This window comes from Azospirillum sp. TSO22-1 (assembly GCF_003116015.1).
Taxonomy (GTDB): Bacteria; Pseudomonadota; Alphaproteobacteria; order Azospirillales; family Azospirillaceae; genus Azospirillum.
The window spans coordinates 1-41,072 of record NZ_LGQZ01000099.1; the positions used below are offsets into that span (position 1 = coordinate 1).

Sequence of the window (41,072 nt, forward strand, 5' to 3'; positions counted from 1 at the left end):
GGTGCTCGGCGCGGCGGCGCTGCCGGCGCGCGGCGGCGCCCGCACGCCCTGGGCGCGCCTGCTGGCGCGCGCGCCGGCGGCGTACGCCAGCAGCCTGTGCGGCGGGCTGCTGCTCGGCGCGTTCTATGGGCTGGGGCCGCTCTACGCCGCGGCGGTGGGCGGCGGAGCGTCCGCCTCGGGGCCGTTCATGGCGGCGGCGATGCTCGGCGGCGTGGCGGCGCTCGGCCCGGTGGGGCGCGGCGCCGACCACGGGCACCGGGAGCGCTGGCTGACCGCGGCGCTGGCCGCCACCGCCGCGGCGACGGTGGTGCTGGCGCTGGCACCGGCCGGCGACCTGCTGGCGCTGTGCATGGGCGGGGTGCTGCTGGGGGCGTCGGCCTGCACGCTGTACCCGTTGGCGTCGGGCTGCGTGAACGACGCGGTGCGCGCCGACGAGCGGCTGGCGGCCAACAGCCTGCTTCTGCTGCTGAACGCCGCCGGGGCCAGCGCCGGGCCGATGCTGGCCGGCTGGGCGATGACGCACCTGGGCACCGGGCGGTTCCTGCTGCCGGCGGCCATGGCGTGCATCGTCGCCTCGGCCGCCGTGGTCGGAACGCGCCCGATGCCCGAACTGCGTGCGTCCGGGTCGGTTTAGGCCGCCGCGTACGCCCGCCCCTCGCGGGCGCGCATCAGCAGCCAGACCGCGGTCACGCCGGCCAGTTTGGAAGCGATGCTGGCGGTCCACACGGCGGGCGACCAGACGCCGATCATGCCGAAGAAGATCGCCGTGTCGGCCGGCACCGACAGGGCGGCGCTCAGCCACAGCCGGTCGCGCAGCGGGCGCCTGGTGACGGTGAAGACCGCCCAGTCGATGGTCTCCGACACCGCGAAGGCGGCGACGCTGGCCAGCGCCACGAACGGGTCGGCCAGCAGGTAGGACAGCACGCTGCCCGCGGCCATGGCGGCCAGCGACCCGTGCCCGAAGCGCACCTGCACCATGTCGCGCAGGATGAAGATGAAGCCGACCCAGCAGGACCAGACGAGGTCCAGGTGCGGGGCCATGCTGAAGGCGTAGTTGATGGCAACCACGCTGCCGATGTAGGCGGCGAGCCAGATCATGGAATCCTCCGATGCCACCCGCCTGAACGCGGGCGCGTAGACGCGAAACCGGGGCAGACCCGCCTGAACGCGGGCGCCCCGGCGCCTGCTTTAACACGGAAGCGGCGGCGCCGTCACTCCTTCCGGCGCCGCGCGGGAAGCGCGCCGTTTTGGTCGCATGTGCCCTGCACGCCTTTGGTGTATAATGATTATCCTGTTGCACGAACGCCGACGAGCCGGCAGCCTGCACGCATCCGCACGGGGACGGAATGGGGGAACGGAGCGAAAAGAAAGCGACCGCACCGGCCGCCTTGCGCGGACACTGGCGGATTCCGGCGGCGATCCTCGCCGTCGTCACGCTGATGATCGGCGGGCTGTGGACGGCGCTTCTGCACGACCTGGAACGCGACCGGGAGGCGCTGACCGCCTCCGCCGGCGTCGATGCCCTGAACCTCGCCCGTGCGTTCGAGGAGCACGTCGTCCGCACCGTCGACGACATCGATTCCATCCTGCTGCTGCTGCGCCACGACTGGGTGAAGGAGCCGGAGCGGTTCGCCGAGCGGGCCGCCATCATGCAGACCGCGCTGGGGCGCAGCCTGCGGCTCCAGGTCTCGATCATCGACCGCGACGGCCATCTGACCGCCAGCAACATCCCCGACGCCGAGCGCCTGTATCTCGGCGACCGCCCGCACTTCAAGGTCCACCAGATCGACGGCGGCGACGCGCTGTACGTCAGCGAGCCGGTGCTCGGCCGGGTGACGAAGCGGTGGACCCTGCAGTTCACCCGGCGCGTCCCCGCCCCGGACGGCGGCTTCGGCGGCGTGATCGTCCTGGCACTCAGCCCCGACTATTTCGCCGACTTCTACAAGACCATCGACGTCGGCCACAGCGGCGCGGTCACGCTGATCGGCCTGGATCGCGTCATCCGCGCCCGCGCCTCGAAGCTGCCGGCACCGGAAAACCCCCTGGGCCGGCTGGTGCCGGGCGAGCGCCCGTTCTTCAACCCCGCCGCCCCGGCGGCCGGGGTGTACCGCGCGCCCAGTTCCGTCGACAACGTGCAGCGCATCGGCGCGTACCGCCGCCTCGCCAACCACCCGCTGGTGGTGCTGGTGGTGCTGGCCGAGAGTGAGGTGCTGGCGCCGTACCTGGAGCGGCGCGGCACGACGCTGGCCGTCGGCGCCGCGGTGTCGGCGCTGCTGGCGCTGGCGGGGGTGCTGCTGGCGCGGTCGTATCACCACAACCTGGCGATGCGCGACACGCTGGCCGTGAAGGCCGACGAGCTGGCCGCCGCCGGCGAGCGGGTGCAGGACGCCAACCGCAAGCTGAAGGAACTGGCGCGCCTCGACCCGCTGCTCGGCATCTTCAACCGCCGCCATTTCGACGAGGCGCTGGAGGTGGAACTGCTGCGCGCCCGGCGCGCCGGCACCCCGACGGCGCTGCTGATGCTCGACATCGACCACTTCAAGGCGTTCAACGACACCTACGGCCATCAGGCCGGCGACGAGTGCCTGCGCCGCGTCGCCAAGGCGGTGTGCGCCGCCGCCCGCCGCCCGGCCGATCTGGTGGCGCGCTACGGCGGCGAGGAGATCGCGGTGGTGCTGCCCGACACCGGTGCCGAGGGCGCCGCCGACGTGGCCGAGCGCATCCACACCACGCTGGCCAGCCTCGGCATCTCCAACGTGGGGGCGGCGAGCGGCCGGCTGACAGTGAGCATCGGCGTCGCCGTGGCGCCGCCCGGACCCGAGGTGACCGCCGCCCACCTGATCGCCACCGCCGACCGCATGCTGTACGAGGTCAAGCGGACCGGGCGCAACGGCACCCGCCTGACGTCGCTCGGCTATGCCGCCGACGTGATGGCCGCCAGTTGAAGCGTCACGCCCGCTTCCAGGTGGTGCCCTGCGGCCCGTCCTCCAGCACGATGCCCTGGTCGAGCAGGTGCTTGCGGATGCGGTCGGCCTCGGCGAAGTTCTTGGCACCCCGCGCCGCCTTGCGGTCGGCGATCAGCTGCTCGATCTCCGCGTCGGCGAGCTGCGCGGCGCCCTTCGGCGCCCAGCGGAACCACGCCTCCGGGTCCTGCTCCAGCAGGCCCAGCGCGCGGCCGGCGGCCAGCAGCCCGCCCTTCGCCATCGCCTTGTTGGCCGGCGCCTCGGCCTTGTGGACCGCCGCGGCGAACTCGTGCAGGTGCGCGATGGCGAGCGGGGTGTTGAGGTCGTCCTCCAGCGCCGCCAGCATGTCGAAGGGCAGGTCCTGCTCCAGCGGTTCCGGCTCGCCGCGCAGCGCACCGTACCAGCGGTCGAGCGTCGCCTTGGCGGCGCGCAGGCCGTCGCGGGTGAAGTCCAGCGGCTGGCGGTAGTGGGCGGACAGCAGCGTCAGGCGGATCGCCTCGCCGGGGAACTCGTCCAGCAGGTCGTGCACGGTGAAGAAGTTGCCCAGCGACTTGGACATCTTCTCGCCCTCGACCGTCACGAAGCCGTTGTGCACCCAGTAGCGCGCGAGGTGCGCGCCGTCGTGCGCGCAGCGGCTCTGCGCGATCTCGTTCTCATGGTGCGGGAAGATCAGGTCCAGCCCGCCGCCGTGGATGTCGAAGGTGACGCCCAGGTGCTCCTTCGCCATGGCCGAGCACTCGATGTGCCAGCCCGGCCGGCCGCGGCCCCACGGCGAGTCCCAGCCCGGCACGCCGTCGGCGCTGGGCTTCCACAGCACGAAGTCCTGCGGGTCGCGCTTGTAGGGCGCCACGTCGACGCGCGCCCCGGCGATCAGCTCGTCGATGGAGCGGCGGGAGAGCTGGCCGTACTCCGCCATGGAGGGCACGGAAAACAGGACGTGCCCGTCGGCAGCGTACGCGTGGCCGGCGTCGATCAGGCGCTGGATGATGGCGATCATCTGGCCGATGTGGTGCGTGGCGCGCGGCTCGATGTCGGGGCGCAGCGCGTTCAGGGCGCCCATGTCCTCGTGGTACAGGCGCGCCGTACGCTCGGTCAGGGCCTCGATGGGCTCGCCGGACTCGCGGGAACGGTCGATGATCTTGTCGTCCACGTCGGTGATGTTGCGGACGTACGTCACCTTCGGGTACAGGCGCTTGAGCAGCCGGTACAGCACGTCGAACACCACCACCGGCCGGGCGTTGCCGATGTGCGCCGTGTCGTACACCGTGGGGCCGCACACGTACATGCCGACGCTGTCCGGCGACAGCGGCTCGAAACGCTCCTTGCGGCGGTTCAGCGTGTTGTACAGGTCGAGCGGCATGGGGTCCTCAGGCGGTCTCACCATTTAGGCGGCGCACGGCGCGCACGCGGCCGATCAGGGGTAGCAGGTTCTTCAACTCCGGTCCATGCTCCCGCCCGGTGAGCGCGAGGCGCAGGGGATGGAACAGCTCCTTGCCCTTGCGGCCGGTGGCCTGCTTCACCGCGTTCGTCCAGGCACCCCAGGTGGCGGCGTCCCACGGCTCCTCCGGCAGCAGGCCGGCGGCGGCCTGGGTGAAGGCGGCATCCTCGACCAGCGGGGCGACCGGCGCGTGCGTGACGCTCCACCACGCGGCGACGTCGGCGAGCGTCTCCAGGTTCGGCCGCACCGCCTCCCAGAACGCCGCGTCGACGCCGTGGAAGCCGCGCCCGTCCAGCTCGGCGCGCACCGCCTCGAAGGGGGTGGCGTGCAGCAGGCGGGCGTTGAGGCGCTTCAGCTCCTCCAGATCGAACTTCGGCGTGGCGCGCGAGACCTTCTCCATGGCGAACTCGGCGACCAGCTCGTCCAGGGTCAGCCGCGGCTCGATGGCGTCGGAGGTGCCGAGCTTGGCGAGCAGGCTGGCCAGCGCCATCGGCTGGATGCCCTCCTCCTCGCGAAGCGAGGTCACGGACAGGCTGCCCAGGCGCTTGGAGAGCCCCTGCCCGCCCGCGTCGGTCAGCAGCGGCAGGTGCGCGAAGCCCGGCACCGCGGCGCCCAGCGCCTGCCAGATCTGGATCTGCACGGCGGTGTTGGCGACGTGGTCCTCGCCGCGGATGACGTGCGTGATGGCGAAGTCGGCGTCGTCCACCACCGAGGTCAGCGTGTAGAGCGGCCGCCCGTCCTCGCGGATCAGCACCGGGTCGGACAGCGCCGTCCCCTCGAAATGCACCGGCCCGCGCACGAGGTCGGTCCACTCCACGGGCGCGTGCTCCAGCTTGAAGCGCCAGTGCGGTTTGCGGCCCTCGCCTTCCAGCCGGGCGCGGTCGGCGTCGGTCAGCCGCAGCGCCGAACGGTCGTAGATCGGCGGCCGGCCCTGCGACAGCAGGCTGGCGCGCTTCAGCGACAGCTCCTCGGCCGTCTCGTAGCAGGGGTACAGCCGCCCGGCGGCCTTCAGCGCGTCCGCGGCCTCGTCGTAGCGGGCGTAGCGGTCGCTCTCCCGCGCGAAGCGGTCCCAGCTCAGGCCGAGCCACGTCAGGTCCGCCTCGATCCCCTGGGCGTACTCGGGCTTCGAGCGTTCCTCGTCGGTGTCGTCCATGCGCAGCAGGAACGAGCCGCCGGCCTTGCGGGCGAACAGCCAGTTGACCAGCGCGAGGCGCACGTTGCCGACGTGCAGCAACCCGGTGGGCGACGGAGCGAAACGGACGGCGACGGACATGGCGGAACGCCTGGCACGGGAACGGGGGTGTCGGGATAGCATGGAACAGGCGGAGGCGCGAGAGGGCTCCGCCCGCCATGCCGTCCCCGCCGTCTCACCGCCCCGCGCAGTACTCCGCCGGATCCACCACGCCGACCACCGTCACCTCGGTGTCCTTGGGCACCACGTATTCCTGGGCGCCGCGGATGTCCGCCACCGCCGGGTCCCAGTTGTAGGTGTAGCCGAGGCGGGTCCACGGGTAGCCGGTCTTCGCCACGTCGGGATTCAGCTGGTGCGCGCCGACCGCCCAATTGGCGAACCACGCCACGTACTCCGGCGAGCCCGTCACCGTGTTGCCGCAGGCCTTGGCGTACGGGTCCGGATCGGCGCAGGGACGGAAGACGCCGGCGCTGGTCGGGCCGGTCTTCTGCGGGCCGTCGATGCGCAGGCGCACGAAGCGGCGCTTGGCGAGATCGGTCTCCGTGGCGGGCTTGAGGCCGAGCAGCTGGTTGAGCCGGGGCACCACCTCGCCCTTGGGAAAGGAGCGGCAGATCCCGCTCACCTCCGGCTCGACGGTGATCCAGGTCTCGCGCGCCAGTTTCACCGTGCCGCCGACGCTGCCCGCCGCCCAGTCCGGGTAGGTGGTGTAGGTCAGCGCCTGCACCGGGTAGGCAAGCGGCGTCAGCGGCCGGACATTCGATTCCTCGAACACCGCGGAGCGGGCGACGGAACGGTCGTAAAGTTCGGTCTGCGATGCGCACGCCGCCAGGGCCAGCGCAAGGGTTGCGGCAAAAATCGTCCGGCTGCGCACAGCGAAATCCCCCACCATCGAAATACACGTCACGGTAGCATGACTCGATAACGGGGCTTGATCCAGAGCATTGTGCGGAGCCGCCGCCTCCGCCACTCTGCCGCCCGCGGGGGAAACGCAAAAAACCCGAAGGGAAGTGGAGACAATGAGGCTCGCAGAGGCTTTGCTGCACGCGCTGAAGGAGCGCGGCGCGCAAACGGTGTTCGGCATTCCGGGCGACTTCGCCCTGCCGTTCTTCAAGGTCATGGAAGAGACGAAGATCCTGCCGCTGGTGACGCTGAGTCACGAGCCGGCGGTCGGCTTCGCGGCGGACGCGGCGGCGCGCGCCGGCACCACGCTGGGCGTGGCGGCCGTCACCTATGGTGCTGGCGCGCTGAACATGGTCAACGCGGTGGCCGGGGCGTACGCCGAGAAGTCGCCGGTGGTGGTGATTTCCGGCGCGCCAGGCGCCGGCGAGGGCGGCGGGCTGCTGCTGCACCACCAGGGCAAGACGCTGGACACCCAGTACCGCGTCTTCCAGGAGATCACCGTGGCGCAGGCGCGCCTGGACGATCCCGCCACCGCGCCGGCCGAGATCGCCCGCGTGCTGGGCGCCGCGCAGGCGCTGCAGCGCCCGGTCTACCTGGAACTGCCGCGCGACATGGTGAACCGCGAGGTCGGGCCGGTCGGCCCCGACCCGGTGTTGCCGGTGGATGGCGACGCGCTCGCCGCCTGCGCCGACGAGGTGCTGGCGCAGCTGCGCAAGGCGACGTCGCCGGTGCTGATGGTGTGCGTCGAGGTGCGCCGCTACGGCCTGGAGGACAAGGTGGCGGAGCTGGCGCGCCGGCTGGGCGTGCCGGTGGTCACCTCGTTCATGGGGCGCGGCCTGCTGTCCGGCAAGCCGTGGCCCCCGCGCGGCACCTACCTGGGCGTCGCCGGCGACCCGGCGATCACCAAGCTGGTCGAGGAGTCGGACGGGCTGTTCCTGTTGGGCACCCTGCTGTCGGACACCAACTTCGCGGTGTCGGAGCGCAAGCTCGACCTGCGCAAGACCATCCACGCCTTCGACCGCGAGGTGACGCTGGGCTACCACAGCTACCGCGACATCCCGCTCGACCGGCTGGTGGACGCGCTGCTGGAGCGGCTGCCGGCGTCGGACCGCGTGGCGGAGGCGCAGGGCCGCGCCTACCCCGCCGGCCTGATCCGCGACGCGCAGCCGATCGGCCCGATGGACATCGCCTGCGGCGTCAACGACATGGCGGCGAAGCACGGCGACCTGATGATCGCCTCGGACATCGGCGACTGCCTGTTCACCGCCATGGACATCCGCGACGCCGGGCTGATGGCGCCGGGCTATTACGCCGGCATGGGCTTCGGCGTGCCGGCCGGCCTGGGCGCGCAGGCGGCGACGGGCAAGCGCCTGCTGATCCTGGTCGGCGACGGCGCGTTCCAGATGACCGGGTGGGAGCTGGGCAACGCGCGGCGCTTCGGCCTCGACCCCATCGTCGTCCTGTTCAACAACGCCAGCTGGGAGATGCTGCGCACCTTCCAGCCGGAGTCCGCGTTCAACAACCTCGACGACTGGCACTACGCCGACATGGCGAAGAGCCTGGGCGGCGACGGCATGCGGGTGTCCACGCGGGGCGAGCTGGGCGCCGCGCTCGACACGGCGTGGGAGACGCGCGGGCGCTTCCAGCTGATCGAGGCGATGATCCCGCGCGGCGTGCTGTCCGACACGCTGGCCCGCTTCGTCAAGGGGCAGAAGCGCCTGCACAAGAAGCCCGCGGAGTAGGGGCCGCCCTGAAATCCATGCCTTGGGCAGTGTAAACACAGAGGCACGGAGACACAGAGGAACACGGAGTTTTTTTCTCTGTGTCTCTGTGCCTCTGTGGTTCATCCTTCGCCACATCGAGGATTTCCCCCTCTCCCACGGGGGAGGGAGGCTGAAAAAACCAACGACACGGAGGAACCGAGCATGGCCGACAAAAAGCTGCGGATCGGCGTGGTGCTGTCGGGCTGCGGCGTCTACGACGGCGCCGAGATCCACGAGGCGGTGTGCACGCTGATCGCCATCGACCGGGCGGGGGCGGAAGCCGTGTGCTACGCCCCCAACGTCGCCCAGGCGCACGTCATCGACCACGCCACCGGCCAGGAGACGGGCGAGACCCGCAACGTGCTGGCGGAATCCGCCCGCATCGCCCGCGGCAAGATCACCGACCTCGCCCGGTTCCAGGCCGGCGACGTCGACGCGCTGATCTTCCCCGGCGGCTTCGGCGCGGCCAAGAACCTCTCCAGCTTCGCCTTCCAGGGCCCGGACTGCACGGTGAACCCGGACGTCGAGACGGCGGTGCGCGCCATGGTGCAGGCCGGCAAGCCGATCGGCGCGCTGTGCATCGCCCCGGCCATCCTCGCCAAGCTGCTGGGCAAGGAGGGGGTGGAGCTGACCATCGGCTCCGACGCCGGCACCGCCCAGGCGCTGGAGACGCTGGGCGCCAAGCACCGCACCACCACCCACTGCGAGGTGGTGGTCGATCAGGCGCACAAGGTGGTCACCGCGCCCTGTTATATGCTGGACGCGTCCGTTGCGCAGATCGCCGATGGTGCGGCCAACGCGGTGAACGCGCTGATCGGGCTCGTCCGTTCGGCCTGATCGGCCACGGGACTTACCCCGCCGGGTGGAATTTACCCGGCGGGATCCCGCCCGTACCATGCTTCCCTGATGCAGCGGTTCCCCGACCGCGGAGGGCAGCATGGTGCGCACGCTCTTCCTTGCGATCCTCGTCTTCGCCGCCGGTCCGGCGGCCGCCGCGGACTGGTACGCGGTGGATGCGTCCCGCGTGCGCATCGCCGTGAAGCACCCCGCCTTCGCCGGTCAGGCGCCGGCGGTCAGCGTCCGCATCCCCGACGACATCGCCCGCACCGCGCAATCCGACTGGCTGCGCCTCGGCTCGCTGGCCGAGCCGGGACCGGTGTTCACCGCCACCTACCAGACCGAGCACCGCGGCTTCCCGCCCTACACGCTGGCCGAGAGCTTCCGCCACAAGATGGCCTTCCGCGCCTGGACGACGATCGCGGTGGCGGACGGGCCGACCGTGCGCTCCGACTTCGGCCCGGTCGAGACCATGAAGGTGACCATCGCCAGGGACGGCGTGGAGCGGCAGTGCGGCTACTGGCACTGGCAGGAGTCCGACAACCGCTCCTACTTCGACGGCTGGTACTGCCCGGCGGTCGGCCAGGAGGTCGGCGACGCCGACATCCAGCGCTCCGTCTGGGCGGTGCGCTGGCGCACCCAGGAAGCGCGCGCGCCCTGACCACGGCGAATCACTCCTGGTGACACCACCGCCGGCGTGCTCAGGGTCGGAACCATATGCGCCCAAGAAAGCGGCAATATGGCGAATGATTATGCAAGCAGAGAACCGAATTCGCATACGCGAACGTATTTCATGCGCCCCGGCAAGACTTGAATCAGCACGAATTTGAAATTTTCGTGACAGACGATATCATCGGTTCGCATGCGAAGGGGGATGCGACGATGACGAACCGCGTGTGGAAGCGCCCGACGATTGCCGGTCTGGTGAACTGGTTCGGCATCCTGCTTACGCTCAGCTTCCTGGCCGCGGGCGCCGCCGGTAATTTCGCCATAAACGAGTTGAAGGTCGGTGGCCCGATCTACCAGCGCATCATCTTCGGCAAGGACCTGATCGCCGATATCCTGCCGCCGCCGGAATACGTCATTGAATCCTACCTCGAGGCGACGCTGGCGATGAACGACCCGGCCTCGGTCGAGGCGCATCGCGCCCGGCTGGCCAAGCTGCACAAGGAATACGACGAGCGCCACGACTACTGGCTGGCGCAGGACTTCGAGCCGGCGTTGCGCGACAAGCTGACCCGCACCTCGCACGCCCACGTCATGCGCTTCTGGGACGCGCTCGAAGGGCGGCTGCTGCCGGCGCTGGCCAAGCGCGACCTGGAGACGGCGCGCGCCGCCTACGCCGACGTCGCCGCCGCCTATGGCGCGCACCGCGCCGTGGTCGATGAGGTGGTGGCCGCGACGGAGACGCTGAACGCCGCCACCGAGGCCCACGCCGCCGACCGCGAGACCCTGTTCATGACGGTGGTGTGGGTGGGCTCGGCGCTGGTGCTGGCGCTGCTGGTGGCCGGGGTGGCCGGCATCGCGGTCGGCGTGATCCGGCCGGTGGTGGCGATGACCGGGGTGATGAAGCGGCTGGCCGGCGGCGACCTGACGGTCGGGATTCCCGCCGCCGACCGCAGCGACGAGGTGGGCGCCATGGCCGCCGCCGTCACCGTGTTCAAGGAGAACGCGCTGGAGGCCGAACGCCTGCGCGCCACGCAGGAGGCGGAGCGCGAGCGGGCCGAGCACGACAAGCGCGACGCGCTGATGCGCATGGCCGAGACGGTGGAGCGCGAGGCCACCGCCGCGGTCGAGAACGTGGCGACGCGCACCGGCCGCATGGCCGCCAACGCCACGGAGATGGCGGCCTCGGCCGGGGCGGTCAGCAACAACAGCCAGAACGTCGCGGCCGCCGCGCAGCAGGCGCTGGCCAACGCGCAGACCGTCGCCTCGGCGACCGAGCAGCTGAGCGCGGCGATCCGCGACATCTCCGGCCAGATCGGCACCGCCACCGGCATCACCGGCAAGGCGGTGACGGCGTCGGGGCACGCCGAGCAGACGATGATGCAGCTGGTCAACGCGGTGAACCGGATCAGCGAGGTGACCAAGCTGATCAACGACATCGCCGGCCAGACCAACCTGCTGGCGCTCAACGCCACCATCGAGGCGGCGCGGGCCGGCGAGATGGGCAAGGGCTTCGCGGTCGTCGCTTCGGAGGTCAAGAGCCTCGCCACCCAGACCGCCAAGGCGACCGACGAGATCGCCAGCCAGATCACCGAGATCCAGACCACCACGGCGGAAACGGTGGAAGCGGTGCGCGCCATCACCAACGCCATCCGCAACGTCGAGACGGTGTCGACCACCATCGCCACCGCCATCGACCAGCAGGGCGCGGCGACCAGCGAGATCGCCCGCACCGTGGCGCAGACCTCGGAAGCCGCGCAGGAGGTGGCGGAGCGCATCGCCCAGGTCTCCGCCGAGGCGTCGGTGACCGGCGAGCGGGCGACGCAGGTGAACAGCCTGTCCGGCATGGTGGCGCAGAGCATCGACCAGCTGCGCCACGTGGTGATCGAGGCGGTGCGCACCGCCACGCCGGAGGTCAACCGCCGCCGCCTGCCACGCTACCCGCTGAACCGCCCGGGCACGCTGTCGGCCGGCGCGCGGCAGGTCGCGGTGACGGTGGAGAACGCCTCGGAGGGCGGCGCCCAGGCGAAGGGCGACGTCGCGGGGCTGAGCGCCGGGAACGCGGTGCAGCTGACCTTACCGGGGATGGAGCGGGCGATCCCGGCGACGGTGAAGCGCATCGAGGACGGCCGGGCACACCTGACCTTCACCGTGCCCGCCTCCGACGCCCAGGCGTTCGCCGAGGCGTTCCGGAGGCTGGTGGCGGGGCTGAGGCCGCTGGAGCACGCGGCGTAAGAAGCCCCTCCCCCGCGAGGAGGAGGGGCTTTGGAGGGTCAGAACCGCAGCACCTTCGCCTGCACCACGCTCGGCAGCGCGGCGATCTTCGCCAGCACGTCGTCGCCGATCCGCTGGTCCACCGAGACCAGCGCGATGGCGTTCTCGCCCGGCGCGGTGCGGCCGAGGTGGAAGGACGCGATGTTGACGCCGGCGTCGCCCAGCGTCGCGCCCAGCCGGCCGATGAAGCCCGGCTTGTCCTCGTTGCGGATGTACAGCATGTGGGTGGACAGCTCGGCCTCCACCGGCACCTCGTCGATGCCGACGAGGCGCGGCTTGTCGCCGCCGAACAGCGAGCCGGTCAGCGTGCGGCTGCGCTGCTCGCTGACCACCGTCACGCGGATCAGCGTGTGGTAGTCGCCGCCGCGGTCGCGCTTGGTCTCGGCGATGTCGATGTTGCGCTCGCGCGCGATCACCGGGGCGTTGACCATGTTGACGCTGTCCAGCAGCGGCGACAGCAGGCCCATGACCACCAGCGCGGTCAGCGGCTTGGTGTTCAGCTCGGCCACGGCGCCCTCGTACTCCACGGTGATGGAGCGCAGGCCGGACTGCGTGATCTGCCCGGCGAAGCTGCCGAGCTGCTCGGCCAGCCGCATGTAGGGCTTCAGCTTCGGCGCGTCCTCGGCCGAGACCGAGGGCATGTTCAGCGCGTTCACCACCGCGCCGGTCATCAGGTAGTCCGACATCTGCTCGGCCACCTGCAGCGCCACGTTCTCCTGCGCTTCCGAGGTGGAGGCGCCGAGGTGCGGGGTGCAGATCACCTGCTCCAGGCCGAACAGGGCGTTGTCCTTGGCCGGCTCCGTCGCGAAGACGTCGAGCGCCACGCCGGCGACGTGGCCGGACTCGATGGCCGCCTTCAGGTCGGCTTCGACGATCAGGCCGCCGCGGGCGCAGTTGACGATGCGGACACCCTTCCTGCACTTGGCCAGCGCCTTGGCGTCGAGGATGTTCTTCGTCTGCTCGGTCAGCGGCGTGTGCAGCGTGATGAAGTCGGCGCGGGCCAGCAGCTCGTCCAGTTCGACCTTCTCGACCCCCAGCGTGACGGCGCGCTCGTGCGACAGGAACGGGTCGTAGGCGACGACCTTCATCTTCAGCCCCTGCGCCCGGTCGGCGACGATGGAGCCGATGTTGCCGGCGCCGATCAGGCCCAGCGTCTTGCCGGACACCTCGACGCCCATGAAGCGGTTCTTCTCCCACTTGCCGGCGTGGGTGGAGGCGTTGGCCTGCGGGATGTCGCGGGCGACGGCGAACAGCAGCGCGATGGCGTGCTCGGCCGTGGTGATGGAGTTGCCGAACGGCGTGTTCATGACCACCACGCCGCGCTGGGTGGCGGCCGGCACGTCCACGTTGTCGACGCCGATGCCGGCGCGGCCGACGACCTTGAGGTTGGTCGCCGCGGCCAGCAGATCCTTGGTCACCTTGGTGGCCGAGCGGATGGCGAGGCCGTCGTAGTCGCCGATGATGGTCTTCAGGTCGTCGGCGGACAGGCCGGGACGGACGTCCACCTCGACGCCGCGCTCGCGGAAGATCTCGACGGCGCGGTCGGACAGCTTGTCGGAAATCAGGACCTTGGGCATGTGGGGCTCCCCTGGGGAATTGGTTGAATGCGCCCTAGGTGCCCCCACCCCATCCCTCCCCTGCTCTCGGCGGATCGAAGATCCGCCTGCCGCGTCAGCGCAAACCGAAGGTTTGCGCGTGAGCTTCGCAGGGGAGGGGGCCTGTCGCCATTCCCCTCCCCTGCAAAGCGGGGGAGGGGGCAGGGGTGGGGGCAAGTGATCAGGCAGCCGCCGTGATCTCGGCCTTCGCCGTGGCGAACGCCCAGTCGAGCCAGGGCAGCAGCGCGTCGATGTCGCCGCCCTCGACGGTGGCGCCGCCCCAGATGCGCAGGCCGGCCGGCGCATCGCGGTAGGCCGCGATGTCGTAGGCCACACCTTCCTTCTCCAAGAGCGACGCCAGCTTCTTGGCAAAGTCCGCCTGGCCGCCCGCGTCCAGCGCGGTGACCGCCGGGTCCGCGATGGTCAGGCAGATCGAGGTGCAGGAGCGGATGGCCGGGTCCTTCGCCAGGAACGCCGCCCAGTTGCCGGACTTCGCCTGCCAGTCGGCGATCTTCTTCAGGTTGCCTTCCGAGCGCTCGACCAGCGCCGTCAGGCCGCCGACCGACTTGGCCCACTGCAGGCCGTCGATGGCGTCCTCGACCGCCAGCATGGACGGCGTGTTGATGGTGTCGCCCTTGAAGATGCCCTCGTTGATCTTGCCGTCCTTGGTCATGCGGAAGATCTTCGGCATCGGCCACGCCGGCTTGTAGCTCTCCAGGCGCTCCACGGCGCGCGGGCTCAGCACCAGCATGCCGTGCGCCGCCTCGCCGCCCAGCACCTTCTGCCAGGACCAGGTGACGACGTCGAGCTTGTCCCACGGCAGGTCCATGGCGAACGCCGCCGAGGTGGCGTCGCAGATGGCGAGGCCCTGGCGATCGGCCGGGATCCAGTCGCCGTCCGGCACGCGCACGCCGGACGTGGTGCCGTTCCAGGCGAAGACGACGTCGCGGCTCCAATCGACCTGCTTGAGATCGGGGATCTCGCCGTAGCCGGCCTGGAGCAGGCGGGCGTCGAGCTTCAGCTGCTTGGCGATGTCGGTGCCCCAGTCCTTGCTGAAGCTCTCCCACACCAGCACGTCCACCGGCCGGGCGCCCAGCAGCGACCACAGCGCCATCTCGACGGCACCCGTGTCGGAGGCCGGCACGATGCCCAGGCGGTAGTCGGCGGGGATGCCCAGGATCTCCTTGGACAGGTCGATGACCTGCTGCAGCTTGGCCTTGCCCGGCTTCGAACGGTGCGAACGGCCGAGACAGGCGCCCTTCAGCGCGTCCAGCGACCAGCCCGGACGCTTGGCGCAGGGACCCGAGGAGAAGTTGGGAACGGTCGGCCGGACGGTCGGCTTCATGGAACGCTTCCTTCGTTGCTGTGCGACCGGGTGGGCGGTCGCGGCCCGCAGCGACGATAGGTGCGTGGGCGGGGGTCCGTCAACGGAAGGGACACAGGCGTGCCTGGGGCGGGATGCCGCGCGGGGCTGGAGATGCGCTGCCGCAATCATGAACGACTAATGGAGGAATTTTTCATATTATATTCCTCCATGCAGGGTATTTAAAGAAATAATACGATCATTTGGTTGTGCATTCTGCAACATACAAGAGAATGAAGGGGTATTCCCATGAAGGCTCTGATCGTCGACGAAACGGCCACCCTGCGGCGCATCGTGCGCAATCACGTTGTGATGAACGGTTATCCGGAGCCGAGCCAGGCGGACAGTTTCCCGGCTGCGCTTCAGACGCTCCGCGACAGCCCGCACGACCTCGTGCTCTGCGACTGGAAGGTCGGCCAGGAAAGCGGCATTGAGCTTCTCAAGAGCATCCGCGCCGACGATGAGATCAAGAACGTCCGATTCATCCTGATCATGCCGGACGTCAGCCATGAACTGATCATGGAAGGCAAGAAGTACGGCATCAACAACTACATCATAAAGCCGTTCAACACGGAACAGCTGCAAGCGAAGATCCGCCACGTGATGGGTTGGTGAGCGGTTCCGATGCCGGGCCGCCCGACAGGCGGCCCGGCGCCGAAGCCCGCGACTACCGCCCCACCGCCGCCAGCACTCCGCGCATCCACTCCAGCGCCTGATCGGCGTGGTCGGCGTCGAAGGGCAGGTCCGGCCAGTACTCGGCGTGCTGGCGCAACCGCGCCAGATCCTCGAAATAGTTGGCCAGCACCAGGATGTGCTGCGGCGGCGCGTCGGTGAAGCGCGCGGTCCGCATCGCCGCGCGCACCTTGGCGTGGCGCACCGGGTCGCGGCCGACGTCGACACCGACGTGCGGGGCCGCCATGTGCAGCGCCGCGGTGTAGCAGGCCTGCGCCGCCATGCGGCACTGCGCCTCCCCCGGGGTGCCCGCCAGCAGGGACTCGGCGGCGGCGATCAGGTCTTCAGGACGCATGGGTCCCCCGCAGGAATTCGAAGCCGATGCGGCCGGCGAACTCGGGTCCGGCCTCGCGCACGCGGGCGTGCACGCGGTCGAGCGCCGCGCGGTAGACGCGGTGCGGCCTGTCGGTGCCGGGCGGCACGCGGATGCCGAGCACGCGGAACAGGTCGTCGCCGAACGACTGCCCCATCGGCTCGCTCTCCAGGCCGAGTTCCTGCGCCACGAACGCTTGGTAGACGTAGACCGCGCGCTCGTCGCGCAGGCGTTCCGGGTCGAGGTCGTCGACGCCGCGCGGGTACAGCGTCGGGGCCGCCTGATAGAGCGCCGCGAAGGCCTGTCGGCTGGCGGACTCGGCGGTGTCGATGACGCGCTGGAGGGCGGCGATGCCCAGCTCCAGGAAGCCGGTCCACTGCGCCCACTCCTCCTCCGTCGCCGTTTCGGCGATGCGGCCGCGCAGGTCGGCGCAGCGCTCCAGCAGCGGGCCGAGCGTGCTCTCGGCGCTGCGCGCCATCCACAGCAGGGTGATCGCCGTGCGCTCCAGCGGCAGCACGGCGTCGGGCGCCGCCTCGGCGGCGATCTGGGCGGCGGTCCACTCGACGCGGCCGGCCCACTCGTTGACGCTCGTTGCATAGGCACGCGCGGCGTCGGCGCGGCGCTTGAGGTCGGCCAGCCGGTCCGGCGCCAGGACGCCGGGGACGAAGTCCGGCAGCGCGCGCAACGCCTCGGGCGGGCGCATGACGGCGGCGATGTCGGAGGCTCGCAGGGGGTTCGTCATGGCCGCCTCACACGACGCTGGTGAAGCCGTTGGTGATCGGGTAGCGGCGGTCGCGGTTGAAGATCCGCCGCGTGATCTTCACCCCCGGCGGCGCCTGCCGGCGCTTGTATTCGGCCAGGTGCAGCATGCGCCAGACCTTGTTGACCGTCTCCGCCGCGTGGCCGCGGGCGACGATGTCGGGGATGCTCAGGTCCTGCTCCACCAGGCATTCCAGGATGTCGTCCAGCACCTCGTAGGGCGGCAGCGAGTCCTGGTCCTTCTGGTTGGGGCGCAGCTCGGCGGTCGGGGCCTTGGTCAGGATGCGCTCCGGCACCACGCGGCCGGCGGGTCCCCGGGCGTTCGGCGGCAGGTGCCCGTTGCGCCAGCGGCACAGGCCGTACACCGTCATCTTGTAGACGTCCTTGAGGATGGCGTAGCCGCCGCACATGTCGCCGTACAGCGTGGAGTAGCCGACCGACAGCTCCGACTTGTTTCCGGTGGACAGCACCATGGCGCCGAACTTGTTGGACAGCGCCATCAGCGTCATGCCGCGGGCGCGGGCCTGGATGTTTTCCTCGGTGATGTCGGGATCGCGGCCGGCGAAGGCCGGGGCGAGCATGTGGGTGAACGCCTCCATCGCCGGCACGATGGGGATGGTGTCGATGCGGCAGCCCAGCAGCTCCGCCGCCTCGGCCGCGTCGTCCAGGCTGTCCTGCGAGGTGTAGGGCGAGGGCATCATCACGCAGTGCACGCGGTCCGGCCCCAGCGCGTCCACCGCGATGGCGGCGGAGAGCGCCGAGTCGATGCCGCCGGACATGCCGAGGATGACGCCGGGGAAGCGGTTCTTGTTGACGTAGTCCTTGAGGCCCAGCACCAGCGCCTCGTAGATGCCGGCCAGCCCCTCGGCCGGCCTGGCGATCTCGCCCTCGGCGCAGGTCCAGCGGTCGTCCGCCCCGCGCTCCCAGCGGGTGAGCAGCAGGTGCTCGGCGAAGCTCGGCGCCTGGGCCTTGAGGGCGCGGTCGCCGTCCAGCGCGAAGGAGGCGCCGTCGAACACCAACTCGTCCTGGCCGCCCACCTGGTTGACGTAGAGCAGCGGCAGCCCGGTCTCGGTCACCCGCTGCACCGCCAGCTGCAGGCGGCGGTCGAGCTTGTCGGCCTCGTAGGGGCTGCCGTTCGGGACGACGAGGATCTCCGCGCCGGTCTCCACCAGCGTCTCGGCGGCGTCGGGGGTCCACATGTCCTCGCAGACCATCACGCCCAGCCGCACGCCGCGAAAGTTGATCGGCCCGGGCAGCGGGCCGGAGGCGAACACGCGCTTCTCGTCGAAGACGCCGTAGTTCGGCAGGTCGTGCTTGTAGCGCACCGCCGCCACCTTGCCGCCGTCCAGCAGCAACGCCGCGTTGTAGGTCCGGCCGCCGTCGCGCCAGGGGGCGCCCACCAGCACGGCGGGGCCGCCGTCGGCGGTCTCCTCGGCGAACGCGGTCACCGCGCGCTCCACCGTGTCGAGGAAGAAGGGTTTCAGCACCAGATCTTCCGGCGGGTAGCCGCAGACCACCAGCTCGGTGAACACCACGAGGTCGGCGCCGCGCGCCGCCGCTTCGGCCCGCGCGGTGCGGATGCGGTCGATGTTGGCGGGGATGGCGCCCATGGTCGGGTTGATCTGGGCAAGCGCGATGGACAGGCGGTCGGTCATTCTCTGCGTTCCGTTCCCGAAGGACAGCGGAGCCTAGCAGCCGGCGCGGCGCCGCGAAAGGCCCGGAACCCGCCTCGACCGGTGCTGTTTGCAGAGAGGCAGCAGCAGGAGGCAGACCATGCAGGGTTCCGGCTCGACCACATCGGTGTGGATGGCGACGGCGACGACGCCGCAGAGCACCGTCGACCCGCAGAGCGTGCGGCCCGACGTGGTGGTGATCGGCGCTGGCATCGCCGGGGCCAGCGTCGCCTATTTCCTCCAGCGCTCGGGCAAGACGGTCCTGCTGCTCGACGACGGCGCGCCGGGCGACGGCGAGACCGGGCGCACCACCGCGCACCTCTCCAACGCCATCGACGACCGCTTCACCGAGATCGAACGCCTGCACGGCCGGGAGGGCGCGCGCCTCGCCGCCGAGAGCCACGGCGCGGCCATCGACGCCATCGAGCGGATCTGCCGCGAGGAGGGCATCGCCTGCGACTTCGCCCGCCTGGACGGCTGGCTGATGGCCGCCCCCGGCCAGGACCCGGCCGAGATGGACAAGGAGCTGGCGGCCGCGCACCGCGCCGGCCTGACCGGCGTCGAGAAGCACGACCACGCGCCGGGCATCGCGCATCCCGGCCCGGCGCTGCGCTTCCCGGACCAGGGTATGCTCCACCCGCTGAAATACCTGTCGGGGCTGGTCGAGGCGTTCCGCAGGCGCGGCGGCACGCTGGCCACCGGCGCGCACGTCACCACGCTGGAGGAGATCACCGACGGGGTGCGCGTGCACATCCACGGCGGCGCCGTCGATGCCAAGGCGGTGGTGGTCGCCACCAACGCGCCGATCAGCGACCGCGTCGCCATCCATTCCAAGCAGGCGCCCTACCGCACCTACGTCCTCGGCCTGAAGGTGGCGCGCGACGCGCTGCCGACCGCGCTGTGGTGGGACGACCTGGATCCCTACCATTACGTGCGCCTCCAATCGGAGAGCGACCACGCCGTGCTGATCGTCGGCGGCGAGGACCACAAGACCGGCGAGGCCGACGACATGGACCTGCGCTACGCCCGGCTGGAGGCCTGGACGCGCGAGCACTTCCCGATGGCCGGCGAGGTGCAGTACCGCTGGTCCGGACAGGTGATGGAGCCGTTCGACGGCCTCGCCTTCATCGGCCGCGACCCGGCGCACTGGGGGCACGTGTTCATCGTCACCGGCGACAGCGGCATGGGCATGACGCACGGCACGCTGGCCGGCCTGATGCTGTGCGAGCTGGTGCACGGCCACGACCACCCCTGGGCGACGCTGTACGACCCCTCGCGCAAGATGATCCGCAAGCTGGGCACCTACCTGCGCGAGAACCTCGACGCCGCCCGCCATCTGGCGCGCACCGCCTTCGGCCCGTCCGACGTGGACTCCGAGGATCGGATCAAGCCCGGCGAGGGCGCCATCATGAAGACCTTCGCCCGGCCGGTGGCGGTCTACCGCGACGAGCAGGGGCACCTGCACCGGATGTCGGCGGTCTGCCCGCACCTGAAGTGCACGGTGGAATGGAACTCCGGCGAGAAGACCTGGGACTGCCCCTGCCACGGCTCCCGCTTCGCCTGCGACGGCGCGGTGCTGAACGGCCCGGCGACGTCGGCGCTCGCCAGGGTCGGGCAGGAGGTGGACGGGCGCGTCAAGTGAGCTTGCGGGAACGCCGTCGATCCGACACCATGCGGGACGATGGAGGATCCGCCCGCATGACCGCCCAAACCACCGATGGCGACGCCGTCCTGGCGCTCAACCAAGCCTTCTACCGCGCCTTCGCCAGCCTGGACTTCGCCGCCATGGACGCGCTGTGGGCGCGGCATCTGCCGGTGGCCTGCCTGCATCCGGGCTGGACGCTGCTGATGGGGCGCGAGACGGTGATGGACAGCTGGCGCGCCCTCCTCGCCGGGCCGCAGCCGCCATCCATCCATCCGCGCAACGAGCAGGTGGTGATGCTCGGCGACACCGCGCTGGTGCTGTGCGAGGAGGTGATGCCGGGCAACGTCTGCGTCGCCTCCAACCTGTTCGCCCGCGAGGAGGGCGCCTGGCGCCTCGTGCACCATCAGGCGGGACCGCTGGCGCCGGCGGCGGAGCGCGGCCCCACCCCGGCACGGCGCCTGCACTGAGCGGCTAATTCCCTTCGAAGGTCCGCAGCACGTCGATGGCGACCTTGTCGGCGACGGTGCGTTCCGGGTCGGTATTGGTCAGCGCCACCACCGCCCAGCGGTGCGCCCGCGACACCGCCATGTAGGCGTTGAAGCCGCCCGTGGCGCCGGAGTGCCAGTAGATCGGCGTGCCGTCGCGAGCCCACGCCACGAACCAGCCCAGCGCCATCGCCCCGTGCCCCAGGCTGCCGGGATCGACCAGCGAGGGCCCCTGCACCTGCACGGTCTGCGCCAGCGCCAGCGTGCCCACGGTGTCGGCGCCGCAGCCGCCGGGGCAGTCGCCCATGTTGACGCGCAGCCACCGCAGCAGGTCGTCGGCGGTGGAGTACAGGCCGAAGGAGGGCAGCATGGCCGGCGCCTCCCAGTCCGGCACTTCCGAGCCCCGGGCGTGGCCGACCGCCTTGCGGGCGCGCTGCTCGGCGCTGAGGCGGAAGGTGGTGTCCCGGAGGCCGAAGCGGTCGATGACGATGCGCTTCAGCAATTCCTCGTAGCTGGTGCCGGTGGCGGTGGACAGCGCCTCGCCCAGCACCGCCATGCCGACGTTGGAGTAACGGAAGCGCGTGCCCGGCGGCACCGGCAGCTCGTAGCCGGCGAGCCACGCGTCCACCTCGCCCGGGGTCAGCGGCTTGTAGGGGTTGCGCGGGTCCTCCAGGCGCGACCAGGAGAAGTTCGGCGTCTCCGGCACGTTGGGCAGGCCGGCGGTGTGCGTCGCCAGATCGACCAGCCGGATCGGCCGCCCCTCGTAGGCCGGCACGTGCGGCGTCTGACGCAGGTGGCGGTCCAGCGGGTCGGTGGCGGCCACCGCGCCGGCGCGGATCAGCTCGGCCAGGATGGTGCCGGTGAACGGCTTGGTCAGCGAGGCGATCTGGAAGACCGTCCGGCCGTCGGGCCGCGGGCCGCCGCGCCGTCCGGTGCTGCCGTAGCCGGTGACCACCGTGCGCCCCTGGTGCATCACGCCGACCACCAGCCCGCCCCCGGTCGCCCCCGCCTCGGCCAGCCGCGCCAGGGCGGCGCGGTCGACCACCTCCTGGACCCGTTCCTGAGACCGTTCCAGATTGAGCGCCGACGCCGCGGGCGCCAAGCCCACCGAAGCCGCCAGCGCAAGCCCGAATCCCATCGCCGCCGCCCGCATTCCACAGCTCCCGTCCTGGGTCGCTGGTGGACAGTGGGGAGCGGCGGGTCCGGCCGGGATTCACGCGTCGGGCGATCCCCCCACAGCGCGCGGGGCGCCGGTCGACGCACCTCGCGGGCGGGGTGGCGGGTAACCCTTTTCGCCCGGCCGCTCTGGCCGCTGGACAGGCGGGGGATGCCGGGCTAGGACGAAGGCCCGACGGGGCACGCGGCAGGATGATGACGGCGCTGGAGCAGATCAGGCAGTTCGCGATGTTCGTGGTGGTCGGCTGCGCCGCCGCGGTCGGGCATTACGGGCTGCTGGTGGCGCTGGTCGAACTGGCGGGAGCGCCGGCCGTGCCGGCCTCGGCCGCGGGGTTCGTCGTCGGCGGGGTCATCAGCTATCTGCTGAACTACCGCTTCGTGTTCGACAGCGCCGGGCAGCACCTGCCGACCGCGGGCAAGTTCGTGGCGGTGGCCGTCACCGGCCTGGCGCTCAACAGCGCGATCATGTGGGTGCTGACGCACTGGGCGGCGCTGCACTACCTGCTGGCGCAGGTCACCGCGACCGGCACGGTGATGCTGTGGAGCTACGGCGCCAACCGCTTCTGGACCTTCGGCAGGCCGGTCAGGCCGGACGCCCCACCAGCGTGAAGCGGTGCGGCGTCGGGCCGATGTTGGCCGGCAGCCGCTCGACCGTGAAGCCGGACCGCTCCAGCACCGCCGACAGCTCCCCGGGCGTGTAGGTGGAGAAGCCGACCTGCTGGCGGACGCGCCGGTAGTCGGACAGCGCCATGCGCACGATGCCGCCCAGCGCCGCCATCAGGAAGCCGTGCCGCGCCGCGAACTCCAGCTGGCTGCGCACGTCGCGCAGCATCGGCGTGCCGGTCGCCACCACGTCGGCCAGCATCAGCCGCCCGCCCGGCGCCAGCAGATCCCGCCAGCGTGCCAGCAGCCCCGGCAGATCGTCCTTGGCGATGTATTGGAGCACGGAGACCACCGTCACCAGATCGACGCTGCCCGCCGGCTGCGCCGCCAGCGCGGCCTCGTCCAGCACCCGCACCCGCGGCTGCCCGCCCAGGCGCGCCGCCAGCTTCCGCCGCACCGAGGGGGCGCCGTCGAACAGCAGCACCTGCCCGCAGGCCCGCGCCATCGCCCCAGCGCCCAGCGCCTCGCCGCAGCCGAAGTCGAGCACCGTGCCGCCCGACGGCAGGTGCGGCATCAGGTCCTGCGTGATGCGGTCGAAGTGCGCCTCCAGATTGCGCTGGTCGGCGTAGATGGCGTTGGGACGATCCCAGAAGTCGATCCACAAGGTCACGGCGCCCTCCCCTGTCGCGCGAACGGCGACAGGGGAGTATGACCGATGTCTTAACGGATGATCAACCCGCCGGATCTTCCTATCCGTCTCATCAATGGGCGTCCGTCTGGGCGCCCGCCCGCAGCTTCCGCTCCGGCGGACGGCGGTCCTTGACGATGGAGAGCGGCACGCCATCGGCGTTGATCTCCAGGATCGGCTGGCCGTCCAGCAGGTCGGGGCAGCGGCGCACCTGGGTGAACGCCATGAAGAAATCGGCGCGCCGCCAGTCCGGGTCCTTGTCCACCAGCTTCAGCCACGGCGGCAGGTCGTAGCGCACCGCCAGCGGGTTGCCGCACACCGAGAGCGTGTAGGTGGTCTGCGGCGCGGCGCCGTTGTTCTCGCGCTCGACGAAGGCGATCAGCTCCTGCGTCGCCTCGTGCAGCGAGTTGCCCCAGTAGTCCAGCTCGAACTTGCCCACGGCGCCACGCAGGCCGCCGATGAACTTGTTGTAGTAGACGTACTGGTTGGGATGCATGCTGGCGAGCTGCCAGAGATAGACCACGCCCAGCACCGTCAGCGCCCCGGCGAAGACGTGCCCGGCGCGCCGCCCCCACTGCTCGGCCACCGACCAGCCGCGGTCGGCGGCGTAGGCGGCCATCACCGCCATCGGCGGGATGACGAACAGGAAGTGGCGGATGCCGTTGTAGATGGTCGGCCGCATCAGCATGAAGACGACGATCGGCACGAAGGCGCCGAGCACCGTCGGCACCCAGGTGACCGCCACGTGCCGGCGCCACGGCTGCGATTCCAGGCGCAGCAGCGCCACCGCGCCCATCAGCACCGCGACGCCGAGGCCGACCACCAGCGCCTCCGGCAGCTTCACCGCCAGATACATCGGCACGTAGGAGGCGGGCGGGTCGCTGGACAGCACGTTCTGGCCGTTCAGCAGCGTGATGATCTTCAGCGGCACGCGCGAGAAGGCGGCCAGCGCCTCCAGCGGGTTCAGCGGGTTCAGCACCGCCCACGGCCAGAACACCGCCATCACCACGTAGGCGATCGGCAGCGCCGGCAGCAGGATCAGCGCCGACAGCCGGGCGTCGTGCAGCATCTGCTTGCGCCCTTCCAGATGCCACACCACGCCGAGGTGCAGCAGCAGCGCCAGCCCCAGGTAGAACACCCCGAACACCGCGCCGACCCGGATGCCCAGCGCCAGGCCGAGCATCAGCCCGAACTTCCACGCAGCCGAGCGGCTGGGCCTGGGCATCTGCTGCAGGATGCGGGTGGCGAAGTACAGCATCCACACCATGCCGGCCGCGAACGGCACGTCCTTGGTGTTGTTGAACATCGCGCCGTAATAGACGCCGCACAGCGCCAGCCCCGCCGCCGCCAGGAAGCCGGCGCGCGGGCCGGCCAGCGCGCGGCCGAGCCGCCAGGTACCGGCGATGCCGACCACGCCGATCAGGCCGCACAGCAGGTGGCGGGTGGCGTATTCGTCGAAGGGCGAGACCGGGATCAGCACGGCGACCGCCAGGTCGAACAGCCCGCCGTACAGGTACAGGTCCTTGAAATGGAAGGCGGAGTGGTCCTGGAACCCCGACAGGTAGAAGGACAGCAGCTCCTTGCCGTAGATGTGCTGCACCTCCTCGTCGGTGGTGATGCCGTAGTCCTGGAAGGACAGCACGACCAGCACCAGCATGCCGAGCAGCAGCACGCGGGCCAGCTGGTCCCACACCGTGCCGTAGTCCATGCCGGCGCGCGCGCCGGCGCGGATCGCGGGGTCCGTCGGGAAGACCTGATAGTTCACAGCGGCGCCTCCGGCACCCGGTGACGCGCCGCCGCCGCCACATCGACCTGGGCCTCGGCGCCCTCGGCGAGGCCGTGCGTCGAGCGGACGATGAACAGCGGACGGCCCTTGACCTCCTCGAACACCCGGCCGAGGTAGTCGCCGATGATTCCAAGCGTGATGAGTTGCAGGCCGCCCATGAACAGCACCGAGACGATCAGGGATTCGTAGCCCGGCACGTCGACGCCGAACAGCAGCGTCCGCAGCAGGCGGAGCACGATGTACACGAACGCGAAGCCCGACACCATGACGCCGATCAAGCTCCACACCCGCAGGGGGAAGGTGGAGAAGGCCGTCAGCCCGTCGAAGGCGAAGCGCAGCAGCTTGACGAAGCCCCACTTGGTGTCGCCGCCGGTGCGCTGGCCCTGCTCGTACGACACCACGGTCTGGCGGAAGCCGACCCAGGCGAAGATGCCCTTCATGAAGCGCGAACGCTCGGGCATCCGGTTGATGACGTCGACGACCTTGCGGTCCATCAGGCGGAAGTCGCCGACCTCGCGCGGCAGCTTGACGTCGGACAGCGTGTCGAACACCCAGTAGAAGGCGCGGGCGAACAGCCGGTGCTTCCAGCACTGGCCGACCCGGGCGTGGCGCGCCGCCACCACCACGTCGTAGCCTTCCCGCCACTTGGCGATGAACAGCGGCAGCACTTCGGGCGGATGCTGCAGGTCGGCGTCCATCGGCACCACGGCGTCGCCGCGGGCGTGCGCCAAGCCGGCCGAGAGCGCCAGCTCCTTGCCGAAGTTGCGCGACAGGTCGACCACCTTGATGCGCTCGTCGCGACCGTGCGCGGCGACCAGGCGCTCCAGCGTGTCGTCGCGGCTGCCGTCGTTGACGCAGACCACCTCCCACGCCATGTCGAGCCCGTCGAGCACCGGCGCGAGCCGCGCGAACAGCGCCTCGACGTTGGGACCCTCGTTGTAGAAGGGGATGACCACCGACAGCAGCCGGCGCCCGGCGCCGCCACCGGCGCCTTTGCCGTCCGGGCCGGCCGGAGAACGAACCAGGGTGGGCGCCTGGGGCGCCTCGACGAGGGACATGGGTGACCGCAAGCTCACTTCACGCGCTGCCGGATGCCGTCCAACGGGCTGCGGGACCCCGGCCGGTCCGTGTGCCTTTGTCGCGTATACCATGAGACCTACGTGTGGGCAAAATGCCTGTCTTGTGACCATTGGCCGATTCGCGCGCGCGTCTGCCCGTACCGCAGCGCACACCGGCCCCCCCGAATGGCGGCCACCCACACGAACGTTCCATGCCCGACGGTTATTCCATCCGCTCCGGCAGCCACCCCTTGCGGCCCGCCCGCCCGGCGGCGCAAATAGGGCCCGACGTTCCGCAAGCCGCCACCGACCCGGTCCCCCTGATGATCCTGACGCCCATTCCCGCCGACATCCTGCCCGAAGCGCTGGAGCGCATGGCAGCGCATCTCGCCGACCGCCCGCAGCCGCTGGCCGCGTTCCACCGCATCGCCGCGACGTGGCCAGTGCCCGGCGGCGTCGACACGCCGGAGCAGCGCGCCGACGGCGTCGCGCTGGCGCACGCGCACGGCATCGGCACGCTGGACGAGAAGCCCAGCGCCTCCTTCATGTGGGACGGCGCCGTGATCCGCGTCGACGTCGAGGCCACGGTGATCGTGCACGAGGTGGCGCACTGGCTGTGCGCCGCGCCGGAGCGCCGCGGCCTCCTCGAGTTCGGCCTCGGCCCCGGCCCGGAGACCAGCCGCCGCGCCGAGGCGCGCGCCCAGCAGACGCAGACCTTCCAGCAGTGCATGCACGAGGAGGCGCAGACCTCGCTCCTCGGCATCCTGTGGGAGGCGGAACTGGGCCACCCGGCCATCCTCGCCTTCCTGGAGCAGAACTGGATGGAGGCGTGGGAGCGGCCGGGCACCGCCGACTGGTTCGCCGGCCACGCCGCCGAACTGTTCGAACGCGGCCTGATCGATGCCGACGGCCGTCCGGCCACCGTCCGCGATTGGTCGGATAAACGCAGGGCCGACGCCCACGGACTGGAGACCGCGCATGGCTGAGACCGTCACCGTCCTCCCCCTGGCCTGCGAGCACGAGGCGGGCTGGCGCCCGCTGTTCCGCGGCTATCGCACCTTCTACAAGTGGCCGGAGGACGAGGCGGTGCTCGACCGCGTGTGGGCGTGGCTGCACGACCCGGCGCATCCGCTGGAGGGCTTGGTCGCGATGCAGGGCGGCCGCATCGTCGGCCTCGCCCACTTCCGCGGCGAGCCGAGCCCGAGCCGCGGGATGGAGGTCGGCTTCCTCAACGACCTGTTCGTCGATCCGGACGCCCGCGGCGGCCGCATCGGCGAGGCGCTCCTGCAGGAGCTGCGCCGCGTCGCCGGAGCGCGCGGCTGGCCGATCGTGCGCTGGATCACCGCCGACGACAACTACCGCGCCCGCACGCTGTACGACCGGGTGGCGAGGAAGACCGCGTGGAACCTGTACGAGATGGCGGCGGGTTAGGGCATTTTCACATTGAGTGCGCGTAGCCTGCGGCTTGGAAGCAGTTTGCGCACTCCTGGGGCAGGAACGCGTCGAGAAGCGCGCCAATGCGTGTCCGCAGCCCCTCGACGGTGCGTTCCGGCTGCTGGCGGAGCGCGGACGGAGGCCAGCTAGCTCCGGGTCCTTCACGAGGCCATCGGCTTCGCAGCCACTCTGTGAGTTGCGCCACAGCGCGATTTTAGCCCTCCGGGCTAATTCACGCGCCGACACGCGGCCCACAGGACGCCGCGCCACCCTCCCCAAGGAAGGAAAAGCCGATGCCCGGCGTTGCTGCGCTTCGTACTGCCACCTTTACCCTCGCCGCCACCGCCATTCTCGCCGCTACGCCCGCCCTGGCCAACGGGCCGATGGGCGGGTCCATGGGGGGATCGCCCCCGGTAAACACCTCCAGTGCCGCCAGCACTCCCCGCACCGCCGCGCCCCCCAGCATCACGACCGGCCCGGCGCTCTCCGGTTCGCCCACCGGCGGCTTCCCACGCCTTGGCATGCCGCCCGCGGGCCGGCCGGCCCCAGCAGACATCCCGGTCATGCGAGCGGCTCCGGACAACATCCCGGTCATGCGGGCGGACACCGGGATCGCCGCCGCGCGCAGCGCTGCATGGCAGCAGTTGAACGACAACGTGGATATGGTCCGCAACGGCGGCGTCGGCACGGCCCTCGTCACCATCCTCACCAGGGATCCGAGGGCGGCTCGGGCGGCCTCCGGGGCCGACAGCATGCTCACGGGGGTGGGTGGCTTGGCGGCGGTGCCGCCGATAACCGTCAGACCCGTCGTCCCGCCGGTCGGAACCGTCAACAACCCGGCCGGGTTGCGCTCTCCCGCGCTGTCGGACACGACCACGGTGCTCAAGGCGACCGAGGCTGCTGTCCAAGCCCGGCTGCAAGGCGCAACGCGCGGCACGGCGGCGGCCTTGCGGACCCCATCGAACCGCATCTTCACCGACCTGAGCAGTTTCCCGCGGAGGCAGACCGGCGGGACGCCGACGCCGATGGAGCCGTCCGTGCAGGACGCCTTGAACAATGCTCCTCATCCCCGGCCCGGCTGGCATGGGAAGTGCGCCGAGCCCGGCTGCGTGAGCCAGACGCTGTCCGCAGGCCAGGTTCCGGGAGGCGGAATGAGCACGGCCGTGGGTATCCAGGACCTGGTTCCGAAGCCCCCCTGCACGTCGTGCCAAAGCGTGCTCGACAGCTTCGGCGTGACCGCATGGCCGCCCCGAACGCCACGGTAACGACAGGCCCGGACCGGCACACAAGACGGCGCCCTGCAGCCAGGGCGCCGTCTCAAGCGGGGTTTTTTTGTTCGTTCCCGCGGCTTTTCGTTTGCCATTCCACATCGTTGGCGGAATCATCAATTTCAAATGAAATAAATGGTGCGGTCCGCCACACCAATAATATCCTGTGGGAGGACATATGATTCCGTTGAAACCCCTTGCGCTCGCCGCGTGCCTGATGGGGATGGTGGCCGGACCAGCCGCCGCGCAGCAGCCCGTCAGGATCGGCGTCCTGGCCGATATGTCCGGCTTCGCCGCCGACATCGGCGGGGCCGGCTCAGTGCTGGCGACGAAGATGGCGGTGGAGGATTTCGGCGGTCGCGTGCTGGATCGTCCCGTCGAGGTGATCCACGCCGACATCCAGAACTCGCCGGACATCGCTTCGGCCACCGCACGCCAGTGGTTCGACCAGGGGGGCGTGGACATGATCACCGACCTTCCCGTGTCCTCGGTGGCGCTCGCCGTGCAGGCGGTGGCGCGCGAAAAGAAGAAGGTGCTGATGATCTCCGCCGCGACGACGGCGGAACTGACCAACGCGCAATGCTCGCCCTACACCGTGCACTGGGCCGACGACACGCACGCGCTCTCGGTTGCGACGGCCAAGGCGGTGGTCGAGTCGGGCGGCATAAGCTGGTACTTCGTCGCTGCGGATTTCGCCTTCGGGGCGGCCATGCAGAAGGCGGCCAGCGATGTGATCACCGCGTCCGGCGGGCGGGTGCTGGGCGGGGTCAGGCACCCGATGAACGCGGGCGATTTCAGCTCCTACCTGCTGGCGGCGCAGGGCTCGGGCGCCAACGTCATCGGGCTGGCCAACGTCGGCGTGGACACCATCACCACCATCAAGCAGGCGGGCGAGTTCGGCATCTCCAAGGGCGGGCAGACCATCGTCGGCTTCATCGTCTTCATCACGGATGTTGACGCGCTGGGGCTGGAAACGGCGCAGGGGTTGTACGTGACGGAGAACTTCTACTGGGACCAGAGCGACACCACCCGCGCCTGGGCCAAGCGCTTCCAGGAGCGTCATGGCGAGATGCCCAGCAAGGAGCAGGCGAACACCTATCAGGCGACGCTGAGCTGGCTGAAGGCGGTGAAGGCCGCCGGCACCACCGACTCCGCCGCAGTGATCGCCAAGATCAAGGACATCCCGCTGGAGCAGTTCGGCGCCCCGGCCCGGGTCCGCGAGGACGGCCGCGTCCTGTACGATCTGGCGCTGTGGAAGGTGAAGGCGCCGGCCGAGAGCAAAGGCCGCTGGGACTATTACAAGAAGGTCCGCGACATCCCCCACGCCGAGGCCTTCCTGCCGCTGGAAAAGAGCACCTGCCCCTTCGTGAAGAAGTGATGCGGAGGGGGAGCTGATCGCACCGAACCCGGCGTGAGGCCCGGCACCGCTAACGGACAACGCGCCAAACCCCGTCCGGCCCCTGGCAGGCCGTTCCAACGATGGGCCGCATCACGCCGCCGTACGCCCTGTGCGCCTGGAACTCACGGCAATACGCCCCGGAGGCCGACAGGTAAGGCGGCGAGGTCGGCACCGCATCAAGGACGCCCGTCGAGGCGGGGCCCGGCCGTGCATCCGGTGCATCCATCGAGGTGGACATCAGGGGATAGGCGGATGGAGCGGATGGCGGCGCATAGGCAGGAGGTGGGGCCGGAGGCGGCGCGGGCGGTGGAGCGTAGACCGGCTGCGGGGCCGTGAACATCGACCCCAGGGCAGCGCCCAGGCCAAAACCAAGGAGCCCACCGACGAGTCCGTACACCCAGTCGTCGCCACCGCTGTGATGGTGGCCGTAATGGTAGCCGCCGCCATGACCATAGCCGCCGCGCGCTTCGGCCGGTGACGTCACGAGAACGAGCCCGGCGACCGCCGCGCACGCGCCCTTGAACAACTGTCGCGACATGGCTCCCTCCGCGCAGTGCCCATGCCTGACGACAGTATGAGCGCACGGTGCCGCGCAGGGAAAGTGCGCGAATGGTCAGAAGCGGCCGACGCGAAACCCGCAGGCGGTTCACCGATCGGCAGGAACACCGCGGCGCCGATCCCCCGGCCCGGTTCGCGCCGGTTCCTGGCAAGCCGCGTTCAAGTGTGGGGCGGAATGTGGGGCGCTGTTGAGGAGGCGAAGGAAAATGCCGTCTTACTCAACAGCTGAGCCCGAGAAACTGGCGGATGGGGGGAGATTCGAACTCCCGATACCCTTGCGGGTATGCCGCATTTCGAGTGCGGTGCATTCAACCGCTCTGCCACCCATCCGTTGCGCCATGGTGCGGAGCGGCGCGGAACCTAACCGAAGCGTTCCGGCGCTGCAAGCCCTAAGATGAGCCCGCAGCGCCGGAATTTTACACTCAGCTGATTTCATACGCGCGCTCGCCGTGGGTGACGAGGTCGAGGCCCTCGTACTCCTCCTCGGCGCTGACGCGGCGTGCGATGGCGACGTTGACCGCCTTGATGATCGCCCAGGTCACCACGCCCGACCACAGCGCGGTGACGCCGACCGCCAGCGCCTGCACGCCGAGCTGGCTCAGCCACGTCATGCCCTCCGCCAGGCCGTTGCCGCCCAGGCCCTTCAGCGCGAACACCGCCAGCAGCAGCGAGCCCAGCATGCCGCCGACGCCGTGCACGGCGAAGACGTCCAGCGAGTCGTCGATCAGCAGGCGCTGCTTGACGAACAGCACGCACTGGAAGCACACCGCGCCGCCCAGCGCGCCCAGCACGATGGCGCCGCCCGGCCCGATGTAGCCCGCCGCCGGGGTGACGGTGGCGAGGCCGGCGACGCAGCCGGTGACCAAGCCGACCGAGGTCGGCTTGCCCAGCTTCAGCCACTCGATGGCGGTCCAGGTCAGGGCGCCGGCCGAGGCGGCGACGTGCGTGGCGATGATGGCGGCCGCGGCGCTCTGGTCGGCGGCCAGCGCGCTGCCGCCGTTGAAGCCGAACCAGCCCACCCACAGGATGCCGGCGCCGGTCATGGTCATGGCCGGGCTGTGCGGCGGGATCAGCTCGTGCGGGAAGCCCTTGCGGCGGCCGATCATGATCGCCGCCACCAGCGCCGACACGCCGGCCGTGGTGTGCACGACGATGCCGCCGGCGAAGTCCAGCGCCCCCATGGCCGCCAGCCAGCCGCCGCCCCACAGCCAGTGCGCCGCCGGCAGGTAGACCAGCACCAGCCACACGGTCGAGAACACCACCACGAAGGCGAAGGGTGCCCGTTCCGGGAAGGCGCCGATGATCAGCGCCGGGGTGATGACGGCGAAGGTCATCTGGAACAGCGCGAAGACGTTCTCCGGCAGCCCCGACGCCGGCATCGCTGCGTCCATGTTGGCCAGGAACGTCTTGCCCAGGCCGCCCAGGTACGGCGCCGTGCCGTCGAAGGCGAGGCTGTAGCCGAACGTCACCCAGATCAGCGAGGCGACGCAGCAGATCGCGAAGCAGTTCATCAGCACGGACAGCACGTTGCGCGCCCGCACGAGGCCGCCGTAGAACAGCGCCAGCCCCGGCAGCGTCATGAACAGCACCAGCGCCGACGCCACCAGGATCCACGCCGTGTTCGCCCCGGAAGGCGCCAACGCGGGAGCCGGCGCGTCCGCCGCCATCGCCGGCAGCGCCGTGGCGAGCGCGCCGATCAGCCCCGCCGGGGCCGCCTTTCCAATCAGCCGAAGTTCCATAGGTCCTGCTTCCCCATCCACTGGCGCGCCGCGCGCCGGTCGTTAGCCTAAAAACTATGCATTTGCCTGCGGAGTGGCCGATTCCCCATCCACCCCATGCCGCCGGTTGGCCCCTTCGGCTTCGCTGTGTTCGGCGGGCTTAAAGCCCATTCCTTGTGCAGCAAAGCCGCTGAATTCAGCCACTCCGGCGTCCGGCGGCGAGATTGTTTGCAATTTACCTGCCACGTTTTCGGGCATGTCAGGCGAAACTGCGGAATTCGTGGGCAAATCCTTGGTGATTCAACGAGTCGCGGCATGCGGCGGAGGCGGCGGCCAGGGTACAGACGGGCGGCCCGCCAGGAGGCATCATTGCTCGAATCTTGAGCAGCACCCTGAAACCGCGGCTGGAACCACAGAGACACAGAGATACAGAGGGGACATGCACCGGCACTCTCTTCCCTGTGTCTCTCTGTGCCTCTGTGTCTCCGTGGTATGAATCGTCGACGCGTTGATGACGCGGCAGGCCGCGACGCCCCGGCTTTCGCCAATTCAGGCTCCCAAACCCTGTTGACTCTGCGGGGAAGACGCGTATAAATCGCCGCTCTCACGAACGGGCACGCACCAACAACGGTGGGCGGGCGGCCCGCCGTTTGTTCTGCAATGGGTATACGACAATGTTCGCAGTGATCCGCACCGGCGGCAAGCAGTACAAGGTCGCCTCTGGCGACGTGATCAAGGTCGAGAAGCTCGAGGCCGAGGCTGGCGCTTCCATCACGCTCGATGACGTGCTGATGGTCAGCGACGCCGGCTCCACGACGATCGGCACGCCGACGGTGGCGGGCGCTTCGGTGGCCGCCGAGGTCGTCGCCCAGGACCGTGGCCCGAAGATCATCGTCTTCAAGAAGAAGCGGCGCCAGAACTACCGCCGCAAGAACGGCCATCGCCAGGACCTGACCGTCCTGCGCATCACCGGGATCAACGGCGCGGCCTGAGCCGCAGCCGTATGTAAGGAGTAGGACTATGGCTCATAAAAAGGCAGGCGGCTCCTCGCGCAACGGGCGCGACTCCGACGGCCGCCGTCTCGGCGTCAAGAAGTTCGGTGGCGAGCTGGTGATCGCCGGCAACATCCTGGTCCGCCAGCGCGGCACCAAGTTCCACCCGGGCACCAACGTCGGCATCGGCAAGGACCACACGCTGTTCGCCCTGACCGACGGTCAGGTGGCGTTCAAGCGCTCGTCGGCCGGCCGGACCTTCGTCCAGGTCGTGGCGACCGAGGTTGCCGTCGCGGCCGAGTAAGCCGCACGACCCCTAGGGGCGTCTACGAATTCGGGGGACCGGGCGACCGGCCCCCGTTTTTCGTTTCTGCTGTTATAGTCTTTCGGCCCTTCTCTCGGCCGTCATCCCCGCGAAAGCGGGGATCCAGCGTGAGCCCCGACAGGGGCGGCATGACTCATGTGGCTCGCGGACGCGAGCACTGGATTCCCGCTTTCGCGGGAATGACGGGGTAGGGGCGTTGCCGGTTTCACTGTAAGAATCGCGCCATGAAGTTCCTCGATCAGGCCAAGGTTTTCCTCAAGAGCGGCGACGGCGGCCCCGGCGCGGTGGCGTTCCGGCGCGAGAAGTTCATCGAGTTCGGTGGGCCGGACGGCGGCAACGGCGGGCGCGGCGGCGACGTCATCATCGAGACGGTGAACGGCCTCAACACGCTGATCGACTACCGCTACGCCCAGCATTTCAAGGCCAAGCGCGGCCACCACGGCATGGGCAGCGACCGCACCGGCGCCAAGGGCGACGACATCGTGCTGCGCGTGCCCGTCGGCACCCAGATCCTCGACGAGGATCAGGAGACGGTGCTCGCCGACCTGACCGAGGTCGGGCAGCGGATCGTGCTGCTGAAGGGCGGCGACGGCGGATTCGGCAACGCGCACTTCAAGACCTCGACCAACCGCGCCCCGCGCAAGTCGCACCCCGGCTGGCCGGGCGAGGAGCGCTGGGTGTGGCTGCGCCTCAAGCTGATCGCCGACGCCGGGCTGGTCGGCCTGCCGAACGCCGGCAAGTCGACCTTCCTGGCCGCCACCACGGCGGCCAAGCCGAAGATCGCCGACTACCCCTTCACCACGCTGGCTCCCAACCTGGGCGTGGTGCGCGCCGGCGAGGAGGAGTTCGTCATCGCCGACATCCCCGGCCTGATCGAGGGCGCGCACGAGGGCCACGGCCTGGGCGACCGCTTCCTCGGCCACGTCGAGCGCACGCGCATCCTGCTGCACCTGATCGACGGCACCGCCGAGGACGTCGTCGAGTCGTACCGCGTCATCCGCGGCGAGCTGGAGGCCTACGGCGGCGGCGTCATCGCCGGCAAGCCGGAGATCATCGGCCTGAACAAGGCCGACGCCATCCTCGAGGAGGAGGTCGAGGAGAAGAAGGCGGCGCTGGAGGAGGCCTCGGGCGCCGAGGTGATGATCCTCTCCGGCGCCACCGGCCAGGGCGTGAAGGAGGTGCTGTACCGCCTGCTCACCGCCATCAAGCAGTCGAAGGAGGAGGAACCGGGCGTCCTGCACCCGACCGCCACCAAGACGCAGCGGCCGGACATCCCGACCTTCCGCACCAACCGCGATCCCGACATGGCCGATTGGGACGACGAGGACGACGGCTCTTGGAGCGAGGAGGACGGCGAGGATGACGACCAGCGCTGAGGCCGCGGCCCTGTCCGTCCCCACCCTGCTCGACGCCCGCCGGCTGGTGGTCAAGATCGGCTCGGCGCTGCTGGTGGACAGCGCCAGCCACCAGATCCGCCGGGAATGGCTGGACGCGCTGGCCGACGACGTGGCCGCCGCCCGCCGGCGCGGCACCGAGGTGGTGGTCGTCACCTCCGGCGCCGTCGCGGCGGGGCGCGAGCATCTCGGCCTCGTCGGCCGCCCGCTGAAGCTGGAGGAGAAGCAGGCCGCCGCCGCCACCGGGCAGATCCGCCTCGCGCACGCCTACCAGGAGACGCTGGCCCGCCACGACGTCACCGTCGCCCAGGTGCTGCTGACGCTGGAGGACACCGAGGAGCGGCGACGCCACCTCAACGCCCGCGCCACCATCGACACGCTGCTGAAGCTCGGCGCCGTGCCGGTCATCAACGAGAACGACACGGTGGCGACGTCCGAGATCCGCTTCGGCGACAACGACCGCCTCGCCGCCCGCGTGGCGCAGATGATCTCGGCCGACACGCTGGTGCTGCTGTCCGACATCGACGGGCTGTACACCGCCGACCCGCGCAAGGACCCGGACGCCGCCCACATCCCGGTGGTGACCGAGTTGACCCCCGCCATCGAGGGCATGGCCGGCGAGCCGCCGCCCGGCTACAGTTCCGGCGGCATGGTCACCAAGATCGCCGCGGCGCGCGTCGCCATGTCGGCCGGCTGCCGCATGGTCATCGCCAAGGGCAAGCGCATGAACCCGCTGGCCGCGCTGGAGAAAGCGGAGCGCGACGGCGGCGCGCCGTGCACGTGGTTCCTGCCGGCCGCCGAGCCCTCCAGCGCCCGCAAGGCGTGGATCGCCGGCCACCTCAACGCCTCGGGCGTGCTGGTGGTGGACGACGGCGCGGTGCGCGCGCTGAAGCAGGGGGCCAGCCTGCTCCCGGCCGGCGTCGCCGAGGTGGAGGGCGCGTTCGAGCGCGGCGACGTGGTCATCGTCCGCGACCGCGAGGGGCGCGAGCTGGCGCGCGGCCTGTCGGCCTACGGCTCCGACGAGGCACGCCTGATCCGCCGCCGCAAGAGCCAGGAGATCGAGGCGATTCTCGGCTATCGCGGCCGCGACGAGATGATCCATCGCGACGATCTGGTGGTGCGATGAAGGTGATTCGATGACGGTGGCCCGCCCTCCCCTGCAGGCCATCCTCTGGGACATCGACGGCACGCTGCTGGACAGCGAGCCCTGGCACCAGCGCGCCACCATCGCAGTGTGCCGCTCGCACGGCTATGAGATGACCGACGCGCAGTACGCGGCGACGCTCGGCATCTCGTTCCCCGACTTCTACGCCCGCCTGCACGCCGAGCGGCCGATGCCGGTGAGCTTCGAGCGGTGGGCCGGCGCCATCACCGACCACTACATCCGGCGCATCCACGAGGTGGCGCCGCGCGACGGCGCCTTCGCGCTGGTCGAGGCGTTCGCGGCGCGCGGCCTGCGGCAGGCCTGCGTGTCGAACAGCGGCCGCCGGGCGGTCGAGGCCAACCTCGGCTACATGGGCCTCAAGCATTTCGAGTTCGCCGTCAGCCGCGACGACGTGGTGAACGGCAAGCCTGACCCGGAGCCGTACCTGCGCGCCGCCGAGCGCCTGGGCGTGCCCCCGGAAGCCTGCGCCGCCATCGAGGACAGCCCGACCGGCGCCCGCGCCGCCAAGGCGGCCGGCATGCTGACGGTGGCGTGGCCGCAGCACACCCACCTCGTCTTCGAGATGGCCGACCACGTCGTCGGCCACCCCGGCGAGGTCGACTGGGACGCCCTGTGCGAGATGGCCGGCGACTGCCGGCGCCTCGCGGCGGATTGACGCCTACTTCGACGCCCCCATCGCCACCGGGCCCTTCAGCGGCGGCAGGGTGCGCAGGTAGGCGACCAGCGCGGTCAGGTCCTCGTCCCGGATGTTCCTGTAGTAATGGTACGCCATCGGCGGCGCGAGGCGCGCGCCGTCCGGGCGGACGCCCGACGTGATCGCCGCCTTGATCTGCGCGTCGGTCCACTTGCCCAGGCCGTCGTCCGGGTCGGCGGTGACGTTGCGCGACACCGAGACGCCCCACGGCCCGTTCAGCGGCAGCCCGCCCGCCCCCCAGCGCGTCATGTCCAGCCGCCCGTCGGACAGGCGCGGCGTGTGGCAGTCCATGCAGTGGCCGAGTGGGCCGGTGACGTACTCGGCGTACTTCGCCGCGTCGCTGCGCGGCACGTCGGGCACCGAACCGACCGGCGGCCCCCAGCTTACCGGCAGCGGCATGCGGAACTCCGACTTCGGCACCGGATTCACCACCGGCTTCACCTGGCGCAGATAGGCGACGATCGCCATGGCGTCGCCGTCCGACATGCCGCGGTAGAAGTGGAAGGGCATCGGCGGGCCGATCAGCGTGCCGTCGGGGCGCCGGCCCTCGCGGATCGCCGTGACGATCTCCGCATCCGACCAGCGGCCGATGCCGGTCGCCGGGTCCGGCGTCAGGTTGGCGGTGTAGGCGGTGAACGGCGCCTCCTCGATCCGCAGGCCGCCGGCCAGCTCCATTCCCGGAACCGGCCCGTCCGGCCCCTGCGGCGTGTGGCAGTTGCCGCAGGCGACGATGCTGTTGATCAGATAGGCGCCGCGCTCCAGCGGCGTCTCGGCCGCTGCGGCATGGGCGAACGCCAGGGTCGCCAGCACGGCGAGGGCGTGCGGGATACGCGTGGTCATCTCAGCTCTCCCCCGAACCTTTTCGGTTTCTAAGGGAACGCTAGCGAAGCAAGCCCTCCGTCGCCACGGCGTAGTTGACCTATGCGCTCCGTCTTTCGGCGAAGCGCAACGCAGGGCTGGGTTACTCCGGCTTTCCGCTTCGCTCCGAATTCGTTACAGTCGCCTTCCTTACCGCATCGCAAAGGAACGACTCCCGTGTCCGCGCCCGCTCAAATCGCCGATTCCCTGCTCGATCAGATGCTGTCGCTGGGCCGTGCCGCCCGCGACGCCTCCACCGTGCTGGCGAACGCGCCGAGCCCGCGGAAGGACCAGGCCCTGAGGGCCGCCGCCTCGGCCATCCGCCACGCCAAGGCGAAGATCCAGGCGGCCAACGACCGGGACGTGGAGGCGGCCAAGGGCCGCGGCCTCGCCGGCCCCATGGTGGAGCGTCTGCTGCTGAACGACGCCCGCATCGAGGCGATGGCCAAGGGGCTGGAGGACATCGCCGCCTTCCCCGACCCCATCGGCGCCGTGCTGGCCGAATGGACGCGGCCCAACGGCCTGACGATCCAGCGCGTGCGCGTGCCGCTGGGCGTCGTCGGCATCATCTACGAGAGCCGCCCCAACGTGACCGCCGACGCCGGCGGGCTGTGCCTGAAGTCCGGCAACGCCGCCGTGCTGCGCGGCGGGTCGGAGAGCTTCCACTCCTCGCGCGCCATCGCCGATTGCCTCGCCGAGGGGCTGCGCGCCGCGGGCCTGCCGGAGGCGTGCGTCCAGCTCGTCCCCACCACCGACCGCGCCGCGGTGGGACACATGCTGACCATGCGCGACCACATCGACGTGATCGTGCCGCGCGGCGGCAAGTCGCTGATCCAGCGCATCGCCGAGGAAAGCCGCATCCCGGTCATCAAGCACCTGGACGGCAACAACCACGTCTATGTCGACCAGGGCGCCGACCTGGAGAAGGCGCGCAAGGTGGTGATGAACGCCAAGATGCGCCGCACCTCGATCTGCGGCGCCGCCGAGACGCTGCTGGTCGACCGCGCCGCAGCCGGCACCATGCTGGCGCCGCTGGTCAAGGACCTGCTCGACGCCGGCTGCGAAGTGCGCGGCGACGACGACGCGCAGGCGGTGGATGCGCGCGTCGTGCCGGTTGCGGCCGAGGACTGGGACACCGAGTACCTGGACGCCGTCATCGCCTGCGGCGTGGTGGACGGGGTGGACGCCGCCATCGAGCACGTCAACCGCCACGGCTCGCACCACACCGACGCCATCGTCACCGAGGATCCGGCGGCGGCCGAGCGCTTCCTGCAGCGGGTGGACAGCGGCATCGTGCTGTGGAACGCCTCGACGCAGTTCGCGGACGGCGGCGAGTTCGGCATGGGCGCGGAGATCGGCATCTCCACCGACAAGTTCCACGCCCGCGGGCCCGTGGGCGCGGAGCAGCTGACCAGCTACAAGTACGTCGTGCGCGGCGATGGGCAGACGCGGCCGTAGAATTCCCTCTCCCGCCCCGGGAGAGGGAGGGACCCGCCCGCAGGGCGGGAGGGTGAGGGTTGCGCAAGGATCCTTGAATTTTCCCTCACCCGGCGCCTCCGCCACCCTCTCCCGGGGCGGGAGAGGGTTGGTCCACAAATACTCCGGCCCCCAGCACGCCCATCTCCGCATCGGCCTGCTCGGCGGCTCGTTCAACCCCGCCCACGCCGGGCACCGGCACATCAGCGTCTACGCGCTGAACGCGCTCAAGCTCGACCAGGTCTGGTGGCTGGTCAGCCCGCAGAACCCGCTGAAGTCCGCCGCCGACATGGGCAGCCTCGCCGAACGCCTCGCCTGGGCGCGGATCGCCGCACGGCACCCGCGCATCCGCGTCACCGACCTGGAGTGCAGCCTCGGCACCCGCTACACCGCGGACACCCTGAGGCAGCTCACCCGCCGCTTCCCGAAAACCCGCTTCGTCTGGCTGATGGGAGCCGACAACCTCCGTCAAATCCCCCGCTGGAGGGACTGGACGCGGATATTCCGGTTGGTGCCCATTGCGGTCTTCAGCCGGCCGGCTTATTCTCTTGGTGCACTGGGCGGCATGGCCGCGCAGCGCTTTGCCCGTCGCCGGGTGCCCGATCTCCGGGCCAGGGGGCTGGCCGAGGCGACGCCGCCGGCCTGGACCTTCCTGCGCAACCCGCTGCATCCGGCTTCGGCGACGGCGATCCGCCGGGCGCGTGCCCGCGGGTCGTGACCCCTGGTAACCGAGGTGGGAACCATCAGTACGTTCATGCAACCGGCCGCCGCGTCCCCCGTGCGGCCCGCGCCCGTTCCCCAGGAACTGAAGGCGCTCATCGAGAAAGCCCTGGACGACGACCAGGCCGACAGCGTCGTCGTCATCGATCTCGCCGGCAAGACCAGCATCGCGGATTACATGATCGTGGCGTCGGGCCGCAACACCCGGCACATCGCGAGCATGGCCGAGAAGCTGCGCGAGCGCCTGCGGACCGCGGGCATCGGCAACGTCGAGGTCGAAGGGCAGCCCCAGTGCGACTGGGTGCTGATCGACGCCGGCGACGTCATCGTCCACCTGTTCCGGCCCGAGGTCCGCAGCTTCTACAACATTGAGAAGATGTGGGGCCTCGACCTGCCGCGCGCCGAACCGCAGCGGCTGATGGCCTGACGGCGCGAGGATCGGGAGCCGGACCATGCGCCTGTGGCTCGCCGCCGTCGGGCGGGCGCGGGGCGGCCCGGCTCGCGACCTGTACGAGGAGTACGCCGGCCGGCTGGGCTGGCCCTTGACCCTGCGCGAGGTCGAGGTCAAGAAACGCCTGCCTTCCGAAGAATTGAAGCGCCAGGAAGCCGAGCTTCTGCTGGACGCGGTGCCCGCGGGCGCCATCATCGTTGCGCTCGATGAACGGGGAACCGCGCTGTCCAGCGCCGCCTTCGCCCAGCGCGTCGGCGGCTGGCGGGATTCCGGGGTGGGCGACCTCGCCTTCCTGATCGGCGGCGCCGACGGGCACGGCGAGGAGGTGCGGCGGCGCGCCGCCTTCCTGCTGGCTTTCGGTCCGGCGACCTGGCCCCATATGATGGTGCGCGGGATGCTGGCCGAGCAGCTGTACCGCGCCCAGCAGATTCTGGCGGGACACCCCTATCATCGCGCGTGAAACTGATATATTAGTTAGCCGAACCGCTGAGCGACCTGATCTGGAGAAGACCGCCATGACCGACACCAAACGCCCCCGCCCCGTCGTCCTGTGCGTGCTGGACGGCTGGGGGTATCGCGAGGAGACGGCGGACAACGCCATCGCCCAGGGCGACACCCCGGTGTGGGATCGTCTGTGGTCGGGCGAGCCGACCGGCTTCCTGAACGCGTCGGAGGAGGAGGTCGGCCTGCCCAAGGGGCAGATGGGCAACT

The 41,072-nt window shown here is 70.5% G+C and carries 40 protein-coding genes, 1 tRNA gene and 1 pseudogene; 24 read left to right on the forward strand and 18 right to left on the reverse strand.

From position 1 onward, the window contains the following. Positions 1-634, forward strand: a 634-nt coding sequence (locus tag TSO221_RS23710) for an MFS transporter (RefSeq protein WP_158284196.1), incomplete at its 5' end; no start/stop codon positions are given. On the opposite strand, the gene TSO221_RS23715 is transcribed toward TSO221_RS23710, so the two are convergent. Beyond that, positions 631-1,098: a preQ0 transporter gene (locus TSO221_RS23715; protein WP_109120990.1), complete on the reverse strand. Its 468-nt coding sequence runs from the start codon at positions 1,096-1,098 to the stop codon at positions 631-633. The two genes, TSO221_RS23710 and TSO221_RS23715, sit on opposite strands and share 4 nt — an antisense overlap. Positions 1,099-1,388: 290 nt before the next feature. Between TSO221_RS23715 and TSO221_RS23720 the strand changes: the two genes are divergently transcribed. Then, a complete protein-coding gene (locus tag TSO221_RS23720) occupies positions 1,389-2,945 on the forward strand; it encodes a sensor domain-containing diguanylate cyclase (RefSeq protein WP_109120991.1) in 1,557 nt (518 codons plus the stop codon). Between the two features lie 4 nt (positions 2,946-2,949). On the opposite strand, the gene cysS is transcribed toward TSO221_RS23720, so the two are convergent. The 3 genes from cysS to TSO221_RS23735 form a co-directional block, all read right to left on the reverse strand. Continuing rightward, positions 2,950-4,323: a cysteine--tRNA ligase gene (cysS, locus tag TSO221_RS23725; RefSeq protein ID WP_109120992.1), complete on the reverse strand. Its 1,374-nt coding sequence runs from the start codon at positions 4,321-4,323 to the stop codon at positions 2,950-2,952. Positions 4,324-4,330: 7 nt separating this feature from the next. Further along, positions 4,331-5,674, reverse strand: coding sequence for a glutamate--tRNA ligase (gltX, locus tag TSO221_RS23730; RefSeq protein WP_109120993.1), 1,344 nt, complete (start codon positions 5,672-5,674; stop codon positions 4,331-4,333). Positions 5,675-5,768: 94 nt separating this feature from the next. Continuing rightward, positions 5,769-6,464 (reverse strand): hypothetical protein, encoded by a 696-nt coding sequence (locus tag TSO221_RS23735; protein WP_146208894.1) that lies wholly within the window; start codon positions 6,462-6,464, stop codon positions 5,769-5,771. Positions 6,465-6,609: 145 nt separating this feature from the next. Between TSO221_RS23735 and ipdC the strand changes: the two genes are divergently transcribed. The 4 genes from ipdC (at position 6,610) to TSO221_RS23755 (ending at position 11,994) form a co-directional block, all read left to right on the forward strand. Continuing rightward, positions 6,610-8,235, forward strand: a complete 1,626-nt coding sequence (gene ipdC / locus TSO221_RS23740) for an indolepyruvate/phenylpyruvate decarboxylase (protein ID WP_109120995.1) — start codon at positions 6,610-6,612, stop codon at positions 8,233-8,235. 183 nt (positions 8,236-8,418) lie between these two features. Beyond that, entirely contained in the window at positions 8,419-9,093 is a 675-nt protein-coding gene (gene elbB / locus TSO221_RS23745) for an isoprenoid biosynthesis glyoxalase ElbB (protein ID WP_109120996.1), read from the forward strand. A gap of 100 nt (positions 9,094-9,193) precedes the next feature. Continuing rightward, the gene (locus TSO221_RS23750) at positions 9,194-9,754 is read left to right on the forward strand and encodes a hypothetical protein (RefSeq protein WP_109120997.1); all 561 of its coding nucleotides are present in this window, start codon (positions 9,194-9,196) and stop codon (positions 9,752-9,754) included. A gap of 221 nt (positions 9,755-9,975) precedes the next feature. Then, entirely contained in the window at positions 9,976-11,994 is a 2,019-nt protein-coding gene (locus tag TSO221_RS23755; RefSeq protein WP_109120998.1) for a methyl-accepting chemotaxis protein, read from the forward strand. A 38-nt stretch (positions 11,995-12,032) separates the two neighbouring features. Here the strand turns inward: TSO221_RS23755 and serA are convergent, their stop codons facing one another. Continuing rightward, complete coding sequence (gene serA, locus TSO221_RS23760) at positions 12,033-13,610, reverse strand: phosphoglycerate dehydrogenase (RefSeq protein WP_109120999.1); 1,578 nt, start codon at positions 13,608-13,610, stop codon at positions 12,033-12,035. A gap of 199 nt (positions 13,611-13,809) precedes the next feature. Next, complete coding sequence (locus TSO221_RS23765) at positions 13,810-14,973, reverse strand: phosphoserine transaminase (protein ID WP_109121000.1); 1,164 nt, start codon at positions 14,971-14,973, stop codon at positions 13,810-13,812. 267 nt (positions 14,974-15,240) lie between these two features. Between TSO221_RS23765 and TSO221_RS23770 the strand changes: the two genes are divergently transcribed. Beyond that, positions 15,241-15,606, forward strand: a complete 366-nt coding sequence (locus tag TSO221_RS23770) for a response regulator (protein ID WP_109121001.1) — start codon at positions 15,241-15,243, stop codon at positions 15,604-15,606. Positions 15,607-15,658: 52 nt separating this feature from the next. Here TSO221_RS23770 and TSO221_RS35115 read toward each other — a convergent pair whose 3' ends face one another. From TSO221_RS35115 to TSO221_RS23785, 3 genes are read right to left on the reverse strand one after another with little or no spacing between them, the layout of a single operon-like run. Continuing rightward, positions 15,659-16,018 carry a hypothetical protein gene (locus TSO221_RS35115; protein WP_146208895.1) on the reverse strand — a complete coding sequence of 120 codons (360 nt, stop codon included), beginning with the start codon at positions 16,016-16,018 and terminating at the stop codon, positions 15,659-15,661. Then, positions 16,008-16,778, reverse strand: a complete 771-nt coding sequence (locus TSO221_RS23780) for a hypothetical protein (RefSeq protein WP_109121003.1) — start codon at positions 16,776-16,778, stop codon at positions 16,008-16,010. Before TSO221_RS23780 ends, TSO221_RS35115 begins: the two co-directional genes overlap by 11 nt. Positions 16,779-16,785: 7 nt before the next feature. After that, positions 16,786-18,450, reverse strand: a complete 1,665-nt coding sequence (locus TSO221_RS23785) for an NAD+ synthase (RefSeq protein ID WP_109121004.1) — start codon at positions 18,448-18,450, stop codon at positions 16,786-16,788. A 118-nt stretch (positions 18,451-18,568) separates the two neighbouring features. On the opposite strand from TSO221_RS23785, the gene TSO221_RS23790 reads away from it, so the two are divergent. Continuing rightward, entirely contained in the window at positions 18,569-20,110 is a 1,542-nt protein-coding gene (locus TSO221_RS23790) for an FAD-dependent oxidoreductase (RefSeq protein WP_109121005.1), read from the forward strand. A 56-nt stretch (positions 20,111-20,166) separates the two neighbouring features. Next, entirely contained in the window at positions 20,167-20,580 is a 414-nt protein-coding gene (locus TSO221_RS23795) for a nuclear transport factor 2 family protein (RefSeq protein ID WP_109121006.1), read from the forward strand. A 4-nt stretch (positions 20,581-20,584) separates the two neighbouring features. Here the strand turns inward: TSO221_RS23795 and TSO221_RS23800 are convergent, their stop codons facing one another. After that, the gene (locus TSO221_RS23800) at positions 20,585-21,751 is read right to left on the reverse strand and encodes a serine hydrolase (protein WP_109121007.1); all 1,167 of its coding nucleotides are present in this window, start codon (positions 21,749-21,751) and stop codon (positions 20,585-20,587) included. A 215-nt stretch (positions 21,752-21,966) separates the two neighbouring features. On the opposite strand from TSO221_RS23800, the gene TSO221_RS23805 reads away from it, so the two are divergent. Next, positions 21,967-22,383 carry a GtrA family protein gene (locus TSO221_RS23805; RefSeq protein WP_109121008.1) on the forward strand — a complete coding sequence of 139 codons (417 nt, stop codon included), beginning with the start codon at positions 21,967-21,969 and terminating at the stop codon, positions 22,381-22,383. Here the strand turns inward: TSO221_RS23805 and TSO221_RS23810 are convergent. The 3 genes from TSO221_RS23810 to TSO221_RS23820 form a co-directional block, all read right to left on the reverse strand. Further along, positions 22,358-23,047 carry a class I SAM-dependent methyltransferase gene (locus TSO221_RS23810; protein WP_247878211.1) on the reverse strand — a complete coding sequence of 230 codons (690 nt, stop codon included), beginning with the start codon at positions 23,045-23,047 and terminating at the stop codon, positions 22,358-22,360. The two genes, TSO221_RS23805 and TSO221_RS23810, sit on opposite strands and share 26 nt — an antisense overlap. A gap of 91 nt (positions 23,048-23,138) precedes the next feature. Next, positions 23,139-24,830, reverse strand: a complete 1,692-nt coding sequence (locus TSO221_RS23815; RefSeq protein WP_247878212.1) for a glycosyltransferase family 39 protein — start codon at positions 24,828-24,830, stop codon at positions 23,139-23,141. Further along, the gene (locus tag TSO221_RS23820; protein WP_109121010.1) at positions 24,827-25,909 is read right to left on the reverse strand and encodes a glycosyltransferase family 2 protein; all 1,083 of its coding nucleotides are present in this window, start codon (positions 25,907-25,909) and stop codon (positions 24,827-24,829) included. Before TSO221_RS23820 ends, TSO221_RS23815 begins: the two co-directional genes overlap by 4 nt. A 212-nt stretch (positions 25,910-26,121) precedes the next feature. On the opposite strand from TSO221_RS23820, the gene TSO221_RS23825 reads away from it, so the two are divergent. From TSO221_RS23825 to TSO221_RS23840, 4 genes are all read left to right on the forward strand, one after another. Continuing rightward, positions 26,122-26,895, forward strand: coding sequence for a hypothetical protein (locus TSO221_RS23825; RefSeq protein ID WP_247878213.1), 774 nt, complete (start codon positions 26,122-26,124; stop codon positions 26,893-26,895). Next, positions 26,888-27,340 carry a GNAT family N-acetyltransferase gene (locus TSO221_RS23830; protein ID WP_109121012.1) on the forward strand — a complete coding sequence of 151 codons (453 nt, stop codon included), beginning with the start codon at positions 26,888-26,890 and terminating at the stop codon, positions 27,338-27,340. Before TSO221_RS23825 ends, TSO221_RS23830 begins: the two co-directional genes overlap by 8 nt. A 296-nt stretch (positions 27,341-27,636) precedes the next feature. After that, the gene (locus tag TSO221_RS23835; protein ID WP_109121013.1) at positions 27,637-28,608 is read left to right on the forward strand and encodes a hypothetical protein; all 972 of its coding nucleotides are present in this window, start codon (positions 27,637-27,639) and stop codon (positions 28,606-28,608) included. 181 nt (positions 28,609-28,789) lie between these two features. Beyond that, positions 28,790-29,989 (forward strand): ABC transporter substrate-binding protein, encoded by a 1,200-nt coding sequence (locus TSO221_RS23840; RefSeq protein WP_109121014.1) that lies wholly within the window; start codon positions 28,790-28,792, stop codon positions 29,987-29,989. A gap of 49 nt (positions 29,990-30,038) precedes the next feature. On the opposite strand, the gene TSO221_RS36065 is transcribed toward TSO221_RS23840, so the two are convergent. From TSO221_RS36065 to TSO221_RS35120, 4 genes are all read right to left on the reverse strand, one after another. After that, entirely contained in the window at positions 30,039-30,548 is a 510-nt protein-coding gene (locus TSO221_RS36065; RefSeq protein ID WP_199229600.1) for a hypothetical protein, read from the reverse strand. A 260-nt stretch (positions 30,549-30,808) separates the two neighbouring features. After that, positions 30,809-30,898 (reverse strand) — tRNA-Ser (locus TSO221_RS23850). A gap of 92 nt (positions 30,899-30,990) precedes the next feature. Beyond that, entirely contained in the window at positions 30,991-32,307 is a 1,317-nt protein-coding gene (locus tag TSO221_RS23855; protein WP_199229601.1) for an ammonium transporter, read from the reverse strand. Between the two features lie 54 nt (positions 32,308-32,361). Next, a complete protein-coding gene (locus tag TSO221_RS35120; RefSeq protein ID WP_146208896.1) occupies positions 32,362-32,544 on the reverse strand; it encodes a hypothetical protein in 183 nt (60 codons plus the stop codon). Positions 32,545-32,960: 416 nt separating this feature from the next. Here TSO221_RS35120 and rplU point away from each other — a divergent pair, with 416 nt between their 5' ends. From rplU to TSO221_RS23880, 5 genes are all read left to right on the forward strand, one after another. Next, positions 32,961-33,278 (forward strand): 50S ribosomal protein L21, encoded by a 318-nt coding sequence (gene rplU, locus TSO221_RS23860; RefSeq protein WP_109121015.1) that lies wholly within the window; start codon positions 32,961-32,963, stop codon positions 33,276-33,278. A 28-nt stretch (positions 33,279-33,306) separates the two neighbouring features. Then, positions 33,307-33,582: a 50S ribosomal protein L27 gene (gene rpmA, locus TSO221_RS23865; protein WP_109121016.1), complete on the forward strand. Its 276-nt coding sequence runs from the start codon at positions 33,307-33,309 to the stop codon at positions 33,580-33,582. A 245-nt stretch (positions 33,583-33,827) separates the two neighbouring features. After that, complete coding sequence (obgE, locus tag TSO221_RS23870) at positions 33,828-34,979, forward strand: GTPase ObgE (protein WP_109121017.1); 1,152 nt, start codon at positions 33,828-33,830, stop codon at positions 34,977-34,979. Next, entirely contained in the window at positions 34,963-36,123 is a 1,161-nt protein-coding gene (proB, locus tag TSO221_RS23875; protein ID WP_109121018.1) for a glutamate 5-kinase, read from the forward strand. The genes obgE and proB overlap by 17 nt, the downstream gene beginning before the upstream one ends. Positions 36,124-36,133: 10 nt before the next feature. Beyond that, a complete protein-coding gene (locus TSO221_RS23880) occupies positions 36,134-36,817 on the forward strand; it encodes an HAD family phosphatase (RefSeq protein ID WP_109121019.1) in 684 nt (227 codons plus the stop codon). Between the two features lie 3 nt (positions 36,818-36,820). Here TSO221_RS23880 and TSO221_RS23885 read toward each other — a convergent pair whose 3' ends face one another. After that, positions 36,821-37,696, reverse strand: a complete 876-nt coding sequence (locus TSO221_RS23885; protein WP_109121020.1) for a cytochrome C — start codon at positions 37,694-37,696, stop codon at positions 36,821-36,823. 237 nt (positions 37,697-37,933) lie between these two features. Here TSO221_RS23885 and TSO221_RS23890 point away from each other — a divergent pair, with 237 nt between their 5' ends. From TSO221_RS23890 to TSO221_RS23910, 5 genes and pseudogenes are all read left to right on the forward strand, one after another. Then, complete coding sequence (locus TSO221_RS23890) at positions 37,934-39,172, forward strand: glutamate-5-semialdehyde dehydrogenase (RefSeq protein WP_348770288.1); 1,239 nt, start codon at positions 37,934-37,936, stop codon at positions 39,170-39,172. A gap of 127 nt (positions 39,173-39,299) precedes the next feature. Further along, on the forward strand, positions 39,300-39,908 hold the full coding sequence (locus TSO221_RS23895; protein WP_247878214.1) for a nicotinate-nucleotide adenylyltransferase: 609 nt from the start codon (positions 39,300-39,302) through the stop codon (positions 39,906-39,908). Between the two features lie 36 nt (positions 39,909-39,944). Continuing rightward, positions 39,945-40,337: a ribosome silencing factor gene (rsfS, locus tag TSO221_RS23900; RefSeq protein ID WP_109121023.1), complete on the forward strand. Its 393-nt coding sequence runs from the start codon at positions 39,945-39,947 to the stop codon at positions 40,335-40,337. Between the two features lie 25 nt (positions 40,338-40,362). After that, on the forward strand, positions 40,363-40,821 hold the full coding sequence (gene rlmH / locus TSO221_RS23905; protein WP_109121024.1) for a 23S rRNA (pseudouridine(1915)-N(3))-methyltransferase RlmH: 459 nt from the start codon (positions 40,363-40,365) through the stop codon (positions 40,819-40,821). Between the two features lie 55 nt (positions 40,822-40,876). Next, positions 40,877-41,072, forward strand: a pseudogene (locus tag TSO221_RS23910) (2,3-bisphosphoglycerate-independent phosphoglycerate mutase); the annotation flags it as partial.

Excerpts from the sequence above, each read along its gene's own strand:
- TSO221_RS23715 (WP_109120990.1), bottom strand. The coding sequence starts at position 1,098 with ATGATCTGGCTCGCCGCCTACATCGGCAGCGTGGTTGCCATCAACTAC.
- cysS (WP_109120992.1), bottom strand. The coding sequence starts at position 4,323 with ATGCCGCTCGACCTGTACAACACGCTGAACCGCCGCAAGGAGCGTTTC.
- gltX (WP_109120993.1), bottom strand. The coding sequence starts at position 5,674 with ATGTCCGTCGCCGTCCGTTTCGCTCCGTCGCCCACCGGGTTGCTGCAC.
- ipdC (WP_109120995.1), top strand. The coding sequence starts at position 6,610 with ATGAGGCTCGCAGAGGCTTTGCTGCACGCGCTGAAGGAGCGCGGCGCG.
- elbB (WP_109120996.1), top strand. The coding sequence starts at position 8,419 with ATGGCCGACAAAAAGCTGCGGATCGGCGTGGTGCTGTCGGGCTGCGGC.
- TSO221_RS23750 (WP_109120997.1), top strand. The coding sequence starts at position 9,194 with ATGGTGCGCACGCTCTTCCTTGCGATCCTCGTCTTCGCCGCCGGTCCG.
- TSO221_RS23755 (WP_109120998.1), top strand. The coding sequence starts at position 9,976 with ATGACGAACCGCGTGTGGAAGCGCCCGACGATTGCCGGTCTGGTGAAC.
- serA (WP_109120999.1), bottom strand. The coding sequence starts at position 13,610 with ATGCCCAAGGTCCTGATTTCCGACAAGCTGTCCGACCGCGCCGTCGAG.
- TSO221_RS23765 (WP_109121000.1), bottom strand. The coding sequence starts at position 14,973 with ATGAAGCCGACCGTCCGGCCGACCGTTCCCAACTTCTCCTCGGGTCCC.
- TSO221_RS23770 (WP_109121001.1), top strand. The coding sequence starts at position 15,241 with ATGAAGGCTCTGATCGTCGACGAAACGGCCACCCTGCGGCGCATCGTG.
- TSO221_RS35115 (WP_146208895.1), bottom strand. The coding sequence starts at position 16,018 with ATGCGTCCTGAAGACCTGATCGCCGCCGCCGAGTCCCTGCTGGCGGGC.
- TSO221_RS23780 (WP_109121003.1), bottom strand. The coding sequence starts at position 16,778 with ATGACGAACCCCCTGCGAGCCTCCGACATCGCCGCCGTCATGCGCCCG.
- TSO221_RS23785 (WP_109121004.1), bottom strand. The coding sequence starts at position 18,450 with ATGACCGACCGCCTGTCCATCGCGCTTGCCCAGATCAACCCGACCATG.
- TSO221_RS23790 (WP_109121005.1), top strand. The coding sequence starts at position 18,569 with ATGCAGGGTTCCGGCTCGACCACATCGGTGTGGATGGCGACGGCGACG.
- TSO221_RS23795 (WP_109121006.1), top strand. The coding sequence starts at position 20,167 with ATGACCGCCCAAACCACCGATGGCGACGCCGTCCTGGCGCTCAACCAA.
- TSO221_RS23800 (WP_109121007.1), bottom strand. The coding sequence starts at position 21,751 with ATGCGGGCGGCGGCGATGGGATTCGGGCTTGCGCTGGCGGCTTCGGTG.
- TSO221_RS23805 (WP_109121008.1), top strand. The coding sequence starts at position 21,967 with ATGATGACGGCGCTGGAGCAGATCAGGCAGTTCGCGATGTTCGTGGTG.
- TSO221_RS23820 (WP_109121010.1), bottom strand. The coding sequence starts at position 25,909 with ATGTCCCTCGTCGAGGCGCCCCAGGCGCCCACCCTGGTTCGTTCTCCG.
- TSO221_RS23825 (WP_247878213.1), top strand. The coding sequence starts at position 26,122 with ATGCCCGACGGTTATTCCATCCGCTCCGGCAGCCACCCCTTGCGGCCC.
- TSO221_RS23830 (WP_109121012.1), top strand. The coding sequence starts at position 26,888 with ATGGCTGAGACCGTCACCGTCCTCCCCCTGGCCTGCGAGCACGAGGCG.
- TSO221_RS23835 (WP_109121013.1), top strand. The coding sequence starts at position 27,637 with ATGCCCGGCGTTGCTGCGCTTCGTACTGCCACCTTTACCCTCGCCGCC.
- TSO221_RS23840 (WP_109121014.1), top strand. The coding sequence starts at position 28,790 with ATGATTCCGTTGAAACCCCTTGCGCTCGCCGCGTGCCTGATGGGGATG.
- TSO221_RS36065 (WP_199229600.1), bottom strand. The coding sequence starts at position 30,548 with ATGTCGCGACAGTTGTTCAAGGGCGCGTGCGCGGCGGTCGCCGGGCTC.
- TSO221_RS23855 (WP_199229601.1), bottom strand. The coding sequence starts at position 32,307 with ATGGAACTTCGGCTGATTGGAAAGGCGGCCCCGGCGGGGCTGATCGGC.
- TSO221_RS35120 (WP_146208896.1), bottom strand. The coding sequence starts at position 32,544 with ATGCCCGAAAACGTGGCAGGTAAATTGCAAACAATCTCGCCGCCGGAC.
- rplU (WP_109121015.1), top strand. The coding sequence starts at position 32,961 with ATGTTCGCAGTGATCCGCACCGGCGGCAAGCAGTACAAGGTCGCCTCT.
- rpmA (WP_109121016.1), top strand. The coding sequence starts at position 33,307 with ATGGCTCATAAAAAGGCAGGCGGCTCCTCGCGCAACGGGCGCGACTCC.
- obgE (WP_109121017.1), top strand. The coding sequence starts at position 33,828 with ATGAAGTTCCTCGATCAGGCCAAGGTTTTCCTCAAGAGCGGCGACGGC.
- proB (WP_109121018.1), top strand. The coding sequence starts at position 34,963 with ATGACGACCAGCGCTGAGGCCGCGGCCCTGTCCGTCCCCACCCTGCTC.
- TSO221_RS23880 (WP_109121019.1), top strand. The coding sequence starts at position 36,134 with ATGACGGTGGCCCGCCCTCCCCTGCAGGCCATCCTCTGGGACATCGAC.
- TSO221_RS23885 (WP_109121020.1), bottom strand. The coding sequence starts at position 37,696 with ATGACCACGCGTATCCCGCACGCCCTCGCCGTGCTGGCGACCCTGGCG.
- TSO221_RS23890 (WP_348770288.1), top strand. The coding sequence starts at position 37,934 with ATGCTGTCGCTGGGCCGTGCCGCCCGCGACGCCTCCACCGTGCTGGCG.
- rsfS (WP_109121023.1), top strand. The coding sequence starts at position 39,945 with ATGCAACCGGCCGCCGCGTCCCCCGTGCGGCCCGCGCCCGTTCCCCAG.
- rlmH (WP_109121024.1), top strand. The coding sequence starts at position 40,363 with ATGCGCCTGTGGCTCGCCGCCGTCGGGCGGGCGCGGGGCGGCCCGGCT.